General features: G+C 73.9%; 54 protein-coding genes. 47 read left to right on the forward strand and 7 right to left on the reverse strand.

All coding sequences use genetic code 11. The features are described 5' to 3' along the window. Nucleotides 1–23 precede the first annotated feature (23 nt). On the reverse strand, nucleotides 24–461 hold the full coding sequence (locus HF526_RS22280; protein ID WP_169383495.1) for a PPOX class F420-dependent oxidoreductase: 438 nt from the start codon (nucleotides 459–461) through the stop codon (nucleotides 24–26). A 172-nt stretch (nucleotides 462–633) separates the two neighbouring features. On the opposite strand from HF526_RS22280, the gene HF526_RS22285 reads away from it, so the two are divergent. Genes HF526_RS22285 through aroB form a run of 4 tightly spaced genes read left to right on the forward strand, consistent with a single transcriptional unit; the run spans nucleotide 634 to nucleotide 4,217 of the window. Then, nucleotides 634–1,305, forward strand: coding sequence for a prepilin peptidase (locus HF526_RS22285; protein ID WP_169383496.1), 672 nt, complete (start codon nucleotides 634–636; stop codon nucleotides 1,303–1,305). 13 nt (nucleotides 1,306–1,318) lie between these two features. Further along, on the forward strand, nucleotides 1,319–2,500 hold the full coding sequence (gene aroC / locus HF526_RS22290) for a chorismate synthase (protein WP_169383497.1): 1,182 nt from the start codon (nucleotides 1,319–1,321) through the stop codon (nucleotides 2,498–2,500). Further along, on the forward strand, nucleotides 2,497–3,117 hold the full coding sequence (locus HF526_RS22295; protein ID WP_169383498.1) for a shikimate kinase: 621 nt from the start codon (nucleotides 2,497–2,499) through the stop codon (nucleotides 3,115–3,117). The genes aroC and HF526_RS22295 overlap by 4 nt, the downstream gene beginning before the upstream one ends. 11 nt (nucleotides 3,118–3,128) lie before the next feature. After that, a complete protein-coding gene (gene aroB, locus HF526_RS22300; protein WP_169383499.1) occupies nucleotides 3,129–4,217 on the forward strand; it encodes a 3-dehydroquinate synthase in 1,089 nt (362 codons plus the stop codon). Nucleotides 4,218–4,230: 13 nt separating this feature from the next. Here aroB and HF526_RS22305 read toward each other — a convergent pair whose 3' ends face one another. Continuing rightward, nucleotides 4,231–4,938, reverse strand: a complete 708-nt coding sequence (locus HF526_RS22305; RefSeq protein ID WP_169383500.1) for an MBL fold metallo-hydrolase — start codon at nucleotides 4,936–4,938, stop codon at nucleotides 4,231–4,233. A gap of 57 nt (nucleotides 4,939–4,995) precedes the next feature. Here HF526_RS22305 and HF526_RS22310 point away from each other — a divergent pair, with 57 nt between their 5' ends. From HF526_RS22310 to HF526_RS22330, 5 genes are all read left to right on the forward strand, one after another. Next, entirely contained in the window at nucleotides 4,996–6,081 is a 1,086-nt protein-coding gene (locus HF526_RS22310) for a M24 family metallopeptidase (protein WP_169383501.1), read from the forward strand. A 201-nt stretch (nucleotides 6,082–6,282) separates the two neighbouring features. Then, nucleotides 6,283–6,846 (forward strand): elongation factor P, encoded by a 564-nt coding sequence (gene efp, locus HF526_RS22315; protein ID WP_169383502.1) that lies wholly within the window; start codon nucleotides 6,283–6,285, stop codon nucleotides 6,844–6,846. Between the two features lies 1 nt (nucleotide 6,847). Beyond that, nucleotides 6,848–7,267 (forward strand): transcription antitermination factor NusB, encoded by a 420-nt coding sequence (gene nusB, locus HF526_RS22320; protein WP_169383503.1) that lies wholly within the window; start codon nucleotides 6,848–6,850, stop codon nucleotides 7,265–7,267. Nucleotides 7,268–7,347: 80 nt separating this feature from the next. Further along, on the forward strand, nucleotides 7,348–7,671 hold the full coding sequence (locus tag HF526_RS22325) for a DUF6092 family protein (protein ID WP_169383504.1): 324 nt from the start codon (nucleotides 7,348–7,350) through the stop codon (nucleotides 7,669–7,671). Beyond that, entirely contained in the window at nucleotides 7,668–8,261 is a 594-nt protein-coding gene (locus tag HF526_RS22330; protein ID WP_169383505.1) for a nitroreductase family protein, read from the forward strand. Before HF526_RS22325 ends, HF526_RS22330 begins: the two co-directional genes overlap by 4 nt. Before the next feature lie 42 nt (nucleotides 8,262–8,303). Here the strand turns inward: HF526_RS22330 and HF526_RS22335 are convergent, their stop codons facing one another. Next, nucleotides 8,304–9,332 (reverse strand): prenyltransferase, encoded by a 1,029-nt coding sequence (locus HF526_RS22335; RefSeq protein ID WP_211177641.1) that lies wholly within the window; start codon nucleotides 9,330–9,332, stop codon nucleotides 8,304–8,306. Nucleotides 9,333–9,463: 131 nt separating this feature from the next. Here HF526_RS22335 and HF526_RS22340 point away from each other — a divergent pair, with 131 nt between their 5' ends. After that, nucleotides 9,464–10,162: a TetR family transcriptional regulator gene (locus tag HF526_RS22340; protein WP_169383507.1), complete on the forward strand. Its 699-nt coding sequence runs from the start codon at nucleotides 9,464–9,466 to the stop codon at nucleotides 10,160–10,162. Next, nucleotides 10,159–11,361: a cytochrome P450 gene (locus tag HF526_RS22345; RefSeq protein ID WP_169383508.1), complete on the forward strand. Its 1,203-nt coding sequence runs from the start codon at nucleotides 10,159–10,161 to the stop codon at nucleotides 11,359–11,361. The genes HF526_RS22340 and HF526_RS22345 overlap by 4 nt, the downstream gene beginning before the upstream one ends. A 345-nt stretch (nucleotides 11,362–11,706) precedes the next feature. Here the strand turns inward: HF526_RS22345 and bldD are convergent, their stop codons facing one another. Further along, complete coding sequence (bldD, locus tag HF526_RS22350; protein ID WP_169383509.1) at nucleotides 11,707–12,198, reverse strand: transcriptional regulator BldD; 492 nt, start codon at nucleotides 12,196–12,198, stop codon at nucleotides 11,707–11,709. A gap of 543 nt (nucleotides 12,199–12,741) precedes the next feature. On the opposite strand from bldD, the gene pyrR reads away from it, so the two are divergent. The 10 genes from pyrR to coaBC all read left to right on the forward strand — a co-directional run bounded on the left by pyrR (nucleotide 12,742) and on the right by coaBC (nucleotide 23,726). Beyond that, complete coding sequence (pyrR, locus tag HF526_RS22355) at nucleotides 12,742–13,362, forward strand: bifunctional pyr operon transcriptional regulator/uracil phosphoribosyltransferase PyrR (protein WP_338051661.1); 621 nt, start codon at nucleotides 12,742–12,744, stop codon at nucleotides 13,360–13,362. Then, nucleotides 13,359–14,303, forward strand: a complete 945-nt coding sequence (locus tag HF526_RS22360) for an aspartate carbamoyltransferase catalytic subunit (RefSeq protein WP_169383510.1) — start codon at nucleotides 13,359–13,361, stop codon at nucleotides 14,301–14,303. Before pyrR ends, HF526_RS22360 begins: the two co-directional genes overlap by 4 nt. Continuing rightward, the gene (locus tag HF526_RS22365; RefSeq protein WP_169383511.1) at nucleotides 14,300–15,610 is read left to right on the forward strand and encodes a dihydroorotase; all 1,311 of its coding nucleotides are present in this window, start codon (nucleotides 14,300–14,302) and stop codon (nucleotides 15,608–15,610) included. The genes HF526_RS22360 and HF526_RS22365 overlap by 4 nt, the downstream gene beginning before the upstream one ends. Further along, entirely contained in the window at nucleotides 15,603–16,769 is a 1,167-nt protein-coding gene (gene carA / locus HF526_RS22370) for a glutamine-hydrolyzing carbamoyl-phosphate synthase small subunit (protein WP_169383512.1), read from the forward strand. The genes HF526_RS22365 and carA overlap by 8 nt, the downstream gene beginning before the upstream one ends. Next, a complete protein-coding gene (gene carB / locus HF526_RS22375) occupies nucleotides 16,769–20,065 on the forward strand; it encodes a carbamoyl-phosphate synthase large subunit (RefSeq protein WP_169383513.1) in 3,297 nt (1,098 codons plus the stop codon). Before carA ends, carB begins: the two co-directional genes overlap by 1 nt. After that, the gene (pyrF, locus tag HF526_RS22380) at nucleotides 20,062–20,922 is read left to right on the forward strand and encodes an orotidine-5'-phosphate decarboxylase (protein ID WP_169383514.1); all 861 of its coding nucleotides are present in this window, start codon (nucleotides 20,062–20,064) and stop codon (nucleotides 20,920–20,922) included. Before carB ends, pyrF begins: the two co-directional genes overlap by 4 nt. A 350-nt stretch (nucleotides 20,923–21,272) precedes the next feature. Next, entirely contained in the window at nucleotides 21,273–21,587 is a 315-nt protein-coding gene (mihF, locus tag HF526_RS22385) for an integration host factor, actinobacterial type (RefSeq protein ID WP_169383515.1), read from the forward strand. After that, the gene (gene gmk / locus HF526_RS22390; RefSeq protein WP_169383516.1) at nucleotides 21,584–22,222 is read left to right on the forward strand and encodes a guanylate kinase; all 639 of its coding nucleotides are present in this window, start codon (nucleotides 21,584–21,586) and stop codon (nucleotides 22,220–22,222) included. The genes mihF and gmk overlap by 4 nt, the downstream gene beginning before the upstream one ends. A gap of 2 nt (nucleotides 22,223–22,224) precedes the next feature. Beyond that, complete coding sequence (rpoZ, locus tag HF526_RS22395) at nucleotides 22,225–22,497, forward strand: DNA-directed RNA polymerase subunit omega (protein ID WP_169383545.1); 273 nt, start codon at nucleotides 22,225–22,227, stop codon at nucleotides 22,495–22,497. A gap of 8 nt (nucleotides 22,498–22,505) precedes the next feature. Then, nucleotides 22,506–23,726 (forward strand): bifunctional phosphopantothenoylcysteine decarboxylase/phosphopantothenate--cysteine ligase CoaBC, encoded by a 1,221-nt coding sequence (gene coaBC, locus HF526_RS22400; RefSeq protein WP_169383517.1) that lies wholly within the window; start codon nucleotides 22,506–22,508, stop codon nucleotides 23,724–23,726. Between the two features lie 70 nt (nucleotides 23,727–23,796). On the opposite strand, the gene HF526_RS22405 is transcribed toward coaBC, so the two are convergent. Further along, on the reverse strand, nucleotides 23,797–24,288 hold the full coding sequence (locus tag HF526_RS22405; protein WP_169383518.1) for an SH3 domain-containing protein: 492 nt from the start codon (nucleotides 24,286–24,288) through the stop codon (nucleotides 23,797–23,799). Between the two features lie 241 nt (nucleotides 24,289–24,529). Here HF526_RS22405 and metK point away from each other — a divergent pair, with 241 nt between their 5' ends. The 14 genes from metK to HF526_RS22475 all read left to right on the forward strand — a co-directional run bounded on the left by metK (nucleotide 24,530) and on the right by HF526_RS22475 (nucleotide 38,410). Then, a complete protein-coding gene (gene metK / locus HF526_RS22410; protein ID WP_169383546.1) occupies nucleotides 24,530–25,711 on the forward strand; it encodes a methionine adenosyltransferase in 1,182 nt (393 codons plus the stop codon). Nucleotides 25,712–25,806: 95 nt separating this feature from the next. Then, nucleotides 25,807–26,271 (forward strand): cupin domain-containing protein, encoded by a 465-nt coding sequence (locus HF526_RS35610; protein WP_169383519.1) that lies wholly within the window; start codon nucleotides 25,807–25,809, stop codon nucleotides 26,269–26,271. A gap of 32 nt (nucleotides 26,272–26,303) precedes the next feature. Next, entirely contained in the window at nucleotides 26,304–28,436 is a 2,133-nt protein-coding gene (locus tag HF526_RS22420) for a primosomal protein N' (RefSeq protein WP_169383520.1), read from the forward strand. A gap of 166 nt (nucleotides 28,437–28,602) precedes the next feature. Further along, nucleotides 28,603–29,151: a peptide deformylase gene (def, locus tag HF526_RS22425; RefSeq protein ID WP_169383521.1), complete on the forward strand. Its 549-nt coding sequence runs from the start codon at nucleotides 28,603–28,605 to the stop codon at nucleotides 29,149–29,151. 7 nt (nucleotides 29,152–29,158) lie between these two features. After that, a complete protein-coding gene (gene fmt, locus HF526_RS22430) occupies nucleotides 29,159–30,091 on the forward strand; it encodes a methionyl-tRNA formyltransferase (RefSeq protein WP_169383522.1) in 933 nt (310 codons plus the stop codon). Further along, nucleotides 30,088–31,557, forward strand: coding sequence for an RsmB/NOP family class I SAM-dependent RNA methyltransferase (locus tag HF526_RS22435; RefSeq protein ID WP_169383523.1), 1,470 nt, complete (start codon nucleotides 30,088–30,090; stop codon nucleotides 31,555–31,557). Before fmt ends, HF526_RS22435 begins: the two co-directional genes overlap by 4 nt. 289 nt (nucleotides 31,558–31,846) lie before the next feature. Then, nucleotides 31,847–32,530, forward strand: a complete 684-nt coding sequence (gene rpe / locus HF526_RS22440; protein WP_169383524.1) for a ribulose-phosphate 3-epimerase — start codon at nucleotides 31,847–31,849, stop codon at nucleotides 32,528–32,530. After that, on the forward strand, nucleotides 32,527–33,591 hold the full coding sequence (gene ribD / locus HF526_RS22445; protein ID WP_169383525.1) for a bifunctional diaminohydroxyphosphoribosylaminopyrimidine deaminase/5-amino-6-(5-phosphoribosylamino)uracil reductase RibD: 1,065 nt from the start codon (nucleotides 32,527–32,529) through the stop codon (nucleotides 33,589–33,591). Before rpe ends, ribD begins: the two co-directional genes overlap by 4 nt. Next, entirely contained in the window at nucleotides 33,592–34,224 is a 633-nt protein-coding gene (locus HF526_RS22450) for a riboflavin synthase (protein ID WP_169383526.1), read from the forward strand. It begins immediately after the preceding gene. Then, nucleotides 34,221–35,531 carry a bifunctional 3,4-dihydroxy-2-butanone-4-phosphate synthase/GTP cyclohydrolase II gene (locus tag HF526_RS22455; protein ID WP_338051663.1) on the forward strand — a complete coding sequence of 437 codons (1,311 nt, stop codon included), beginning with the start codon at nucleotides 34,221–34,223 and terminating at the stop codon, nucleotides 35,529–35,531. Before HF526_RS22450 ends, HF526_RS22455 begins: the two co-directional genes overlap by 4 nt. Before the next feature lie 79 nt (nucleotides 35,532–35,610). Next, nucleotides 35,611–36,090: a 6,7-dimethyl-8-ribityllumazine synthase gene (ribH, locus tag HF526_RS22460; RefSeq protein WP_169383527.1), complete on the forward strand. Its 480-nt coding sequence runs from the start codon at nucleotides 35,611–35,613 to the stop codon at nucleotides 36,088–36,090. Between the two features lie 35 nt (nucleotides 36,091–36,125). Next, a complete protein-coding gene (locus tag HF526_RS22465; RefSeq protein ID WP_338051664.1) occupies nucleotides 36,126–36,614 on the forward strand; it encodes a PH domain-containing protein in 489 nt (162 codons plus the stop codon). A 2-nt stretch (nucleotides 36,615–36,616) separates the two neighbouring features. Further along, entirely contained in the window at nucleotides 36,617–37,507 is an 891-nt protein-coding gene (locus HF526_RS22470) for a crotonase/enoyl-CoA hydratase family protein (RefSeq protein WP_169383529.1), read from the forward strand. A gap of 189 nt (nucleotides 37,508–37,696) precedes the next feature. Further along, on the forward strand, nucleotides 37,697–38,410 hold the full coding sequence (locus HF526_RS22475; RefSeq protein ID WP_169383530.1) for an HAD-IA family hydrolase: 714 nt from the start codon (nucleotides 37,697–37,699) through the stop codon (nucleotides 38,408–38,410). A 32-nt stretch (nucleotides 38,411–38,442) separates the two neighbouring features. On the opposite strand, the gene HF526_RS22480 is transcribed toward HF526_RS22475, so the two are convergent. Continuing rightward, nucleotides 38,443–39,153, reverse strand: coding sequence for a DUF2786 domain-containing protein (locus tag HF526_RS22480; protein WP_169383531.1), 711 nt, complete (start codon nucleotides 39,151–39,153; stop codon nucleotides 38,443–38,445). 157 nt (nucleotides 39,154–39,310) lie between these two features. Between HF526_RS22480 and uvrC the strand changes: the two genes are divergently transcribed. From uvrC to HF526_RS22530, 10 genes are all read left to right on the forward strand, one after another. Then, nucleotides 39,311–41,350 carry an excinuclease ABC subunit UvrC gene (gene uvrC, locus HF526_RS22485; RefSeq protein WP_169383532.1) on the forward strand — a complete coding sequence of 680 codons (2,040 nt, stop codon included), beginning with the start codon at nucleotides 39,311–39,313 and terminating at the stop codon, nucleotides 41,348–41,350. Between the two features lie 35 nt (nucleotides 41,351–41,385). Next, complete coding sequence (gene rapZ / locus HF526_RS22490; protein ID WP_169383548.1) at nucleotides 41,386–42,243, forward strand: RNase adapter RapZ; 858 nt, start codon at nucleotides 41,386–41,388, stop codon at nucleotides 42,241–42,243. Next, nucleotides 42,240–43,295, forward strand: coding sequence for a uridine diphosphate-N-acetylglucosamine-binding protein YvcK (locus tag HF526_RS22495; RefSeq protein ID WP_169383533.1), 1,056 nt, complete (start codon nucleotides 42,240–42,242; stop codon nucleotides 43,293–43,295). The genes rapZ and HF526_RS22495 overlap by 4 nt, the downstream gene beginning before the upstream one ends. 31 nt (nucleotides 43,296–43,326) lie before the next feature. Next, nucleotides 43,327–44,310 (forward strand): DNA-binding protein WhiA, encoded by a 984-nt coding sequence (gene whiA / locus HF526_RS22500; RefSeq protein ID WP_169383534.1) that lies wholly within the window; start codon nucleotides 43,327–43,329, stop codon nucleotides 44,308–44,310. 259 nt (nucleotides 44,311–44,569) lie between these two features. Continuing rightward, the gene (gap, locus tag HF526_RS22505; RefSeq protein WP_169383535.1) at nucleotides 44,570–45,583 is read left to right on the forward strand and encodes a type I glyceraldehyde-3-phosphate dehydrogenase; all 1,014 of its coding nucleotides are present in this window, start codon (nucleotides 44,570–44,572) and stop codon (nucleotides 45,581–45,583) included. Between the two features lie 8 nt (nucleotides 45,584–45,591). Continuing rightward, nucleotides 45,592–46,764, forward strand: a complete 1,173-nt coding sequence (locus HF526_RS22510; protein WP_169383536.1) for a phosphoglycerate kinase — start codon at nucleotides 45,592–45,594, stop codon at nucleotides 46,762–46,764. Then, nucleotides 46,764–47,549 carry a triose-phosphate isomerase gene (tpiA, locus tag HF526_RS22515; protein ID WP_169383537.1) on the forward strand — a complete coding sequence of 262 codons (786 nt, stop codon included), beginning with the start codon at nucleotides 46,764–46,766 and terminating at the stop codon, nucleotides 47,547–47,549. Before HF526_RS22510 ends, tpiA begins: the two co-directional genes overlap by 1 nt. A gap of 137 nt (nucleotides 47,550–47,686) precedes the next feature. Beyond that, nucleotides 47,687–47,923 (forward strand): preprotein translocase subunit SecG, encoded by a 237-nt coding sequence (gene secG, locus HF526_RS22520; protein WP_169383538.1) that lies wholly within the window; start codon nucleotides 47,687–47,689, stop codon nucleotides 47,921–47,923. A 12-nt stretch (nucleotides 47,924–47,935) separates the two neighbouring features. After that, entirely contained in the window at nucleotides 47,936–48,277 is a 342-nt protein-coding gene (locus HF526_RS22525) for an RNA polymerase-binding protein RbpA (protein ID WP_169383539.1), read from the forward strand. 7 nt (nucleotides 48,278–48,284) lie between these two features. Beyond that, nucleotides 48,285–49,097, forward strand: coding sequence for a class I SAM-dependent methyltransferase (locus tag HF526_RS22530; RefSeq protein ID WP_169383540.1), 813 nt, complete (start codon nucleotides 48,285–48,287; stop codon nucleotides 49,095–49,097). On the opposite strand, the gene HF526_RS22535 is transcribed toward HF526_RS22530, so the two are convergent. Next, nucleotides 49,094–49,249: a hypothetical protein gene (locus HF526_RS22535; protein WP_169383541.1), complete on the reverse strand. Its 156-nt coding sequence runs from the start codon at nucleotides 49,247–49,249 to the stop codon at nucleotides 49,094–49,096. The genes HF526_RS22530 and HF526_RS22535 overlap by 4 nt on opposite strands. Nucleotides 49,250–49,496: 247 nt before the next feature. Between HF526_RS22535 and HF526_RS22540 the strand changes: the two genes are divergently transcribed. Then, nucleotides 49,497–50,726, forward strand: a complete 1,230-nt coding sequence (locus tag HF526_RS22540) for a cytochrome P450 family protein (protein ID WP_169383542.1) — start codon at nucleotides 49,497–49,499, stop codon at nucleotides 50,724–50,726. 10 nt (nucleotides 50,727–50,736) lie between these two features. Next, nucleotides 50,737–51,996, forward strand: coding sequence for a TrpB-like pyridoxal phosphate-dependent enzyme (locus HF526_RS22545; RefSeq protein WP_169383543.1), 1,260 nt, complete (start codon nucleotides 50,737–50,739; stop codon nucleotides 51,994–51,996). The last annotated feature ends 19 nt before the right edge of the window (nucleotides 51,997–52,015 follow it).

Genomic DNA, 52,015 nt, shown 5'->3' on the forward strand with positions numbered 1-52,015 from the left:
AAGAGACAGGAGTGGGGGCGGGGTCAGCCGGGGATGCCGGTCCAGCCGTAGACGTGCTCGAGCCGCAGGGTCAGCACCAGCCGGCGGTCGGCGACCATCGCCGCGCGGTACTCGTCCCAGTCCGGGTGCTCGCCCTGGACCTCGCGGTACAGGGCGACGAGCGCCTCCACGGCCGCGTCCTGCGGGTCGGTGGCCACCGGGGACAGCTCCGCGATGCCCTCCCCGACCGCGTAGCCGCTCAGGTCCGGCCTGTTCACCTGGAAGCTGGCACGTGGGTCGCGGCGCAGGTTGCGGGTCTTGGCGCGGTCATCGGTGACGGAGACGCGGACGGTGCGGGTTCCGGGGTCGAACGCGTGGGTGACGAGCGATGCCTGCGGGCGGCCGTCTCGCTTGAGGGTGATCAGCACGCCGCCCCGCTGCTCGGCGAACAGGGACAGCAGCCCGTCCTCGGTGGATGACATGGGACCGACGCTAGTGATCACGGTGCGGGCGTGCCACGCGCTATCACGACGGTGCGACGGCGCGGCGTGCCCGGGCGTCCTGGTGCCCGGTCTGTACACATCGGGACCCCGCCGTCCACAGCCGTGCGGGTGGGTCTGGTCCGGTCGGGCGCGCTGCGGCCAGCATCGGGGCATGCCGTTCACCGTTGCCGTCAGTGGTGCCACCGGTGGCGCCGTCACCGCAGCCGGGTTCGCCGTCGCGGGCCTGCTGGCAGGTTCCGCCGCCCGGGTCCTGCTCGCCCGGATGCGCCGCGGGGCCCGGGTGCCGCCGCCCTGCTGCGAGCTCGCCGTCGGCGTGCTGTGGGCCGCGACCGGCGCGGCCTGGGCGGCCGGTGCGCTGCCCTCCGGCTGGCTGCCTGTGCTGCTCGGGCTGGGCTGGCTCGCGGTCGCCCTCGCGGCGGTCGACGTCCTGCATCGCCGGCTGCCCGACGCGCTCACGCTGCCGGCACTACCCGCCGCGCTGCTGCTGCTCGCCCCGCTCGGCGCCGCCACGGTGCTGCGGGCGAGCGCCGGGGCCGTCCTGCTGGTGGCCGTGCACGGCGTGGTCCACCTGCTGGCGCCGCGGGCACTGGGTGCGGGCGACGTCAAGCTCGCGGCGCCGCTCGGGGCGGTGCTGGCCGCCGGATCGTGGTCGGCGCCGGTGCTCGGCGCGCTGCTCGCCGCGGTGATCACCGGGCTGGTCGCGGTGGCCGGTCTGGCCTGCGGCGGCCTGGCTCGGGGCGCCGCGGTGCCGCACGGCCCGTCCATGCTGGCGGCCGGATGGCTGATGCTGGCGGGTACGGGGCTGGCCGCGGGCGCGGGGTGAGAGGATTGCCTGCGTGTTGCGTTGGATCACCGCTGGGGAATCGCACGGTCCCGCGCTGGTTGCCGTCCTCGAGGGCATGGTCGCCGGCGTCGAGATCACCACCAAGGAGCTGGCCGCCGAGCTGGCGCGCCGCCGCCTGGGCTACGGGCGGGGTGCGCGGATGAAGTTCGAGGCCGATGAGCTCGAGGTGATCGGCGGCGTGCGGCACGGGGTGACCCAGGGCGGGCCGGTCGCGGTCCGCATCGGCAACACCGAGTGGCCCAAGTGGGAGACCGTGATGGCGGCCGACCCGGTGGACCCCGAGCTCATCGCTAACCGGGCCCGTAACGCGCCGCTGACCCGGCCGCGGCCCGGGCACGCCGACCTGTCGGGGATGACGAAGTTCGGCTTCGACGACGCCCGCCCGGTGCTCGAGCGGGCGAGCGCGCGGGAGACGGCGTCGCGGGTCGTGCTCGGCACGGTCGCCAAGGCGTTCCTCAAGCAGGCCCTGGGCGTCGACATCGTGTCGCACGTGGTGGCGCTCGGCGCGGTCGACGCGCTCGACGGGGAGCTGCCCGGCCCCGACGACTTCGAACGGATCGACGCCAGCCCGGTGCGGGCCTACTCCGAGGCGACGACCGCGGCGATGGTGGCCGAGGTCGACGCCGCTCAGCGCGACGGCGACACCCTGGGCGGGGTGGTCGAGGTGATCGCCTACGGGATGCCGGTCGGGGTCGGTTCCTACGTGCACTCCGACCGCCGCCTCGACGCCCGGCTCGCCGGCGCGCTGATGGGTATCCAGGCCATGAAGGGCGTGGAGATCGGCGACGGGTTCCGCACCGCGCACCGTCGCGGCAGCGCCGCGCACGACGAGATGGTCCCGGGTGACCCGATCAAGCGGCTGTCCAACCGGGCCGGCGGCATCGAGGGCGGCATGACCAACGGCGAGCCGGTGCGGGTCCGGGTCGCGATGAAGCCGATCTCCACGGTGCCGCGTGCGCTGCAGACCGTCGACATGGCGACCGGTGAGGCCGCCCAGGCCATCCACCAGCGCTCCGACGTGTGCGCGGTGCCGGCGGCCGGCGTGGTGGCCGAGGCGATGGTCGCGCTGGTCCTGGCGGACGCGACGCTGGAGAAGTTCGGCGGCGACTCGCTGCCGGAGACGGTCCGCAACGTGCGGTCCTACCTGGAAGCCAGCGGCGGCGTGGCGGGATGAGTGCCCCGACGCGCCCCAGGCTGGTGCTCGTCGGACCCCCGGGGTCCGGCAAGAGCACCGTCGGCAAGGTGCTCGCCCGCCGGCTGGGGGTGAGCTTCACCGACATCGACGTGCTCATCGAGCAGCAGATCGGCAAGACGATCGCGGAGATGTTCACCCAGGACGGCGAGGACGCGTTCCGGGCGCTGGAGCGGGAGGTGGTAGCCCGCGCGCTGCAGGAGGCCGACGGCGTGCTCGCCCTCGGCGGCGGCTCGGTGCTGGCCGCGTCCACCCGCGAGGCGCTGCGCGGGCACCGGGTGGTGTCGCTGAAGGTCGGGCTGGCCGACGGCCTGCGCCGTACCGGGATGTCGACCGCGCGCCCGCTGCTGGCCGGGGTCAACCCGCGGGCCACGTTCAAGGCGCTGCTCGACGCCCGCGCGCCGCTGTACCGCGAGGTCGCCACCGTGGAGGTCGACACGGTGCGGCGCAGCGCGAACCAGGTGGCCACCGCGGTGCTGCTCGCGCTGGGTGAGACCGACGCGGCCCCGCAGGGCGAGCCGGACGAGGACGAGCCGTTGGACCGGCCCACCCCGCATGAGGCGGTCCCGCTGCCCGATCCGCTCGGCCACCCCCGTTAGGGTCTCGCGGTATGACCGAACCGGTGCGGATCGAGGTCGCCGCGGAGCGGCGCTACCAGGTGCTCGTCGGCCGTGACGTGCGCGCCGAGCTGGCCGGGGTGATCACCGGGCTGGGCGCCGCGGCGGCCGTGCTGGTGCACCAGCCCGCGCTGACCGACGTCGCGGAGAAGGTGCGCGCCGAGCTGGAGGCCGCGGGCGTCGACGCGCACCGGGTGGAGGTACCCGACGCCGAGGAGGGCAAGTCGCTCGCCGTCGCCGGCTTCTGCTGGGAGGTGTGCGGCCAGATCGGACTCACCCGCGGTGACGTGGTCATCGGGCTCGGTGGGGGAGCGGTCACCGACCTCGCCGGGTTCGTGGCCGCCACCTGGATGCGTGGGGTGAAGGTCGTGCAGGTGCCGACCACGCTGCTGGCCATGGTCGACGCCGCGGTCGGCGGCAAGACCGGGATCAACACCGCGGCCGGCAAGAACCTGGTCGGCGCCTTCCACGAGCCGTCGGCGGTGCTGGTCGACCTGGCCACCCTGGAGACGCTGCCCCCGGCCGAGCTGGTCGCCGGCATGGCCGAGATCGTCAAGGCCGGCTTCATCGCCGACCCGGTGATCCTCGACCTGATCGAGCGTGACCCGGTCGCCGCGCTGGACCCGACCGGCGCCGTGCTGCCCGAGCTGGTCCGCCGCTCGATCCAGGTCAAGGCCGACGTCGTGTCCGCCGACCTGCGCGAGTCGCACCTGCGGGAGATCCTCAACTACGGCCACACCCTCGGGCACGCGATCGAGCGCCGCGAGGACTACACCTGGCGGCACGGAGCCGCGGTCAGCGTCGGCCTGGTGTTCGCGGCCGAGCTGGCCCGTGCCGCCGGCCGGCTCGACGACGCGACCGCCGACCGGCACCGTGCGGTGCTCGGCGCGCTGGGCCTGCCGGTGTGCTACGTGCCGGGCGCGCTGCCCGAGCTGGTGGAGACCATGCGCGGGGACAAGAAGGCCCGGGCCGGGATGCTGCGGTTCGTCGTGCTCGACGGGCTGGCCCGGCCCGGCCGCCTGGAAGGCCCCGAGCCGGCGCTGCTCGAGCAGGCCTACGCGGCGATCAGCACGGCCGGCTGATCGCGCCTGCCGGTCAGCCGAACGCCATCCGGAACTCCTCCACCGAGCGCGGCCGGAAGACCACGTTGGTCCGGCGGACGTGGATCAGCGACGCCGCCGGCTCCTCGGAGTACTGATGCCCCGGGTGCACGACCGGGTTGCCGATCAGCCTGGCGAGCTGCTGCAGGCTCGCGTACATCGCGTCCGGGTCCCCGCCGGGGAAGTCGGTGCGCCCGCAGCCCTGCAGGAACAGCGTGTCCCCGGCGATGAGCCGGTCGGCGACCAGGAAGCACTGGCTGCCGGGGGTGTGCCCGGGGGTGTGCAGCAGCCGGATCGGCACCGCCCCGACCTGCAGGAGGTCGTCGTGCTCGTGCGCGGTGAGGTCGGTGGCCGAGACCCCGGTGCCGCGGCGCACCCACTCGGCCTCGTCCCGGTGGACGTGCACCGGGACCGGTGCGGTGCCCAGGAGCTCGGCGAGCCCGGACAGCGGGTGCCCCATCAGGTCGCCGCCCACGTGGTCGGGATGGTGGTGGGTGACGAGCACCCCGGTCAGGCGCATGTCGTCGGCGGCGAGGATGTCGAGCAGGTCCCCGGGGGCGTAGGCCGGATCGACCACGACCGCCTCGCGCGAGGCGGCGTCGCCGATCAGGTACGAGAAGTTGACCATCTGGGTGGCGATCGGGTCGCCCACCGCGAAGTCCCGGCCGGAGAGCAGCTGACGGAAGTACACGCCGTCGGTCATGGCCGCCACCCTATGGTTCGCCGTCGGTGCCCGCCGAGTGCTCCGTAGGCTGGGCGCATGCCCTTCCCGTCCCGCCGGGAGGCGCTGCGTGGCCTGCTGCGCGCCGCCGACCTGGACGCGCTGCTGGTCACCGACCTGGTCAACGTCCGATACCTGACCGGGTTCACCGGCTCGAACGCCGCGCTGCTGGTGCACGCCGGGGGCGAGGCGGGCAGCCGGTTCAGCACCGACGGGCGCTACCTGACCCAGAGCGCGGCCGAGGTGCCCGCCCTGGAGCGGGTGATCGAGCGGGCCGGCGCGTGCGCGCTCGCCGGGCTGGCCGCCGGGCTCGGGGTGCGGCGGCTCGGTTTCGAGTCCGACGCGGTGACCGTCGATGCGCACCTCACGCTGGCCGAGGCGGCCGGTGACGCCGAGCTGCGCCGGGCCCCCGGCCTCGTCCAGCAGCTGCGGGTCGTCAAGGACGACAGCGAGATCGCCGCGCTGCGGGCCGCCTGCGCCGCCGCCGACGCCGCGCTCGCCGACCTGCTCGCCGCCGGCGGGCTGCGTCCCGGGCGCACCGAACGCGAGGTCGCGCTGGATCTGGAGAACCGGATGCGCGGCCACGGCGCCGCCGGCCCGGCGTTCGAGACGATCCTGGCCGCCGGTGCGAACTCGGCGATCCCGCACCACCGGCCCACCGCCGCGGTGCTGCGCCGCGGCGACCTGGTGAAGCTGGACTTCGGGGCGCTCGTCGACGGCTACCACTCCGACATGACGCGCACCGTCGTGCTCGGTCCCGCCGCGGACTGGCAGCGCGAGCTGTACGCGCTGGTCGCCCGGGCGCAGGCGGCGGGCCGGGCGGCACTGACCCCGGGGACGGAGGCGAGCCGGGTCGACGCCGCGTCCCGCGACGTGATCGTCGCCGCCGGTCGTGGGCCGGAGTTCATGCACGGGCTGGGGCACGGCGTGGGCCTGCAGATCCACGAGGCGCCGGCCCTGTCCGCCGCCGGGAGCGACACGCTGGCGCCCGGCATGGCCGTGACCGTCGAGCCGGGCGTCTACCTGGCCGGGCGGGGTGGGGTGCGCATCGAGGACACCCTGGTGGTGCGCGACGGCGAGCCGGAGGTGCTCACCCTGACCGGCCGCGACCTCGTCGAGCTCTGAGAGCGCCGGGGTCGGCGTTCGGCTCGTCCGGAGGGGAGCGTCCGTCACTCGCGGCACAGCGGTATCCTGGTCAACGGCATGGCGGAGCCGCCGGTATCGGATGGCGTCCGCATCGAGACACCCTGGCGCCACGGCGAAGCCGATCACCCGAGGACTGATCGCCGCCCTGCGCGCCCGTACCGACCCAGGAGAGATCCGCACGTGGCCACCACGAACGACCTGAAGAACGGCTTGGTGCTCAACCTGGAGGGCCAGCTCTGGTCCGTCCAGGCGTTCCAGCACGTCAAGCCGGGCAAGGGCGGCGCCTTCGTGCGCACCACGCTGAAGAACGTGCTCACGGGCAAGGTCGTCGACAAGACCTTCAACGCCGGCACCAAGGTCGACACCGCGACGGTCGACCGGCGCGACATGACCTACCTGTACCGCGACGGCAGCGACTTCGTCTTCATGGACGGCGACACCTACGACCAGATCCCGATCTCCGAGCAGGTCGTGGGCTCCGCGGCCGACTACATGCTGGAGAACCAGACCGCGATGGTCGCGCTGCACGACGGCGTGCCGCTCTACGTCGAGCTCCCCACGTCGGTGGAGCTCGTCGTCTCCCACACGGACCCGGGCCTGCAGGGCGACCGGTCCACCGGCGGCACCAAGCCGGCCACGCTCGAGACCGGCGCGGAGATCCAGGTCCCGCTGTTCCTCACGACCGGCGAGAAGGTCAAGGTGGACACCCGCGACGGTCGTTACCTCGGCCGCGTCAGCTCCTGACGTGCGCGCGCGCACCAAGGCACGCAAACGCGCGCTGGACATCCTGTTCGAGTCCGAGGCCCGCGGCGACGCACCCCTGGAGGTGCTGACCCACCGTCGGGAGACCGACGATGCGCCGCCGGTCTCGGACTACGCCGCGATGCTCGTCGAGGGGGTCGTGGCTCACCGGGACCGCATCGATCAGCTGCTCGCCGAGCACGCCGAGGGCTGGACGGTCGCCCGGATGCCCGCGGTCGACCGCACTCTGCTGCGGATCGGCGTCTTCGAGCTGCTCTGGGTCGACGAGATCGACGACCCGGTCGCGATCACCGAGGCGGTCGAGCTCGCGCGGACGCTGTCCACCGACGACTCGCCGCGGTTCATCAACGGCGTGCTCGGCCGGATCGCCGACATCGCCGAGCACCTGCGCGCCACCCGCTGATCCGCTCGGGAGCGCGGGGCCGGTCTCGCGTCACCCGATGAGCCGTCGGCGCCGGCCGGCGTGCGGACGACGATCGCGGGATGACCTCGCGACTCGTGCTCGACGAAGACGACGCGCTGGAGCTGCTGGCCTACCTGGTCACGGCGGCCCGGACGCAGGTGGACGAGGCGGCCGAGTACGGCCCGATGCGGCTGCTCACGGCTGCCGGCCGGCTCGCGGCGATGATCGAACCGCAGGCGTCGGAGGGGGTCCGGGAGCTGCTTGCCGGAGCGCTCGGCTCGGTGCCACCCACTGCGGTCCCACGGGCCGGGCGGGACGCCTACGTCGCGCGTCTGGACGGCATCTGCCGGGAGGTCGCCGGGTACCTGAGCACGCGCTTCGCCCCCGACCGCCGGCTCGTGTGAGCGACCGGATGGTCCTCACCGACGGCGCGAACCCGGTGCTGCGTGCCATTCGCACCCGCCGGGTGGTTCGCGCCATGACCGACCAGCCGGTGGAGCGCACCCAGCTCGAAGCCGTGCTCGACGCTGCCCGCTACGCGCCGAGCGCGGGCAACCGGCACCTGCACCGGTTCGTCGTGACCGACGATCCGGCGATCCTGCGGGTGCTGCGCATGGTCTCCCCGGGGATGGTCCAGCGGCCCACGGCGGCCGTCACGATCTGCATCGACCATCCGCTCGCCGCCGACTACGGGTTCGGGCCGGGGAGCACCGGGCTGTTCGTCGACGTCGGCACGATCGCGGCCACCATGCTGCTCGCCGCGCACGCCGTCGGGCTCGCCGCCGGGCCCGTGACCTCGTTCAGCCGCGCGGCGGTCGGTGTCGTGCTGCGGCTGCCGGAAGGCTGGAGCCCGGAACTCCTCGTGTGCCTCGGGCACCCGGCACCCGACCAGCCACCACCGATGGGGCGGCGGCCGTTGCTGAGCTGGCGCGACCTCACCCGATGGGTCGCCACCGGCCCCGCCGACGCCGGCGCTGCGGACCGGCCCGGGTGAGCACGACCGCGGCCGCACGGTGCGGCCGCCCACCTGGACCGGTCAGAACCCGCCGACCCGCAGCACTGCACCGGTCGCCAGGCCGAGCACCAGCAGCGCACCGGCCTGCCGCACGTGTACCCACGCCAGCGCCGCGTACCACAGCGGCCACACCGGGAAGTCCTTCGGCGGCTCGCGCGGCGGGGGTCGCCGGAAGTACGGCCACACCGTCACCAGTCGGGGCACCGCGGCCACGACGACCAGTGCCGGCCACGGCATCGCGGCGAGCAGCACCGCCAGCCCGACCAGCGGGTAGAACCCGGCCATCAGGCCCAGCGTCACGGCCCGGGCCCGCTGCTCGCCCAGCATCACCGGCAGCGTCCGGATCCCCAGCGGCGCGTCATAGCGGGTCTTGTCGATGTGCTTGCCCATCAGCACCGTGGTGCACAGCAGGCCATAGGGCAGCGAGGCCACCAGCACCTGCCACGGCAGCGACCCGACCGCGGCGTAGTAGGTGCCGCCGACCATCAGCGGGCCCCACACCACCAGGACATCGGGCTCGCCGAGGCCGCGCTTCTTCAGCCGCAGCGGTGGCGCGGTGTAGGCGACGCTGAGCCCGAGCCCGGCGACCGCGAACGCCACCACCGGCCAGCCCCGGGCGAACGCCAGCACGACGAGGAGCGCCAGGTCGGCGGCGTTGACCACCACGATCGCGACCAGCAGGGTGCGCCGGCTGACCAGCCCGGCCAGCACCGGGTGCGGCGCGTAGAGCGCCCGCGGATAGCTCGCGCTGTCGCTGCCGGCCCGGGTGTCGTAGAGGTCGTTCATCAGGTTGTTGGCGATGTGCGCCAGCGTGATGCCGACGATCGCGAGGACCAGCCACGGCCAGTCCAGGCCGGGCCGGCCGACCGCGAGCAACGCCGCCACCAGCCCGGACACGAGCGTCATCGGCAGCACGGCGGCCCGGCTGACGACGATCCACCGGGTGACCGCGTCGATTCGCCCGCTCCGCGCGGCGTCCGGGGGCGGATTGGTCGTGCGCAGCGCGTACGCCCAGGAACGCAGTCGGGAGCCAGGAGTGGCCTCGGTCACACCGGGATCGTACGGCCGATCCGGCGCGCGCCGGGCGTTGCCGGTCCCAGGTCCGTTGACCCGGCACCGACGGCCTCCTAGTGTGACCGATGACCAGATACGAAAGTCAGTCATCAGTCATGGAGGTGGTCGTGGGCCAGAGCCGGGAGGCGCGCATCCTCGACGCAGCCGGGGAGTTGCTGCTCGTCTTCGGCTACCGCAGGGTCACCATCGAGGACGTCGCGCGCCGGGCGGGCGTCGGCAAGGGCACGGTGTATCTGCACTGGTCGAGCAAGCTCGAGCTGTTCGCGACCGTGCTCGTCCGCGACGTCGCCGCGATCGTCGCCGAGCAGCTCGCGGCGCTGCGCGCCGATCCCGCAGAGGTCCGGCTGCACCGCACGATGCGCGCGCTGTTCCTGCTCGTCATGCACCGCCCGCTCGCCCGGGCGTTCTACACCGGGGACACCGAACTGCTCGGCGCGCTGAGCGCCGACACCAAGATCGGCCGGCAGTTCGCCATGGACAAGGCCGCGATGGCGCAGCCCTACCTGAGCGTGCTGCACGAGCACGGCCTGCTGGCCGACGACCCGGGCGCCGACCCCGGCCTGATGTACCGGTTCTCCGCCGCGACCACCGGCTTCTTCCTGCTGGAACGCCTTCTGCCCGCCGCGGGCGATGGCGACCTCGAGGCCAAGGCCGGCGCTCTGGCCACCACGGTCCGCCGTGGCTTCGAGCCGGCGGCCGACCCGGCCCACGCGGCCATCGAGGCCGCGGCCGCGGCCGTGATCGACCTGTACGAGCACCTGCTCGCCGATCTGACCCGCTCACTGCCCGAGGAGAACAGCCCATGACCACCACCGGTCCGGCCGATCTCGCTCCCACCACCGAGGACGAGCGTGCCCTGCTCGACTGGTTGCGCACGATGCGCGACGAGCACCCGGTCTGGCAGGACCGCTACGCCACCTGGCACGTGTTCCGCCACGCCGACGTCGAGGCCGTCATCCGCGACCCCGCCACGTTCTCCTCCGACACCACCCGGCTCGTCCCCGCCGCGGCACCCGTCCGGCGCGGCATGCTGACGCAGATCGATCCTCCCGAGCACCGCGCCCTGCGCCGCGTGGTCAGTGCCGCGTTCACCCCTCGGACCGTCGCCGCTCTGGAGCCCCGGATCCGCACCGTGACCGGCCAGCTCCTCGACGCCGCCGGCGAGCGGTTCGACCTCGTCGACGCGCTCGCGTTCCCGCTGCCCGTCATCGTCATCGCCGAGCTGCTGGGCCTTCCCGCTGAGGACCGGGCGCTGTTCCGCACCTGGGCCGACGGGCTGTTCGCGATGCAGGTCGACGATCCCCGCGACCCCGCGCTGGGGCAGCGCATCGCCGCGGCGCTGGCCGAGATCACGGACTACCTCACCGAGCACTGCCGCGACCGGCGCACCGATCCGCGCGCCGATCTCATATCGGCCCTGGTCACCGCGGAGGTCGACGGCCGGCGCCTGGACGACGAGGAGGCGGCGAACTTCTCGATGCTGCTGCTGCTCGCCGGGCACATCACCACCACCGTCCTGCTCGGCAACGCGGTACGCACCTTCGACGAGCACCCCGGCGTCTGGGACGAGCTGCGCGCCGACCCGGGCCTCATCCCGGGTGCGATCGAGGAGGTCCTGCGCTACCGCTCGCCGTTCACCCAGGTCGGTCGCTCGACGATGCACCCCGTCGAGGTGGCCGGGGTGAGCATCCCCGCCGACGTGATCGTCACGCCGTGGCTGCTCTCGGCGAACCGGGACCCCCGGGCACATCCCGAGCCCGACCGATTCGACATCCGCCGAGGCGTGGGCGGCGGTGCCCAGCTGGCCTTCGGGCACGGCGTCCACTTCTGCCTCGGCGCCCCGCTGGCCCGCCTCGAGGCCCGGGTGGCCCTGGAGGAACTCACCGCGCGCCACCGCGCCCTCCCGCTGGACCACGACACCATCGCCGGTACGGGCGGTCTGCGGCACTATTCGCGCGGCATCCTCGGCACCCGCAACCTGCCGGTGCACCCCGTCCCGGCCTGAGCCGGACCGGCGGCGCCCACCCCTCCAGGACGAGGGGCGCCGGGGCGGGTTATCCGCGAGCGGCAGCCCGGCCCGTTGTGTCCGGCCATCTGCGGTCGGTGCGACGACGCGGGCCTCGGCGAGGTCGGCGTGGATCGACAGCAGCACGACGGCCGTCGTACCCGGTCGCGGCACAGGCCCACGCCGCCGCGCGCGTCATGCGGTCACGGCGACGGTCCGTCCGGCCGGCCGCCCGGGGCGGCGGCCGCCACGAGCCGGAGGTCGGTGCCCTTCCCCGGTGCACCACCGCCGTCGCCCGTGGCGGCGCCGCCGTCGGCAGGCCATCCCGGCGCGGTCCGCGCCGGATCAGTCGACCCGGTGCGCGGGCCTGGCCTCGGGCGGCAGCACGCCCCAGTCGATGAGCTGGTCGGTGAGCTCACCCGGCGTCATGTCGTAGATGATCGCCAGCGAGCGCAGGTCCTCGGCCCGGATGGACAGCACCTTGCCGTTGTAGTCGCCGCGCTGGCTCTGGATGGCCGCCGCGTAGCGGGCCAGCGGGCCCACCTTGTCGGCGGGCAGCTGCTGGAGCCGCTCGAGATTGATGACGATCTTCGTGGCCGGCTCGGAACCCGACGGCACGCGGCCCTCGGGCAGCAGTTCGGCCACCGGCACCCCGTAGAAGTCGGCCAGCTCGGCCAGCTTCTGCACGGTCACCGCGCGGTCACCGCGCTCGTAGGAGCCGACGACGACCGCCTTCCACCGGCCCCCCGACTTCTGCTCGACGCCGTGCAGCGACAGCCCCTGCTGCTGCCGGATGGCCCGGAGCTTGCTGCCGAGCGCCTTGGCGTAGTCGCCCATGTGGCGATCTCCTTATTCGCTGGTCGTACGGCCGCGGGACCGACGCCCATGTACTGGGTGGTGCGTGAAGTTGAGCCGGCGCCCCTGATCGCCGGCCTCCTGCTCACGGTTGGTGCCCCCCGCTGCCGCGGCCACCCGTGAGCAGCTGATCAATACGGAGAGTAATCATGCGCTCGTCTCCGTCATCGGGTCAAGTTGGTCGACCCCAGACAGTCCCCGAGCGGCGTTTCTCCACTCGAACGGCTGATCGAGACCCCCTTGTCGGCGGTACGGGCGGACGGCCGGCGGGTTCGCTGCGCGTCCACGGGCGGGCACCGCGGGGCGGCTGGGGCACGTGTGGGTGCGTGGCCGGTCACTCCGGTCCCAGGAGCGGTCACCGGCTGGCCCGACGTCCGGTGACCGCGATCGCGTGATCGACCGCCGCGGCTGTGACGCTGCCGATGCCGGGCCGCCGTGGGCATGTCCCGGGGGGCCCGCGCTGCTAGCGTGGGCGGCACATCGTTCCTTTAAGACCCGTCCGGTGAGGCGGGGAAGGAGAGCCTCGTGGCGAACGACCGCCGCGGGGACGTGGGAGGCGAGAGCAGCGGTGTCCCCGACCGCCAGCTGCTCAGCGCCGCCGACGTCACCCGCACCATCGCGCGCATTGCGCACCAGATCATCGAGAAGACCGCGTTCGAGCCCGCCCGGGCCGACGACGTCGTGTTGATCGGCATCCCCACCGGCGGCGCCGTGCTGGCCCGCAGGCTCGCGGCCGCGATCGCCGACTTCACCGGCACCGCCCCCGCCGTCGGCTCGGTGGACCCGACGCTCTACCGCGACGACCTGCGCCGCAAGCCCGCCCGCGCGCTCGAGCACACCGCGGTCCCCGAGGGCGGCCTGGACGACAAGCTCGTCGTGCTCGTCGACGACGTGCTGTTCTCCGGGCGCACCGTGCGCGCCGCGCTCGACGCGCTGCGCGATCACGGCCGCCCGCGCGCCGTCCAGCTGGCCGTGCTCGTCGACCGCGGGCACCGGGAGCTGCCGATCCGCGCCGACTACGTGGGCAAGAACGTGCCGACCTCGCGCAGCGAGTCCATCGTCGTCTACCTCACCGAGATCGACGGCCGGGACGGTGTCTCGCTGCGCCGGGGCGTCGAGGGTGACGTGGTGGAGGGCCAGCAGTGAAGCACCTGCTCTCCGTGACCGATCTCGACGCCGCCGCGGCGAACGGTCTGCTCGACACCGCCGACCGGCTCCGGCAGGCCCTGCTGGGCCGCGAGATCCGCAAGCTCCCCACACTGCGCGGCCGCACCGTGATCACGATGTTCTACGAGGACTCCACCCGGACCCGGGTCTCGTTCGAGATCGCCGGCAAGTGGATGAGCGCCGACACCGTGAACGTCAGCGCCAAGGGCTCCTCGGTCTCCAAGGGTGAGTCGCTGCGCGACACGTCGCTCACACTGTCGGCGATGGGTGCCGACTGCGTGATCGTCCGGCACCCCGCGTCGGGTGCCGCGCACCGGCTGGCCTCCTGGGCCGACCGGGACGCCGGCATGACCGGCACCCACACCTCGATCGTCAACGCCGGTGACGGCACCCACGAGCATCCCACCCAGGCGCTGCTCGACGCCGCCACCCTGCGCGACCGGCTGGGCTCGATCGCCGGGCGCCGCATCGGCATCGTCGGCGACGTGCTGCACAGCCGGGTCGCCCGGTCGAACGTGTTCCTGCTGGCCACCCTCGGCGCCGAGGTCGTGCTGGTCGCGCCGCCGACGCTGCTGCCCGTCGGGGTCGAGCAGTGGCCGTGCCGGGTGTCGCACGAGCTCGACGCCGAACTGCCCGGCCTGGACGCGGTGATGATGCTGCGCGTGCAGGCCGAGCGGATGCACGGCGCGTTCTTCCCGTCGTCGCGGGAGTACGCGATCCGCTACGGCCTCTCCGACGAGCGGGCGGCCCTGCTGGCCGAGCACGCCGTCGTGCTGCACCCCGGCCCCATGGTGCGCGGCATGGAGATCGCCCCCTCGGTGGCCGACTCGCCGCGCGCCGCCATCCTCGCCCAGGTGCGCAACGGCGTGCACGTCCGGATGGCCGTCCTCTACCACCTGCTTGCGGGAGCCCCCGAGTGAGTCAGCCCAACGCGAACCTGTTCATCACCAACGCCCGTCCCTACGGCGAGGGCGGCCCGGTCGACGTGGTGGTCGCCGACGGCGTGATCACCGAGATCGGTGCCGGGCTCACCGCCCCCGATGGCGCCGAGATCATCGACGCCGCCGGCCTGGTGCTGCTGCCCGGCTTCGTCGACCTGCACGTGCACCTGCGCGAGCCCGGTGGCGAGGAGTCGGAGACCATCGAGACCGGCTCGCGCGCCGCCGCGCTGGGCGGGTTCACCGCGGTGTTCGCAATGCCCAACACCGACCCCGTGGCCGACACCGAGGTCGTCGTCGAGCACGTGTGGCGGCGCGGGGCGGCGGTCGGGCTGGTCGACGTGTACCCGGTCGGTGCCGTGACCGTCGGGCTGGAGGGCACCAAGCTCGCCGAGCTCGGCACCATGGCCGGCTCGCGGGCGAACGTGCGGATGTTCTCCGACGACGGCCGCTGCGTGAACGACCCGCTGATCATGCGCCGGGCCCTGGAGTACGCATCGGCGCTGAACGTGGTCGTCGCCCAGCACGCCGAGGACCACCGGCTCACCAGCGGCGCGCAGGCCCACGAGGGCGTCGTCGCCTCCCGGCTCGGGCTGGCCGGCTGGCCCGCCACCGCCGAGGAGACCGTCGTCGCCCGCGACTGCGCGCTGGCCCGGGAGGCGAAGGCGGCACTGCACGTCTGCCACGTGTCCTCGCAGAACACCATCGACGTGCTGCGCGCGGCCAAGGCCGCCGGCGTGCGGGTCTCCGCGGAGGTCACCCCGCACCACCTGCTGCTCACCGACGCCGCGCTGACCAGCTACGACCCGGTGAACAAGGTCAACCCGCCGCTGCGCACCGCGGCCGACACCAGGGCGATGCGCGCGGCACTGGCCGAGGGCGTCATCGACGTCGTCGCGACCGACCACGCCCCGCACGCGGCGCAGTACAAGGACACCGAGTGGGCCGCGGCCAAACCGGGCATGCTCGGCCTGCAGACGGCGCTGTCGGTGGTCGTGCACACCATGGTCGAGCCCGGCCTGCTGGACTGGCGCGGTGTCGCCCGGGTGCTGTCCGAGCGCCCCGCGGAGATCACCGGGCTGGCCGACCAGGGCCGCCCGATCGCCGTCGGCGAGCCGGCGAACTTCGCGCTGGTCGACCCCGAGGCACAGTGGACGGTCCGGGGCGCGGCCCTGGCCAGCAAGGCGGCCAACACCCCCTACGAGGGCATGCGGCTGCCCGCCACGGTGGTCGCCACCGTGCTGCGCGGCCGGGTCACCGCCCGGGACGGGCAGGTGCGCAATGGCTGAATCGTCCGAGGCGGCTCTCGTCCTGGAGGACGGCCGCATCTTCCGCGGTGAGGCCTACGGCGCGCCGGGGGAGAGCCTCGGCGAGGCCGTCTTCACCACCGGGATGACCGGCTACCAGGAGACCCTGACCGACCCCTCCTACCACCGGCAGATCGTGGTGCAGACCGCGCCGCAGATCGGCAACACCGGCTGGAACGACGAGGACGACGAGTCGGCGAAGATCCAGGTCGCCGGGTACGTCGTCCGCGACCCCGCCCGGCGGCCGTCGAACTGGCGCTCGACCGGCTCGCTCGGCGACGCCCTGGCCGCCCAGGGCATCGTGTCGGTGGCCGGGATCGACACCCGGGCCGTGGTCCGGCACCTGCGCGAGCGCGGCGCCATGCGCGCCGGGGTGTTCTCCGGCGACGCCCTCGCCGCCGACGCCGAACTGGTCGAGCGGGTGCTCGCCGGCCCGCGGATGGAAGGCGCAGACCTCTACGGCGCCGTCACCACCCGCGAGCCCTACGTGGTGCCCGCGCTGGGGGCCAAGCGGTTCACCGTCGCCGCGCTCGACGTCGGGATCAAGTCGAACACCCCGCGGATGCTCGCGGCGCGCGGCGTCGAGGTGCACGTGCTGCCCGCGCACTCCTCGATCGAGCAGATCGAGGCGCTGAGCCCGGACGGGTTCTTCCTGTCCAACGGCCCGGGCGACCCCGCGACGGCCGACGGGCCGGTCGCGCTCACCCGGCAGGTGCTCGAGCGGCAGATCCCGCTGTTCGGCATCTGCTTCGGCAACCAGATCCTGGGCCGGGCGCTGGGCCGCGGGACGTACAAGATGCGCTACGGGCACCGTGGCATCAACATCCCGGTGATCGAGCACGTCACCGGCCGGGTCGCGATCACCTCGCAGAACCACGGCTTCGCCGTCGAGGGCGAGCCGGGGGAGCGGTTCGACACCCCCTACGGCCCCGCCGAGGTCAGCCACAGCTGCCCCAACGACGGCACCGTCGAGGGCCTGCGACTGCTCGACGCACCGGCGTTCAGCGTGCAGTACCACCCCGAGGCCGCGGCCGGCCCGCACGACGCCGCCGACCTGTTCGACCGGTTCGTCGAGCTGATGGATGCGGCGCCGGTGCGCGCCGGCGGTGGCCGGCACCGGCTGATCGAGGAGAACATCTGATGCCCCGCCGTGAGGACATCCGGCATGTCATGGTGATCGGCTCCGGGCCGATCGTCATCGGGCAGGCCTGCGAGTTCGACTACTCCGGCACCCAGGCCTGCCGGGTGCTGCAGGCCGAGGGCATCCGGGTCTCGCTGGTGAACTCCAACCCGGCGACCATCATGACCGACCCGGAGTTCGCCGACGCCACCTACGTCGAGCCGATCACGCCCGAGTTCGTCGAGCAGGTCATCGCCACCGAGCGCCCGGACGCGCTGCTGGCCACCCTGGGCGGGCAGACCGCGCTCAACACGGCGGTCGCCCTGTACGAGAACGGGGTGCTGGAGCGCTACGGCGTCGAGCTGATCGGTGCCGACATCGACGCCATCCAGCGCGGTGAGGACCGGCTGAAGTTCAAGGAGATCGTGCAGTCGGTGGGCGGCGACGTGCCGCGCTCCGCGGTCTGCCACTCCATGGACGAGGTCCGTGCGGCCGTCGCCGAGCTCGGCCTGCCGGTGGTCATCCGGCCGTCGTTCACCATGGGCGGGCTCGGCTCGGGCATGGCGCACGACGAGGCCGACCTCGAGCGCCTGGCCGGTGGCGGGCTCGCCGCCTCCCCGGTGCACGAGGTGCTCATCGAGGAGTCGGTGCTCGGCTGGAAGGAGTACGAGCTCGAGCTGATGCGCGACGCATGCGACAACGTCGTGGTCGTCTGCTCGATCGAGAACCTCGACCCGATGGGCGTGCACACCGGCGACTCGATCACCGTCGCGCCGGCGATGACGCTCACCGACCGCGAGTACCAGACGATGCGTGACGTCGGCATCGCGGTGCTGCGCGCCGTCGGCGTCGACACCGGCGGCTGCAACATCCAGTTCGCGATCCACCCGGACACCGGACGCCTGGTCGTGATCGAGATGAACCCACGGGTGTCGCGGTCCTCGGCGCTGGCCTCCAAGGCCACCGGGTTCCCGATCGCGAAGATCGCCGCCCGGCTGGCCATCGGCTACACCCTCGACGAGATCCGCAACGACATCACCGGGGAGACCCCGGCGGCGTTCGAGCCCACGCTCGACTACGTCGTGGTCAAGGTGCCGCGGTTCGCGTTCGAGAAGTTCCCCGGCGCCGACCCCGAGCTGACGACGACGATGAAGAGCGTCGGCGAGGCGATGGCGCTGGGCCGGTCGTTCCCGGAGGCGCTGGGCAAGGCGCTGCGCTCGATGGAGACCACCGCGGCCGGGTTCTGGACCACCCCGGACCCGGACGGGGAGCCGGACGTCACGACGCCCACCGACGGCCGGCTCTACGCCGTCGAGCGGGCGCTGCGCGCCGGGGCGTCCGTCGACGAGGTGGCCGGCCGCTCGGGCATCGACCCCTGGTTCCTGGACCAGATCGCGTTGCTGGTGGAGCTGCGCCAGGAACTGCTCGACGCCCCGGTGCTGGAGGCCGCCCTGCTGCGCCGGGCCAAGCGGGCCGGGCTGTCGGACCGGCAGATCGCCGCGCTGCGCCCGGAGTTCGCCGGTGAGGACGGGGTGCGCGCGCTGCGCCACCGGCTGGGTATCCGGCCGGTCTACAAGACCGTCGACACCTGCGCCGCCGAGTTCGCCGCGAGGACGCCGTACCACTACAGCGCCTACGAGACCGACCCGAGTGCGGAGTCGGAGATCGCGCCACAGACCGAGAAGCCGAAGGTGCTGATCCTGGGCTCCGGCCCGAACCGGATCGGGCAGGGCATCGAGTTCGACTACTCGTGCGTGCACGCGGTGATGGCACTGCGCGCGGCCGGCTACGAGACCGTCATGGTCAACTGCAACCCGGAGACGGTGTCCACCGACTACGACACCGCCGACCGCCTGTACTTCGAGCCGCTCACGTTCGAGGACGTGCTCGAGGTGGTGCACGCCGAGCAGCAGTCCGGGACGGTCGTCGGGGTGATCGTGCAGCTCGGCGGTCAGACCCCGCTCGGGCTCGCGCAGCGGCTCACCGCGGCCGGAGTGCCGGTGGTGGGCACGAGCGCGGCGGCGATCGACCTGGCCGAGGACCGCGGCGCGTTCGGCGAGGTGCTGCGCCGGGCGGGCCTGCCCGCGCCGGCGTTCGGCATGGCCACCTCCTTCGAGCAGGCCCGCGAGATCGCCGATCGGATCGGCTACCCGGTGCTCGTCCGGCCGTCCTACGTGCTCGGCGGGCGCGGCATGGAGATCGTCTACGACGAGGAGACGCTGGCCGGTTACATCGCCCGGGCCACCGCGATCAGCTCGGAGCGCCCGGTGTTGGTCGACCGGTTCCTCGACGACGCGATCGAGATCGACGTCGACGCGCTGTGCGACGGCACCGAGGTGTTCATCGGCGGCGTCATGGAGCACATCGAGGAGGCCGGGGTGCACTCCGGCGACTCGTCCTGCACCCTGCCGCCGATCACCCTGGGCCGTAGCGTGCTGGATAAGGTGCGCCGCTCCACGGCGGCGATCGCGCACGGCGTCGGGGTACGCGGGCTGCTCAACGTGCAGTACGCGCTGCACGGCGAGACGCTCTACGTCCTGGAGGCCAACCCGCGGGCCTCGCGGACCGTGCCGTTCGTCTCCAAGGCGACGGCGGTGCCGCTGGCCAAGGCGGCCGCCCGGATCATGCTCGGAGCGACGATCGCCGAGCTGCGCGCGGAGGGGCTGCTCCCGGCCCACGGCGACGGCGCCGACCTGCCCGGCGACGCGCCGGTCGCGGTCAAGGAGGCGGTGCTGCCGTTCAACCGGTTCCGCACCCCCGCCGGTCAGGGCGTCGACTCGCTGCTCGGCCCGGAGATGAAGTCCACCGGCGAGGTGATGGGCATCGACGCGTCGTTCGGGCCCGCGTTCGCCAAGTCGCAGGCCGGGGCCTACGGCTCGCTGCCCACCAAGGGGCGGGTGTTCGTCTCGATGGCCGACCGGGACAAGCGCGCGATGGTGTTCCCGGTGCGCCGGCTGGCCGACCTCGGGTTCGAGGTGCTGGCGACCGAGGGCACCGCGGAGGTGCTGCGCCGGCACGGGATCGACGCGACGACGGTGCGCAAGTACGCCGAGCGGACCACCGGTGCGGAGACGGTCATCGACCGGATCCTGGCCGGGGACGTGGACCTCATCATCAACACCCCGTACGGCAACTCCGGTCCGCGGGTCGACGGTTACGAGATCCGCTCGGCGGCGGTGTCCCGCGGTGTTCCGTGCATCACGACCGTGCAGGGCGCGGCGGCCGCGGTGCAGGGCATCGAGGCGATGATCCGCGGCAGCATCGGCGTCCGCTCCCTGCAGGACGCGCACGCCGCGATGGACGAGGCCCGCCGGTGAGCGCGGACAAGGCGGGCCCGGCCGTGCGGCGGTTCGGGGCCCGGCTCACCGACGCCGTGGCCGCGCACGGCCCGCTGTGCGTCGGGATCGATCCGCACCCGGCGCTGCTGGCCGAGTGGGGGCTGACCGACGACGCCGACGGGCTCGAGCGGTTCGCGATGTCCGCGCTGGAGGCGCTGGCCGGGCACATCGGCGTGGTCAAGCCGCAGTCGGCGTTCTTCGAGCGGCACGGCTCGGCCGGTGTCGCGGTGCTGGAGCGGCTGCTGGCCGCGGCGGCGGAGACGTCCACGCTGACCCTGCTCGACGTCAAGCGCGGCGACATCGGCTCGACCATGGACGGCTACGCCGACGCCTATCTGGGCGTCGGCGCCCCGCTCGCGGCCGACGCCATCACGCTGTCGCCGTACCTGGGGCTGGGCGCGCTGGCCCCGGCCGTGCGGGTGGCCACCGATGCCGGCCGCGGGGTGTTCGTGCTCGCCCGCACCTCCAACCCGGACGGCGCGCAGGTGCAGCTCGCCGACCGGGCGGGCCGCAGCGTCGCGCAGACGATCGTCGATGGCGTCGCGGCGCTCAACGCGGACAGCGAGCCGCTGGGCGACGTGGGCGTGGTGGTCGGCGCGACGACGGAGCACGGCCTGGAGCTCGGCGCCCTGAACGGCGCGGTGCTGGCCCCTGGGCTCGGTGCCCAGGGGGCCGGCCCGGCGGACCTGGCCGCGCGGTTCGCCGGCGTCGAGGGCCTGGTGCTGCCCACCGCGTCGCGATCGGTGCTGCGCCAGGGTCCGGACCCGGCCGGGGTGCGCGCGGCCGCCGAGGCGCTGCGCGACGAGCTGGACCGGGCGCGAACGGCCGCCGGGTAGGTCCGTTACCACTCGGGCCGGTGCCCGCTTCGGCGGGCACCCTGGTGGTCGACGAACGGTCGGTCGTCCCTCGCGACGGACGGGCCGGATCCGGCCGCACCGCCGATCGGGGGCGTTACGGGCGCGCCACCCGGTCCTTGCGGCTCGGTGAACGGCCGGTTCCGCGACCCGTCACGGTCGTTCGTCGTGCTATCGCCCGTCCGGGTGGTGTTGCGACCAAACCCACAGGTGGTACCCCCGTTGACGACCCGAAAGGGGGCCTGAGTACGTTCGCTGTCGAGCTTGCGGGCAGGCCCTGCAGGATCGAAAGTTTGCTAGGACAGCAGCATGACCGAAAGACGGAGGAGACCGTGGCCCTTCCCCAGCTGACCGAGGAACAGCGTGCTGCCGCGTTGGAGAAGGCCGCGGCGGCGCGCCGGGCCCGGGCAGAGCTGAAGGACCGGCTCAAGCGCGGCGGGACGACCCTCAAGGAGGTGCTCGTCCAGTCGGACACCGACGAGGTGCTCGGCAAGATGAAGGTGTCGGCTCTGCTCGAGGCGATGCCGGGCGTCGGCAAGGTCCGTGCCGCCCAGATCATGGAGCGGCTGGAGATCGCGCCGAGCCGTCGGCTGCGCGGGCTCGGTGACCGGCAGCGCAAGGCGCTGCTGGCCGACTTCGAGGCGTGAGCTGTAGTCAAGCTCCGCACGACCGTCCGAGGGGCCGGCTGATCGTTCTGGCCGGCCCCTCGGGGGTCGGAAAGAGCAGCGTGGTCTCACGACTGCGTGAGGTGCTGCCCGAGCTCTACTTCAGCGTGTCGGCGACCACCCGCGAGCGCCGGCCCGGCGAGGTCGACGGCCGCGACTACCACTTCGTGTCCCCGGCCGAGTTCGACGGGCTCATCGCCCGCGGCGCGCTGCTGGAGTGGGCCGAGATCCACGGCGGCCTGCAGCGCTCGGGCACCCCGCGCGAACCCGTCGAGCGGGAACTGGCCGCGGGCCGGCCGGTGCTCGTCGAGGTCGACCTGCAGGGCGCGCGTGCGGTCAAGGCGGCGATGCCCGAGGCGCTCACGGTGTTCCTGGAGCCGCCCTCGTTCGACGAGCTGGCCCGCCGGCTCACCGGCCGCGGCACCGAGTCGGCGGCGCAGCTGGCCCGCCGGCTGGACACGGCGCGGGCGGAGATGGCCGCCCGCGACGAGTTCGACGTGGCCGTGATCAACGACGAGCTGCAGGCCGTCGTCGCCCGATTGGTAGACTTGGCGGTCGATCACGCGCCGCATCCGTGCGCTGACCCCGATCTCTCCCCACAGGAGTCTCTCCAGTGAGCATGCCGTTGACCGGTACAGTCGCCGGTTCCACCCCCGAGGGCATCACCAACCCGCCCATCGACGACCTGCTCGGCCAGGTCAGCTCCAAGTACGCCCTGGTGATCTACGCGGCCAAGCGCGCGCGTCAGATCAACGACTACTACTCGCAGCTCGGCGAGGGCCTGCTCGAGTACGTCGGCCCGCTGGTCGAGCCGGGCCCGCGGGAGAAGCCGCTGTCGATCGCCATGCGGGAGATCCAGGGCGGCCTGCTCGAGCACACCGAGGGCGAGTAACTCCTCCGATGAACGACCCCGTCGCGCCCCGGGTTCTGCTCGGGGTGTCCGGCGGAATCGCGGCCTACAAGAGCGCCGAGTTGTTGCGGCGGCTGACCGAGACCGGCCATTGCGTGCGTGTGCTGCCCACCGCCTCGGCGCTGGAGTTCGTCGGCGCGGCGACGTTCGAGGCGCTGTCCGGCCAGCCGGTGCAGACCGGCGTGTTCGCCGACGTGCCCGCGGTCCCGCACGTGAAGCTCGGCCAGGAGGCCGACCTGGTGGTGGTCGCCCCGGCCACCGCCGACCTGCTCGCCCGCGCCGCGCACGGGCGCGCCGACGACCTGCTGACCGCCTCGCTGCTCACCGCGCGCTGCCCGGTGCTGTTCGCGCCGGCCATGCACACCGAGATGTGGGAGCACCCCGCGACCCGGGACAACGTGGCGCTGCTGCGGTCGCGGGGCAACGTTGTGCTCGAGCCGGCGTCGGGCCGGCTGACGGGCAAGGACACCGGCCCGGGCCGGCTGCCCGACCCCGCCGAGATCGCGGAGCTCGCCCGGCTGCTGCTGGAGCGCGCCGACGCGCTGCCTCAGGACCTGGTCGGGCGCCGCGTCGTCGTCTCGGCCGGTGGCACCCGCGAGCCGCTCGACCCGGTGCGCTTCCTCGGTAACCGGTCCTCGGGCCGGCAGGGCTACGCGCTGGCCCGGGTGGCCGTGCAACGCGGCGCGTCGGTCACCCTGGTCGCCGCGCACACCGCCGAGCTGGGTGATCCGGCGTCCGTCGAGGTGGTGCGGGTCGGGTCCGCGGCCCAGATGCGGGAGGCGATGCTGACCGCGGTGAAGGGCGCCGACGCGGTGGTCATGTCCGCGGCGGTGGCCGACTTCCGGCCCTCCACGGCGGCCGAACACAAGATCAAGAAGAACGCCGCGGAGCCCGCTCCGCTGGTGCTCACCAAGAACCCCGACATCCTTCTCGAACTGGTCGCCGGCCGGGAGCCGGGCCAGGTGATCGTCGGGTTCGCCGCCGAGACCGGCGACGCGGCCGGCGACGCACTGCATCACGGCCGCGAGAAGCTGGTCCGCAAAGGCTGCGACCTGCTGGTCGTCAACGCCGTGGGCGACGGCCGGGCGTTCGAGGTGGCCCACAACGCCGGCTGGCTGCTCGGTGCCGACGGCAGCGAGACCGAACTGGCGTCGGGGTCCAAGGCGCTGCTGGCGTCGCGGGTCTGGGACGCGGTGGCCGCCCGGCTGTAGACCCTCGTGCGCGGTAGGTGGTGCCGGAGCACCACCCACCGCGCACGAGCCGTACCGCGCCGCGGAGCCCTCAGCCGAGGAGGCCTCCGGCCCGGGCCGTCGTGGTCGGGGCCGGGCGCCGGGCATCGCCGGTCGGCGTGGCGGGGTGCCGGTCGTGGCCGGCGGCCGGAGTCGTCGTGGGCGCGCTGCCGCGGCGCTCGGGCGCAGCAGCCGGGGACGTGGTCGGCGCGGCGGGCCGGCGGTCTGCGCCGGTGGTCGGCGTGGTCCGGGCCGGGGCGGAGTTGCCGGACGAGACGTACTGCTCGATCGCCCAGCCGTGCAGGTTGGTCAGCTCCACGAAGCCGTTGCGCTTCTGGCCGATGGTCACCTCGGTGCCGCGCTGGCAGACCGCGACGATGCGCGCGGTGTCGCTGGGCTCGGCCCGCACGTTGACGTTGTCCGTGCATCGGCCCTGCTCCGCCGCCGAGGCGGTCCCGGCGGCCAGCGCCATCGCGGTGGCCGCGCCGACCGCGACCAACCCGCCGACGACAGCGGCCGCACGGCCCGGTCGTTGCACCTTCATCTGGGGGAACCTCCATGGGGTGTGAAATGTCAACATGGCCCAACGAGCGGCGCAGTCACCGATTCGCCACCGGAGGTCACATCACCCCAAGCGGTGATATAAGGGCGACATATCGAAACCGTATTCACCGTGCGTAGTAGGCAGAAGTGTCCGACGCGACGGCGGTGACGCCGTGGGGTCGACTAGGCTCGCCGATCGGCGATCAAGCGAGACAAGATGAGGTGCGGGCGTGGCGAACCGGTTGTTCACCAGCGAGTCGGTGACCGAGGGTCACCCGGACAAGATGTGCGACGCGATCAGTGACTCGGTCCTGGACGCGCTGTTGGAGCAGGACCCGCGCAGCCGCGTCGCGGTCGAGACGCTGGTGACCACCGGTCAGGTGCACGTCGCCGGTGAGGTCACCACCTCGGCGTACGCGGACATCCCCACGCTGGTCCGGGACAAGATCCTGGAGATCGGCTACGACTCGTCGGCGAAGGGCTTCGACGGCAACTCGTGCGGGGTCAACGTCTCGATCGGGTCGCAGTCGCCCGACATCGCCCAGGGCGTCGACACCGCCTACGAGAGCCGCGTCGAGTCCAGCGAGGACGAGATCGCCCGCCAGGGCGCGGGCGACCAGGGCCTGATGTTCGGCTACGCGAACACCGACACCCCGGAGCTGCTGCCGCTGCCGATCGCGCTCGCGCACCGGCTGGCCCGCCGGCTCACCGCGGTCCGCAAGTCCGGCGTGCTGCCCTACCTGCGCCCGGACGGCAAGACCCAGGTCACCATCGAGTACGACGGTGACAAGGCGATCCGGCTCGACACCGTCGTCGTCTCCACCCAGCACGCCGCCGACATCGATCTCGACGCGATGCTCGCCCCCGACATCCGCGAGCACGTCGTCGGCCCGGAGATCGCCGAGCTGGGGCTCGACACCTCCGACGTGCGGCTGCTGGTCAACCCGACCGGTCGGTTCGTGGTCGGCGGGCCGATGGGCGACGCCGGGCTGACCGGTCGCAAGATCATCGTCGACACCTACGGCGGGTTCGCCCGGCACGGCGGCGGCGCGTTCTCCGGCAAGGACCCATCGAAGGTCGACCGGTCCGCGGCCTACGCAATGCGCTGGGTGGCGAAGAACGCCGTCGCGGCCGGGCTGGCCGACCGGATCGAGGTCCAGGTCGCCTACGCGATCGGCAAGGCCGCCCCGGTGGGCCTGTTCATCGAGACCTTCGGCACCGAGCACGTCGACCCGGCCCGGATCCAGTCGGCGATCACCGAGGTCTTCGACCTGCGACCGGCCGCCATCATCCGCGACCTGGACCTGCTGCGGCCGATCTACGCGCAGACCGCCGCCTACGGGCACTTCGGGCGCACCGACGTCGAGCTGCCGTGGGAGAGCACCGCGCGGGCCGACGCCCTGAAGTCGGCCGCGGGCGCCTGACCCCGCGAGTCGGCGCTTTCCGGTGCGCGAGTCGCCCCTTTCGGGAGGGTGGGTCGCCGGCCGGCGGCGTGGGCCGGGTCGGGCAAGCTGAGCGCGTGAGCTTCCTCGACCCCGCCGATGCCGTCACCGTCCACCGGGCGGCGGACCCGCCCGACATCGCGGGTCCGCCGTCGCTGCGGTTCGTGGCACCCGGGTCGGTGACGGCCGGGCGGTACGGGCTGTTCGAGTACCGGATGGCGCCGTCGAGCCCGGGTCCCGGCCCGCACATGCACCGCACGTTCTCCGAGTCCTTCTACGTGCTGTCCGGCGAGCTGTCGATCTACGACGGTGAGCGGTGGGGCCGGTTCGGTGCCGGTGACTTCGCCCATGTCGCCGACAACGGGGTGCACGGCTTCCGCAACGACGCCGACGCCGAGACCGCCTTTCTCATCCTGTTCGCGCCGGGAATCGCCCGGGAGCGCTTCTTCCTGGAACTGGCCGAGATCCGCGAGACCGGCCGGGAGCTGAGCGAGCAGGAGTGGGTGGAGTTCTACGCGCGGCACGACCAGGTCAATCTCTGAGGACTGTCGGCGGTCGCTGTCAGCATCGGGGCATGTCCGCGTCCGCTGCCCCGCACGCGCCACGGACCGGAGTGCCACCGGCGGCGCGGGCGTCTGATAGACCGAGCCCCGTGACACGAGCGGCCCGTGCGCGGGGGGAATGGCAGCCGGCCGCGGAGGCGCCGGTCGCCCGGGTGGCCGTCGACGTCCCGCTGGCGCACCTGGACCGCCCGTTCGACTACCGGGTCCCCAGCCACCTCGACGCGGACGCGGTCCCCGGGGTCCGGCTGCGGGTCCGGTTCGCGGGCCGGCTGGTCGACGGGTTCCTGCTCGAACGCGTCGCGGAGTCCGGTCACACCGGGAAGCTGGCCTGGGTGGAGAAGGTCGTCTCGCCCGAGCCGGTGCTCACCGCCGAGGTCGCGGCCCTGTGCCGGGCCGTCGCGGACCGCTACGCCGGTGTGCTGGCCGACGTGCTGCGGCTGGCCGTCCCGCCGCGGCACGCCCGGGTGGAGGCCGAGGAGCCGCCGTCCCGGGACAGCGCCACGCCGGCGGCGGTGGACCGCACCGGGTGGGCGCGCTACCCCCGTGGGGCCGCCCTGCTCGACGCGCTCGACGGCGGCCGCGCCGCGCACGCGGTGTGGCAGGCACTCCCCGGGGAGTCCTGGGCCGACCGGCTGGCCGACGCGGCCGCGACCACCGCGGCCGGTGGCCGGGGCGCCCTGCTCGTGGTGCCCGACCAGCGCGACGTCGACGCGCTGCACGCGGCCTGCGCGGCCCGGCTCGGCGCCGACGCCGTGGTCGCGCTCACCGCCGAGCTCGGCCCGGCCGAGCGCTACCGGCGCTGGCTGGCGGTCCGCCGCGGCGCGGTGCGCGTCGTCGTCGGCACCCGCTCGGCCGCGTTCGCGCCGGTCGGGCGGATCGGGCTGCTCGCCGTGTGGGACGACGGCGACGACCTGCACGCCGAGCCGCGGGCGCCGTACCCGCAGGTCCGCGACGTGCTCGTGCTGCGGGCGCACGCGGCCGGGGCGGCGCTGCTCATCGGCGGTTACGCCCGCACCGCGGAGGCGCACCTGCTCGTCGAGTCCGGCTGGGCCCGCGAGGTGGTGGCCGAGCGCGCGACGGTGCGCGCCTCGATGCCGCGGGTCACGGCGATCGGGGAGACCGACGGGCAGCTGGCCCGCGATCCGGACGCCCGGGTCGCGCGGTTACCGGGCGTCGCCTTCGAGGCGGCCCGCGCGGCCCTCGGCGCGGGGCGCCCGGTGCTCGTCCAGGTGCCTCGCGCCGGCTACCTGCCGTGGCTGGCGTGCGCGTCCTGCCGGGAGACGGCGCGGTGCCGGCACTGCGCCGGACCGCTGGGCCTGCCCGCGGGCGGCCCCGGCGGCGATCGGGCCGGCGCCGACACGGCGGGCCTGCCGCACTGCCGGTGGTGCGGTCGCGCCGAGTCCGGCTTCCGCTGCGGGGCGTGCGGGTCGCGCCGGCTGCGAGCCGGCGTGATCGGGGCCGGGCGGACCGCGGAGGAGCTCGGCCGGGCGTTCCCCGGTACGGCGGTCCGGTCCTCCGGGGGTGGGGCGGCGGTGCTGGCATCGGTCGCGGGCCGCCCCGAGCTCGTCGTCGCGACCCCGGGCGCCGAGCCCCCGGCCGCGGACGGCTACGGCGCCGCGCTGCTGCTGGACGCGTGGGCGATGCTGACCCGGCCCGACCTGCGCGTCGCCGAGGAGACGCTGCGCCGCTGGCTCGGCGCCGCGGCGCTGGTGGTGCCGCACACCGAGGGGGGCCGGGTGGTCGTGGTCGCCGACTCGGGGCTGCCCACGGTGCAGGCGCTCGTGCGGTGGGATCCCGCCGGGCACGCCGCGGCGGAACTCGCCTCCCGGACCGAGGTGGGGTTTCCGCCGGCGATGCGGATGGCGGCGGTCGAGGGCGGCGCAGGGGCGGTCGCGGAGGTGCTGGCCGCCGCCGAGCTGTCGGCCGGCGTCGAGGTGCTGGGGCCGGTGGAGATCGGGCCCGGCGACCACGGCGCCGACACCGGGCGCGCGCCGGGTGAGCCGCGGGAGCGGGCGCTGCTGCGGGTGCCGCGTACCGAGGGCCGGGCGCTGGCCGCAGCGCTCGCGGCGGCACAGGCGGCGCGGACGGCGCGGAAGGCCCCCGATCCGGTGCGGGTGCGGCTGGACCCGGCCGAAGTCGGCTGAGCGGGACCCGGCCGGGTGGGGGATCGCCCCGCAGAGGGTGATCATGGCGGAGACCAACGCCGGGCGACGCCGCCGTGGCAGAATCGAAGCTCGCGCCCCTGGGCGCCGAGTGCCCGCACCCCCGAGTGCCCGCGGCGCAGTCTCGTACCGCAGTCGAAGGAGTTCCGTGTCCGTCCAGCCCGTCCGGCTCTTCGGCGATCCCGTACTGCGCACCCCGGCGGTGGAGGTCACGACCTTCGACGCCGAGCTGCGCAAGCTGGTCGCCGACCTGACCGACACCATGCACTCCGAGGGCGGTGCCGGCTTGGCCGCGCCGCAGATCGGCGTGGGTCTACGGGTGTTCACCTACGACGTCGACGGCTTCTCCGGGCACCTGATCAACCCGGCCTTCGAGGCCGTCGGAGACGAGGAGCAGTTCGGTCCCGAGGGCTGCCTGTCGATTCCCGGGATGACCTGGGACTGCCGGCGGCACCTGCACGTCGTCGCGCACGGCTGGAACATGCACGGTGAGCCTGTCGCGGTCGAGGGCAGCGAGATGCTGGCCCGCTGCCTCCAGCACGAGACCGATCACCTCGACGGCGTGCTGTTCGTCGATCGGCTCGACCCCGAGACCCGCAAGCAGGCGATGGCCGAGATCCGGGCTGCGCAGTGGTTCGGCACGCCCGAGCCGATCGTGAAGGTCAGCCCGCACCCACTGTTCGGGAAGGCTCGGTGACGGCGCGGTGAGGCTCGTCTTCGCCGGCACCCCGGAGCCGGCAGTGCCCGCGCTGCGGGCGCTGCTCGACTCGCCGCGGCACGAGGTCGTCGGGGTGCTCACCCGCCCCGACGCGCCGGCGGGCCGTGGCCGCAAGCTGACGCGGTCCCCGGTCGGTGCGCTGGCCGACGAGGCCGGCATCCCGGTGTTCACGCCACGCCGCCCGTCCGACCCGGAGTTCCTCGACGCGCTGCGCGAGCTGGCCCCGGACGTCGTGCCGGTGGTCGCCTACGGGGCGCTGATCCCGCGGGCCGCGCTGGACATCCCCGAGTACGGCTGGGTCAACCTGCACTTCTCGCTGCTGCCCGCGTGGCGCGGCGCCGCGCCGGTGCAGGCCGCGATCCGGCACGGTGACGACGTCACCGGCGCCACCACGTTCCTGCTGGAGGAGGGCCTGGACACCGGGCCGACCTACGGCGTCGTCACCGAGGCCGTCGGGCCGGCCGACACCGCGGGGGCGCTGCTCGGGCGGCTCGCGGAGTCCGGCGCCGGGCTGCTGGTGGCCACGATGGACGGCATCGCCGACGGCACCGTGGCGGCCCGCCCGCAGCCGGCCGACGGCGTCTCGCACGCGCCGAAGGTCACCGTCGCCGACGCGCGGGTCGACTGGACCGCGCCCGCCACGGCGATCGACCGGCTGGTCCGCTCGGTCACGCCGGACCCGGGTGCGTGGGGCACGTTCCGCGACGAACGCCTCGGCCTCGGGCCGGTGCGCCCGGTGCGGACCGGCGAGGTCACGCTGCAATCGGGGGAGTTGCTGGTGGAGAAGCGTCGGGTGCTGGCCGGCACCGGCACCGTTCCCGTCGAGCTGGGCGAGGTGCGGCCGGTGGGCAAGCGCGCGATGCCGGCGCCCGACTGGGCTCGCGGGGTACGGATCGCGGCCGGGGAGCGGCTCGGATGAGCGCCCCCCGCGAACCCCGTGGCGGCCGCGCCCAGCCGCGCCGCGGGCGACCCGCCGGGCGCCGCACTGCCGGTCCGCCGCGCGGACGCCAGGGCCCGGCCCGCCCGCCCGAGGTCGACCCGGCGCGGCAGGCCGCGCTGGAACTGCTCACCGCGGTCCGCGAGCGCGGCGCCTACGCCAACCTCGCGCTGCCGGCGATCCTGCGCCGCTACCGGCTCCGTGATCGCGACGCCGCCCTGGCCACCGAGCTCGGCTACGGCACCCTGCGCGCCCAGGGCCTCCTCGACGCGGTCGTCGAGGCCTGCACCGACCGGCCGATGAACCGCGTCGAGCCCGCGCTGCTCGACGCCCTGCGGCTCGGCGCCTACCAGTTGCTGCGCACCCGCATCCCGTCGCACGCCGCGGTGGCCACCACCGTCGACCTGGTCCGCGGCGAGGCCGGGTCCCGCTCAGCGGGGTTCGTCAACGCGATCCTGCGCCGGATCGGCGAGCGCGACGAGGCCGCCTGGGTGGCCGAGCTGGCGCCGCCGGCCGAGGAGGATCCGGTGGGGCACGCCGCGATGGCGCACGCCCACCCCCGGTGGATCGCGCAGGCCTTCGCCGACGCGCTGGGCGCCGCGTCGGCGGCCGAGCTCGACGCCGCACTGGCCGCCGACGACGCCCGCCCGGCGGTGCACCTGCTCGCCCGGCCCGGGGAGATCACCGCGGAGGAGCTGGCGCTGGCCACCGGCGGAGAGCTCGCCCCGTACTCGCCCTACGGGGTGCACCTGGAGCCCGGGTCCGGCGAGATCGGCGAGCTGGAGGCGGTCTCCGAGGGGCTCGCGGTGGTGCAGGACGAGGGCAGCCAGCTGGTCGCCCTCGCGCTCAGCCGCGCCGAGCTCGACGGCGCCGACACCGGCCGCTGGCTGGATCTGTGCGCCGGCCCCGGCGGCAAGGCCGCGCTGCTGGGCGGCCTCGTCGCGCTCGACGGCGGCACCCTCGACGCCGTCGAGCAGGCCGAGCACCGCGCCGGTCTGGTCCGCCGCGCCGTCGACGGGCTGCCGGTCACCGTGCACACCGCCGACGGCCGGGACGCCCCGCTGCCCGACGCCGCGTTCGACCGCGTCCTCGTCGACGCCCCGTGCACCGGCCTGGGGGCGCTGCGACGCCGTCCCGAGGCGCGCTGGCGACGCCGCCCCGAGGACGTCGCCGGGCTGGCGAAGCTGCAGCGTGAGCTGCTCACCGCAGCGCTGCGCCACGTCCGGCCCGGCGGGGTGGTCGCCTACGTCACGTGTTCGCCGCACCTGTCGGAGACCAGGGGCGTCGTCACCGGTGTCGCGCGCCGCCGCGACGACGTCGAACTGGTCGACGCGCGGGCGGCGCTGCCGGACGTGCCGGACCTCGGTGACGGCCCGTCGGTGCAGCTGTGGCCGCACCGGCACGGCACCGACGCGATGTTCCTCACCCTGCTGCGCCGGACCCGGTGACCACCGCCGGGCCCGCGTGCACCGGTCGGGGCGCGACCGCGTGCTCGCGCGTGGGCTCCGGGTAGCCGAGCGGCTGCTGCCCGGCCGTCCACGGCCGTGGCGGCGGAGAAAGCGCAGGCGGCGAAGGGCGGCGACCGCGGGCCTGCCCGCCGCGGGGCGGGTCACCCGGGACGTGCGCGATGCCCGTCATGACCGCAGGTGAGCGGCCCGACAGTTCCGTGCGCCACGTCGACCCGGATCGGGACACAACCGCCTCGACCCTGCGCAGTAACCTGCGTGGGTGCACCCGATGATCGCCCCGAGCATTCTCTCGGCCGATTTCGCGCGGCTCGCCGACGAGGCGGACGCGGTGACCGGCGACCCCGGCGTGGGTGCCGACTGGTTGCACGTCGACGTCATGGACGCGCACTTCGTGCCCAACCTGACGCTCGGCCTGCCGGTGGTCGAGTCGCTGCTCAGGGCGACCACGATCCCGCTGGACTGTCACCTCATGATCGACGACCCGGACCGCTGGGCTCCGGGGTACGCCGAGGCCGGTGCGCACAACGTCACCGTGCACGTCGAGGCGGCGGACGACCCGATCATGCTGGCCAAGAACCTGCGTGCCGCAGGCGCGTCGGCCGGGCTGTCGGTCAAGCCGGGCACCCCGCTCGAGCCGCACCTCGAGACCCTCAAGCACTACGACACGCTGCTGGTGATGAGCGTCGAGCCCGGCTTCGGCGGGCAGAGTTTCCTGCCGCAGGTGCTGGACAAGGTGCGCACGGCGCGCCGCCTCGTCGACACCGGGCACCTGCGGTTGCTGGTCGAGATCGACGGTGGGATCAACGCCGACACGATCGAGGCGGCGGCCGAGGCCGGCGTCGACTGCTTCGTCGCCGGATCCGCGGTCTACGGCGCCGACGACCCGCTGCGGGCCGTTCAGGCCCTGCGCGCGCGGGCGGCCGGCGTGGCCCCGCACCGGTGGTCGGGATGATCGGAGCCGCCGGGGAGAACGTGCCCGCCGATGCTCGGATCGAGGCGGCGATGCGGCGCGCGCTCCAGGCCTCCGCGCAGGTCCACGGCATCACCAGTCCCAACCCGCCGGTCGGCTGCGTCGTGCTCGACGCCGCCGGTGAGGTCGTCGGCGCGGGCGCCACCGCCCCTCCCGGCGGGCCGCACGCCGAGATCGTCGCCCTGCGCCAGGCCGGCGACCGGGCGGCGGGCGGCACCGCGGTCGTCACCCTCGAGCCGTGCTCCCACTTCGGCCGCACCCCGCCCTGCACGGACGCACTGATCGCCGCCGGCATCACCACCGTGCACGTCGCGCTGCCCGACCCCAACCCGATCGCGTCCGGTGGCGCCACCGTGCTGCGTGACGCCGGGGTCGCGGTCACCGTCGGCACGCTGGCCGGCGAGGTGGCCCGCGGCCCGCTGCGGGCCTGGCTGCACGCCGTCCGGACCGCGCGCCCGCACGTGACGTGGAAGCTCGCCGCGTCGCTGGACGGGCGCAGCGCCGCCGCCGACGGCACCAGCCGGTGGATCACCGGTCCGGACGCCCGGGCCCAGGTGCATGCGCTGCGCGCCACCGCCGACGCGATCGTGGTCGGCACCGGCACCGCGCTCGCCGACGACCCGGCACTCACCGCCCGCAACGCCGACGGCACCGCGTGGGCCCACCAGCCGCTGCGCGTCGTCGTCGGCCACCGTGACCTGCCGGCCGGCTCCAAACTGGACGCCCCCGACGTGCTGCACGTGCGCAGCCACGACCCGGACACCGTGCTCGCCGTGCTGCGCGAGCGTGGGGTCGTGGACGTGTTGCTGGAGGGCGGTCCGCGGCTGGCCGGGGCGTTCCTGGCCGCCGGCCGGGTGGACCGGGTGCTGGCCTATCTGGCCCCCGCCCTGCTCGGGGCGGGGCCCGCCGCGCTCGCCGACGCCGGAGTGGGAACGATCGGCGACATCCGGCGGTTGCACGTGGACACGGTGTGCCGGGTGGGCACCGACGTCCTCATCGACGCCCGCCCGGGAGCCGAGTTGCTCGAGAAGGGAACGCAGTAGATGTTCACCGGCATCGTGGAGGAGGTCGGCGAGATCGTCGACGTCCGCCGGACGGACGAGGTCGTGGCGCTGACCGTGCGTGGGCCGACGGTCACCGGCGACGCCGCGCACGGCGACTCGATCGCTGTCAACGGGGTCTGCCTCACCGTGATCGACGAGGAGGGGGCCACGGACGGAACGTTCACCGTCGAACTGGTTCCCGAGACGCTGCGCCGCTCGAGCCTGTCCGGGATCGAGCCCGGCGCGAAGGTCAACCTGGAGCGCGCGCTGCCGGCCGGTGGCCGCCTCGGCGGGCACATCGTGCAGGGTCACGTCGACGGCGTGGGCACCGTGCTGAGCCGCACCCCCGGCGAGCGCAGCGACGAGGTGCGCTTCGAACTGCCCCCCGAGCTGGCTCGTTACGTCGTGGAGAAGGGCTCCATCGCCGTCGACGGTGTGTCGCTGACCGTCGCCGCGACCGACGGGCGGACCTTCACCGTCGCGCTGATCCCCACCACGCTGGCGGACACCACACTCGGCGTGCGAAGAGCCGGGGACAGCGTCAATCTCGAAGTGGACGTCGTCGCCAAGTACGTCGAGCGGTTGACCGCCGGGTACCTCGGTGACTCCGGTGAGGAGGCTCGGGCCCAGTGAACAGCTCTGTGGGATCCAACGTGGCGGCCGCCGGCCTGGCGGGTGGCTTCGAGGCCATCGAGCGGGCCGTCGCGGATCTGGCCGCGGGCAAAGCCGTCGTCGTCATGGACGACGAGGATCGGGAGAACGAGGGCGACCTCATCTTCGCGGCCGAGAAGGCGACCTCGGAGCTGGTGTCGTTCGTGGTCCGCTACACGTCCGGGTACGTGTGCGTCGCGCTGACCGAGACCGAGTGCGACCGGCTCGACCTGCCGCCGATGCACCACACGAACGCCGACAGCTTCCGCACTGCGTTCACCGTGACCGTCGATGCCAAGCAGGGCGTCACGACCGGCATCTCCGCGGCCGACCGCGCGCACACCATCCGGTTGCTGGCCGATCCGACGACCCAGCCGGCCGACCTCGTCCGGCCCGGGCACGTGCTGCCGCTGCGCGCCCGTGAGGGCGGCGTGCTGCGCCGCCCCGGGCACACCGAGGCCGCCGTCGACCTGGCCCGGATGGCCGGGCTGTCCCCGGCCGGGGCGCTGTGCGAGATCGTCTCGCAGAAGAACGAGGGCGACATGGCCCGCGGCGAGGAGCTGCGGGTGTTCGCCGAGGAGCACGAGCTCACCCTGATCACGATCGCGGACCTGATCGCCTACCGGCGCCGCTTCGAGAAGCACATCGTGCGGGTGGCGCAGGCGAAGATCCCGACCCGGCACGGCGAGTTCGTGGCCTACGGCTACGACTCGCTGCTCGACGGCATCGAGCACATCGCGATGGTCGTCGGCGATGTGGCGACCCCGGAGGGCGACGGCGAGGACGTCCTGGTCCGGGTGCACTCCGAGTGCCTGACCGGCGATGTGCTCGGCTCGCTGCGCTGCGACTGCGGCCCGCAGCTCGACGCCGCGCTGGCCGCGGTGGCCGCCGAGGGCCGCGGCGTGGTGCTCTACATGCGCGGGCACGAGGGCCGGGGCATCGGCCTGCTGCACAAGCTGCAGGCCTACCAGCTGCAGGAGGCCGGCGCGGACACCGTCGACGCGAACCTGGCGATGGGGCTGCCCGCGGATGCGCGGGACTACGGCATCGGCGCGCAGATCCTCGCCGACCTCGGGGTCAAGTCGATGCGGCTGCTCACCAACAACCCGGAGAAGCGCGCGGGCCTGGAGGGCTACGGCCTGACCATCACCGGCCGGGTCCCGATGCCGGTCCGGCCCACCCCGGAGAACCTGCGCTACCTGCGGACCAAGCGCGACCGGATGGGGCACGACCTGCCGGACCTGGACCAGGTGCCCACGGGCAACCTGGTCGACGGGGCCGGGCTGTGACGGCCGGGGCGACCGGTCCGGCCGGGCGGACGACGGCCGGGCGGGTGCGGGCCCGGCGCGGCGGGCGGAGGATGGACACATGAGCGGCGAGGGACGTCCGGTCGAGGTCGAGGACCTCGACGCCGAGGGGCTGCGGGTCGGGATCGCGGCGGCGAGCTGGCACGCCGAGATCGCCGACGCGCTGCTGGAGCGGGCCGTGGAGGTGGCCGAGAAGACCGGCGCGATGGCGACGATCGTCCGCGTGCCGGGCACCGTCGAGCTCCCCGTGGTGTGCCAGGAACTCGCCCGCTCGCACGACGCCGTGGTCGCCCTCGGCGTCGTCATCCGGGGGGGCACGCCGCACTTCGAGTACGTCTGCGACGCGGTGACCGCGGGGCTGACCCGGGTGGCGCTGGACGAACGGGTTCCGGTCGGCAACGGCGTGCTCACCTGCGACACCGTCGAGCAGGCGCGCGACCGGTCGGGCCTGCCGGGCTCGAAGGAGGACAAGGGCACCGAGGCGTGCCTGGCTGCACTCACCACCGCGCTGGTGCTGCGCGAGCTGCGGGAACTCACGTGATGGCCCGGTCCGAGCAGGCGCCGGGCGGTGTGACGGTGGGCTCACGGCAGGCGCCGGGCACCGGACCGGGAGGCGTGACGCTGCGTCCCCGGCGGGTGCTGCGGGTGGCCTGGGTCGGCGCGGTCGCCACCGCGGTGCTGTTCGTCGTGGTCGCGGTGGTGCTGCGCAACAGCACGACCGGGGTGTACTTCCGGTTCGCCGACCAGGTCGCGATGGTGCTGCTGGGCCTGCTGATCGCCGCCGGGGTGCTGCTGCTGGCCCGGCCGCGGGTGCGCGCCGACGCCGCCGGGATCGAGGTGCGCAACATCCTCGTGACCCGGTACGTGCCCTGGGAGCTCGTGCGGGGCGTCTCCTTCCCGGACGGCTCCTCGTGGGCGCGGCTGGACCTGCCCGACGACGAGTACCTGTCGATCCTCGCCATCCAGGCCGTGGACGGCCGGTATGCGGTGGACGGCATCAGGGCCGTGCGGGCGCTGTACGCCGCCGCCCGGGGCCGCAACCCCGAGCCGCCGGACCGCGCCTGAGGATGGGCGACTACGAGCAGATCCGCTACGAGGTCGCGGACCACGTCCTCACCCTGACCCTGGACCGGCCCGACCGGCTCAACGCGTTCACCGGGCAGATGGGCGAGGAGCTGCGCGACGCGTTCGACCGGGCCGACGCCGACGACGACGTGCGCGCCGTCGTGATCACCGGGGCCGGCCGCGGGTTCTGCGCCGGCGCCGACCTCGGCGGCGGTGGCGCCACGTTCGACTACCGCGCGCGGAACACCGGGAACGCGCACCGGGACGGCGGTGGCCGGCTCACGCTGCGCATCTTCGAGTCGACGAAACCGGTCATCGGTGCGATCAACGGTCCGGCGGTGGGCGTCGGCGCCACCATGCTGCTGCCGATGGACGTGCGGCTCGCCTCGGCCGATGCCCGGTTCGGGTTCGTCTTCGCCCGCCGCGGCATCGTCCCGGAGGCGGCATCGAGCTGGTTCCTGCCCCGGGTGGTGGGGATCAGCCGTGCGATGGAGTGGGTGAGCACCGGCCGGGTGTTCGACGCCGAGGAGGCGCTGCGCGGCGGGCTCGTCCGATCCGTGCACGCCGCTGACGAGCTGCTGCCCGCCGCGTATGCGCTGGCCGCGGAGATCGTGGAGCACGCTGCCCCGGTCTCGGTGGCGCTGGCCCGGCAGATGATGTGGCGGATGCTCGGTGCCGACCACCCCGTCGAGGCGCACCGCGTCGACTCCCGGGCGATGGTGGAACGCGGGCGGTCGGCCGACGCCGCCGAGGGCATCGGGGCGTTCCTGGAGAAGCGCCCTGCGGTCTTCCCGGACCGGGTCTCGGCCGACATGCCGGCGTTCTACCCGTGGTGGCCGGACCGGCCGTTCGTTCCGCTGCCCGGCGCGGACCCGGGCACCCCCGGGGGATGACCACAGCCCGGGACACCGGGCACGCCGTGCGCTCGTCGCGCCTTCGGCGCCACTGGGCGCTACACGCGGCGTCAGGCCGACGACGCTGCGTTGTGCTGCGCAATCATGACCGTCAGTAGCGAGCTCGGTACGCTGCTGGTCGGCGCAGAACCAGCGGAGCCGGGTCCGAGCTGTGAGGTGAGATCGCCGATGGCCGCGGCCGTCACTCCCGTGCCGGATTCCGGGCGCGCGCCCGACCGCCGTCCGCGCGTCGTCCTGCTGGACGTGTTCGACACGATGGTCCGGCTCGACGCGCTGCGGACGCGCTTCGTCGACGTCGGGCGACCCGAGCACGAGTGCGATCTGTTCATCGCCCGCACGCTGCGTGACGGGATCGCGATGGCGGTGGCCGGGCCGCCCCAGCCGTTCGTGCCGCAGGTGCTCGAGACCCTGCGCTCGACCACCGGGCACAAGCTCTCCGAGGAGGCGCTGAACCACGTCCTCGACGGCTTCCGCAGCCTGCCGCCGTACCCGGACGCCGAGCTCGCGCTGATCACCCTGGCCAAGGCGAAGATCCCGGCCTACGCGTTCACCTACGGCGGCGCCCGGGGCGCGGCCGACGCGCTCGACCGCGCCGGGCTGCGCACCTATCTGCGCGGCACGCTGTCCAGCGACGAGCTCGGCGCGTTCAAGCCCGCCGGCGACGCCTATCGGCTGGCCTGCGCGGAGGTGCACGCCGAGCCGGACCGGGTCGCGATGGTCACCGCGCACAGCTGGGACGTCCACGGTGCGATGCGGGCCGGCCTGGTCGGCGGCCTGGCCACCCGGCTCGAGGGCGGGGTGCCGCGGACCATCGACCGGCCGCACGTGCAGGCGGAACGGGTCGACCAGGTCGTCGACCTGCTGCTCGAGCTGCCCGCCTGAGACGAGCGGCGGCGCCACCGGCCGGCCCCGGCTCACGCCCCCAGCGCGCGGCGCCGGCCCGGCACCGCACCGCGCCCGAGGTCGGCCCGCCGCCCGGCCGCCGCGCCGTCGGCGAACCCGGACCCGGACAGCGTCGACCGGCGGGCCCGCGTCAGGTCGGGGAACGCCTCCGCGTAGGCCCGGTCCACCCGGGCCTCCCGATCGACCAGCACCAGCGCCGCCCCGCCGCCGGATCCCGGAACGCGCTCGGCGGCTGCCGCTTCCTCGGCCGCACGCAACCGCTCGTGCACCTGGGCGGCGAACCCGTGCAGCCAGGACCGCCGGTACGCGGCCACCGACTCACCGGGCCGTTCCGGGCGCCGACGCACCAGCTGGGTGGTCGCCTGCAGCAGCAGCGAGGTGTAGAGCAGCTCCACCCGCTCCCGGTCGGAGGCGTAGCCGAACACCGTGACCGCCCGGACCTTGCCGGTGTACGCGCCGTGCATGACCCACCGGCAGCGCAGCGCGGTGGCGGTCCAGCCCAGCAGCCGGGCCTTGCCCGCGCTGTACGGGTCCTCCATCGCGATGCGCACCATGCCGATGTCGTCGCGCCCCGGATCAGCCGCCGCGAGCAGGGCCTCGTCGATGCCGTGCCGGGCCATCAGCTCGACGGCCTTGGCGTTGTAGGTCTCCGCCTCGGCCTCGGTGCCGGCCCGCTCGGCCTTGGCGAGTAGCTTGCGGATCCGGTCCAGCGTGGTGCTCATCGCGGCCCCTCTTCGAACTGATGTTCGGACGACGATGTTCCTACCAGGTCTCGCCGACAGACGCCGCGCGGCACGCCCACTACACCCGCGCGGACGACGGCCGGAGAGGGACGGGGGACCCACCGTCGTCGGGGGCCGGTTCTACCCTGAGGGAGCCATGCCAGACCCCTCGACCTACCGCCCGGCCCCGGGATCCATCCCGGAGGCCCCCGGGGTGTACCGGTTCTCCGATCCCAACGGCCGCGTCATCTACGTCGGCAAGGCGAAGAGCCTGCGCAGCAGGCTGAACTCCTACTTCGCCGACCTGTCGAGCCTGCACCCGCGGACCCGGCAGATGGTCCTCACCGCCGCGAAGGTGGAGTGGACCGTGGTCGGCACCGAGGTCGAGGCACTCCAGCTCGAGTACAACTGGATCAAGGAGTTCGACCCCCGGTTCAACGTCCGCTACCGCGACGACAAGACCTACCCGGTGCTCGCGGTGACGATGAACGAGGAGTACCCGCGGCTGCACGTCTACCGCGGACCGCGCCGCAAGGGCGTGCGCTACTTCGGGCCCTATGCCCACGCCTGGGCGATTCGGGAGACCCTCGACCTGCTGCTGCGGGTGTTCCCGGCGCGCACCTGCTCGGCCGGGGTGTTCCGCCGGCACGGCCAGATCGGCCGGCCGTGCCTGCTCGGCTACATCGACAAGTGCTCCGCGCCCTGCGTCGGCACCGTCGACGCCGCGCAGCACCGGGGGATCGTGGAGGACTTCTGCGACTTCCTCTCCGGGCGCACGGACCGGATGGTCCGCCACCTCGAGCGTCGGATGGAGGAGGCGTCGGAGGCGCTCGAGTTCGAGAAGGCCGCCCGGCTGCGTGACGACATCGGGGCCCTGCGCCGGGCCATGGAACGCCAGGCCGTGGTGCTGGGCGACGGTACCGACGCCGACGTCGTCGCGTTCGCCGACGACGAGCTGGAGGCCGCCGTCCAGGTCTTCCACGTGCGCGGTGGCCGGGTCCGGGGGCAGCGCGGCTGGGTCATCGACAAGGTCGAGCCGACCGACACGGCGCAGCTCGTCGAACGGTTCGTCACCCAGTTCTACGGCGAGCAGGCCGCCCTGGCGGAGTCCGCCGACGACGCCTACCAGCCGGTGCCCAGGGAGATCCTGGTCCCGGAGCTGCCCGCCGAGGCCGATGCCCTCGCCGAGTGGCTGAGCGGGCTGCGCGGCTCGCGGGTGCATCTGCGGGTGCCGCAGCGCGGCGACAAGCGGGCGCTGGCCGAGACGGTCGCGCGCAACGCCGCGGAGGCGTTCACCCAGCACAAGCTGCGCCGGGCCGGGGACCTGACCGCGCGCTCCGCGGCGCTGCAGGAGATCCAGGACGCGCTGGGACTGGACTCCGCACCGCTGCGCATCGAGTGCGTCGACGTCAGCCACGTCCAGGGCACCGACGTCGTGGCCTCGCTGGTGGTGTTCGAGGACGGGCTGGCCCGCAAGTCCGACTACCGCCGCTTCGAGATCCGCGGCGGCGCCGAGGGCGGTGACGTCGCGGCGATCGCCGAGGTCGTCCGGCGCCGGTTCCGGCGCTACCTCGCGGAGACGTCGGGCGACGAGCCGGACGCGGGCGGTAACGGCTCGGATGATCCAGTCGAACGATCCGGCATCAGCTCCCCGCCCGCCGCCGACACCGCGGCCCGTCCCGGGATCGACCCGACGACCGGCCGGCCGCGCAGGTTCGCCTACCCGCCGAACCTGCTCGTCGTCGACGGCGGGCAGCCCCAGGTGGAGGCCGCGGCCGACGTGCTGGCCGAGCTCGGCATCACCGACGTCGCGGTGTGCGGGCTGGCCAAGCGGCTCGAGGAGATCTGGCTGCCCGCGGAGCCCGACCCGGTCATCCTGTCGCGCACCAGCGAGGGGCTCTACCTGCTGCAGCGGGTCCGCGACGAGGCGCACCGGTTCGCCATCACCTACCACCGCAACCGGCGCTCGGCCCGGATGACCGCCTCCGAGCTCGACGGCGTCCCCGGGCTCGGGCCGTCGCGGCGGCAGGCCCTGCTCAAGCATTTCGGCTCGGTGCGCAGGCTCAAGGCCGCCGGCGCCGAGGAGATCGCCGCGCTGCCCGGATTCGGGCCGCGGACCGCCGCGGCGGTGGTCGCCGCGCTCAACGGACCGGTCGCCGAGCCCGCGGCCGGCCAGGCTCGGGGGGAAGACCGGTGAGTGCATCCGAGGCGAGCGTCCCGTCCGCTCCGGGCATCGAGGTCGCGCTGGTCAGCGGTCTGTCCGGGGCCGGTCGGAGTACCGCGGCCAAGGTGCTGGAGGACCTGGGCTGGTTCGTGGTCGACAACCTGCCGCCCGAGCTCATCGCCACCATGGTCGATCTCGGCGCCCGGGCCTCCGGGGAGATCACCCGCATCGCGGTGGTGATGGACGTGCGCAGCCGCGCGTTCTCCGCCGACCTCGGTGCCGTGATCAAGGACCTGGACGCCCGCGGCTACAAGCCGCGGCTGCTGTTCCTGGAGGCCACCGACGCGGTGCTGGTGCGCCGCTTCGAGCAGGTCCGGCGCAGCCACCCGCTGCAGGGTGACGGCCGGCTGGCCGACGGCATCGCGGCCGAACGCGAACTGCTGCGCCCGCTGCGCGAGACCGCCGACCTCGTCGTCGACACCTCGACGCTGTCGGTTCACCAGCTGCGCGCCCGCATCGAGCGGGTCTTCGACACCGGCGTCGAACAGGTCACCCGGGTGACGATCATGTCCTTCGGCTACAAGTACGGCCTGCCGATGGACTCCGATCTCGTCGTCGACGTGCGGTTCCTGCCGAACCCGTTCTGGATCCCGGAACTGCGCGAGCACACCGGCCGCGACACCGAGGTGCGCGACTACGTGCTCAGCCAGGAGGGCGCCGAGGAGTTCATCACCCGCTACCTCGACCTGCTGCGGCTGGTCGGGGCCGGCTACCGGCGCGAGGGCAAGCGCTACCTGGCCCTGTCGGTCGGCTGCACCGGCGGCAAGCACCGCAGCGTCGCGATCAGCGAGGAGCTGGCGCGGCGGCTGTCGGGTTCCGAGGGCGTGACGGTCAGCGTCTCGCACCGCGACCTGGGGCGCGAGTGAAGGCCGTGGCGCTGGGCGGCGGGCACGGCCTGCACGCCACGCTCTCCGCACTGCGCGCGCTCGCCGAGAACCACGCCGCAGGCCCCCCCGCCATCACCGACATCACCGCCGTCGTCACCGTGGCCGACGACGGCGGGTCGTCCGGGCGGCTGCGCCGGGAGCTGGGGATGCTCCCGCCGGGCGACCTGCGGATGGCGATGGCGGCGCTGGCCGCGGCGCCGCTCGGGGTGGGTGACCCGGCCGGGTCGCTGTGGGTGCGGCTGGTCCAGCACCGCTTCGGCGGTACCGGCGCGCTCGCCGGGCACGCGGTCGGGAACCTGCTGCTCGCCGGGCTGATGGACGTGCTCGACGACCCGGTGGCCGCGCTGGACGAGGTCTGCCGGCTGCTGGGGGTGCGTGGCCGGGTGCTGCCGATGAGCCTTGCGCCGCTGGACATCGAGGCCGAGGTCACCGGCCTGGACGACGACCCGGGCCGGGCGCGCCGGATCCGCGGGCAGGTGGCGGTGGCGTCCACTCCGGGCCGGGTGCGTCGGGTCTGGCTGCGCCCGGAGCGGCCCCCGGCGTGCGCGCAGGCGGTGGCCGCCGTCCGGGCCGCCGACCTGGTGCTGCTCGGCCCCGGGTCGTGGTTCACCAGCGTGCTGCCGCACCTGCTCGTGCCGGAGCTGCGCGAGGCGCTGATGGACACCGCGGCGCACCGCGTGGTGGTCCTCAACCTGGCCCCGGAGCCGGGGGAGACCGCCGGGTTCTCCCCCGAACAACACCTGGCCGTACTCTCTCAGCACGCTCCCGGTCTGCGCGTCCACGCCGTGCTCGCCGATGTGGCCGCCGTTGCGGTGCCGCATCGGCTGGACCATGTCGCGCGGGCGATGCTGTTCCCGGACGGGAGGGTGCACCTGGCCCCGGTGGCCGCGGCGGATCCCGCGGTGCCAAGACATGACCCGGCGGCCCTGGCCGACGCGCTGCGCGCTGTGCTGCCGGCCCCCGCGATCTCGCGGGAGCCGGCAGCGGACGCGGCAGCGCTCGGGCCGGACGTCGTCGAGAGGAGGACATGACGGTGGCGAACCCGCCCGGGAGGATGCTGCGATGGCGATGACGGCGGCGGTCAAGGACGAGCTGAGCCGGCTGACGGTGACCAAGCCGTCGTCGCGCCGTGCCGAGGTGGCGTCGCTGCTCCGCTTCGCCGGCGGGCTGCACATCGTCGGCGGCCGGGTGGTGATCGAGGCCGAGGTCGACACCGGCTCGGTGGCCCGCCGGCTGCGCCGCGAGATCCACGAGCTGTACGGGCACACCTGCGAGGCGCACGTGATCAGCGCGGGCGGCCTGCGCCGCGGGGCCCGCTACGTGATCCGGGTGGTCCGCGACGGCGAGGGGCTCGCCCGCCAGACCGGGCTGCTCGACGCGCGGGGGCGTCCCGTGCGCGGGCTGCCGCCGCCCGTCGTGTCCGGTGACGTGGCCGACGCCGAGGCGGCCTGGCGCGGGGCGTTCCTGGCGCACGGTTCGCTGACCGAGCCCGGCCGGTCGTCCGCGCTGGAGGTCACCTGCCCCGGCCCGGAGGCGGCGCTGGCCCTCGTCGGCGCGGCGCGGCGGCTCGGGGTCACGGCCAAGGCGCGGGAGGTCCGTGGGGCCGACCGGGTCGTCGTCCGCGACGGCGATGCGATCAGCGCGCTGCTGACCCGGATGGGGGCGCACTCGTCGGTGCTGGCCTGGGAGGAGCGGCGGATGCGTCGCGAGGTCCGGGCCACGGCCAACCGGCTGGCGAACTTCGACGACGCGAACCTGCGCCGCTCGGCCCGGGCCGCGGTCGCCGCGGCGGCGCGGGTGCAGCGTGCGCTGGAGATCCTCGGCGACGACGTGCCGCAGCACCTGCTCGCCGCGGGCAAGCTGCGTGCCGAGCACACCCAGGCCTCGCTGGAGGAACTCGGCCAGCTGGCCGACCCGCCGATGACCAAGGACGCGGTGGCCGGCCGGATCCGGCGGCTGCTGCACATGGCCGACAAGCGGGCCGCAGACCTGGGCATCCCGGACACCGAGTCGGCGGTCACCCCGGAGATGCTCGAGGAGACCTGACCGGTCCGGATGCCGGTCCCTACCCCGATCACGTGCCGCCAGGGCCCCGCCCCGGCGGCACGTGATCGCCGTTGCGGGGCCTGGTCCGCGGGGATCGCGGCCCGACCTCCGGTCAGGCCCGCCGCGATGCGTCATCGGACACATCGTGACGAAGTCGGCGCAGGTCACCCGGCCTCCGCCCCTCCCGGAGCCACCGCTGGGCGATAAGGTGACTCGCGATTCCCACGGTGACGGGCGACGACGATCTCAGGAGGCATGCGTGACGGTGCGGGTTGGCGTGAACGGGTTCGGGCGGATCGGCCGTAACTTCTGGCGGGCGGTGGACGCCCAGCGGGCAGCCGGCACCAGCGACATCGAGATCGTCGCGGTCAACGACATCACCGACAACGCGACGCTGGCGCATCTGCTGAAGTACGACTCGATCCTCGGCCGGCTGCCCTACGAGGTGTCCTCGACCGACGAGGAGATCGTCGTCGACGGCAAGGGCTTCAAGGGCCTCGCCGTGCGCGACCCCGCCGAGCTGCCCTGGAAGGACCTGGGCGTCGACGTGGTCGTCGAATCGACCGGTCTGTTCACCAAGCGCGAGGCGGCGGCCAAGCACCTCGACGCAGGGGCGAAGAAGGTCGTCATCTCGGCGCCGGCCACGGGTGAGGACCTGACCGTGGTCAAGGGTGTGAACGATGCCGACTACGACGGGTCGCAGACGATCGTCTCGAACGCCTCCTGCACCACCAACTGCCTGGCCCCGATGGCCAAGGTGCTCGACGACCTGGTCGGGATCGAGCGGGGTCTGATGACCACGATCCACGCCTACACCCAGGACCAGAACCTGCAGGACGGCCCGCACAAGGACCTGCGCCGGGCCCGCGCGGCGGCGCTGAACATCGTGCCCACCTCCACCGGCGCGGCCAAGGCGATCTCGCTGGTGCTGCCGCACCTGAAGGGCAAGCTCGACGGCTACGCCCTGCGGGTGCCGATCCCGACCGGCTCGGCCACCGACCTGACCGCGACCGTCGGCCGGGAGACCACCGTCGAGGAGGTCAACGCGGCGATGAAGGCGGCCGCGGAGGGCCCGCTCAAGGGTGTGCTGAAGTACACCGAGGACCCGATCGTGTCCTCGGACATCGTGACCGACCCGCACTCGTGCATCTTCGACGCCGGCCTGACCAAGGTGATCGGCGACCAGGTGAAGATCGTGGGCTGGTACGACAACGAGTGGGGCTACTCGAACCGGCTGGTCGACATCACCGCGCTGGTTGCGTCGAAGCTCTGAGCAGACCGATGAAGACTGTCGCCGACCTGATCGCCGAGGGCGTCGGCGGGCGGACCGTGCTGGTCCGCTCGGACCTCAACGTCCCGCTCGACGACGCCGGGAACATCACCGACGACGGCCGGATCCGGGCCTCGGTCCCGACCATCCAGGAGCTGTCCGGCGCCGGGGCGCAGGTGATCATCGCCGCGCACCTCGGGCGACCGAAGGGCGGACCGGATCCGAAGTACTCGCTGGCCCCCGTCGCGGCTCGGCTCGGCGAGCTGCTGGGGGCGCCGGTCCGGCTCGTCCAGCTCTCCGACGGCACGCCGAGCATGGCCGCCGGTGACGTGGTGCTGCTGGAGAACATCCGGTTCGACCCGCGCGAGACGTCCAAGAACGACGACGAGCGGGCCGCGCTGGCCGATGAGCTGGTCGCGCTGACCGGTGAGGACGGCGCGTTCGTCTCCGACGGGTTCGGCGTGGTGCACCGCAAGCAGGCCTCGGTCTACGACGTCGCCCAGGACCTGCCGGCCTACGCCGGTGACCTGGTGCAGGCCGAGGTCGCGGTGCTCAGCCGGCTGGCGGGCGACCCGAAGCGGCCCTACGTCGTGGTGCTGGGCGGCTCGAAGGTCTCCGACAAGCTCGGCGTGATCACCGCGCTGCTGCCGAAGGTCGACGCGGTGCTGGTCGGCGGCGGGATGTGCTTCACCTTCCTCGCGGCCCAGGGCCACGGCGTCGGCGACTCGCTGCTCGAGGCCGACCAGATCGACACCTGCCGGCGCTTCCTGGAGAGCGGCAAGATCGTGCTGCCGACCGACGTGGTGGTGGCCGACCGGTTCGCGGCCGACGCCGAGACCGCGGTGGTCGCCGCGGACGCGATCCCGGACGGCCGGCTGGGCCTGGACATCGGGCCGGACAGCGTGGCCCGCTTCGCCGAGGTGCTGGAGGGCGCGGCCACCGTGTTCTGGAACGGGCCGATGGGCGTGTTCGAGATGGCGCCGTTCGCGGCCGGGACGCGGGGGGTGGCCGAGGCGGTGGCCAAGGCCGGCACCAGCGTCGTCGGCGGCGGCGACTCCGCGGCCGCGGTCCGCGCACTGGGGCTCGACGAGTCCGCCTACTCCCACATCTCGACCGGCGGCGGCGCGTCGCTGGAGTACCTGGAGGGCAAGGCGCTGCCGGGCCTGTCCGTAGTGGAGCAGTGATGGCCCGCAAGCCGTTGATCGCCGGCAACTGGAAGATGCACCTCAACCACCTCGAGGCCATCGCCTGCGTGCAGAAGCTCGCCTTCGCACTGCCGGAGAAGTACTACGACAAGGTCGACGTCGCGGTCTTCCCGTCGTTCACCAACATCCGCAGCGTGCAGACCCTCGTCGACGGCGACAAGCTGCTGATGGTGCACGGCGCGCAGGACGTCTCGCCGCACGACTCCGGGGCCTACACCGGCGACGTGTCCGGGCCGCAGCTGGCCAAGCTGGGCTGCACGTTCGTGATCGTCGGGCACAGTGAGCGCCGGGAGATCCACCACGAGGACGACGCGATCGTCAACGCCAAGGTCCGTGCGGTGGTCCGCAACGGGATGACCCCGGTGCTGTGCGTGGGGGAGGGCCTGGAGGTTCGGGAGTCCGGCCGGCACGTCGAGCACACGACGGCGCAGCTGACCGCCGGGCTGGACAAGGTGACCAGCGAGCAGGTTCAGAACCTGGTCGTCGCCTACGAGCCGGTGTGGGCGATCGGGACCGGGCGGGTGGCGACCCCGGCCGATGCGCAGGAGGTCTGCGCCGCGCTGCGGGCGACCATCGCGGCGAAGTACGGCGACACCCTCGCCGGCGGTGTCCGGGTGCTCTACGGCGGCTCGGTCAAGGCCAAGAACATCGGCGAGATCGTCGCCCAGCCGGACGTGGACGGCGCGCTGGTCGGCGGGGCGAGCCTGGACGCCGACGAGTTCGCCCAGATCTGCGCGATCGCGGCCGGCGGACCGCTGCCGTAACGCAGCGCGTCCGCCAGCGGACGGTCGGTTACGGTCGGCGAACGGTTCCGTGCCTCCGACCAGGGGGAACGTGTGACCCGGGACAAATGGGCCAGCGGTCGCGGGTACGCTGGCGAGCCCGAGCGAATGAGGATGGGATGAAGCTCGCCCTACAGATCGTGCTGATCGTCTCCAGCATCCTGCTGGTGCTGCTGATCCTGCTGCACCGCGGACGCGGCGGCGGGCTGTCGAGCCTGTTCGGCGGCGGCGTGCAGTCCAGCCTGTCCGGCTCGAGTGTCGTGGAGAAGAACCTGGACCGGCTCACGCTGTTCACGGCCGCGATCTGGCTCATCGCGATCATCGGAACCGGCATGCTGGTCAAGGTCGGGGCCTGAGGAGGTATGGCGATGGCAGGTGGCAACGCGATCCGTGGCACCCGGGTGGGTGCGGGCCCGATGGGTGAGTCCGAGCGCGGTGAGACCGCGCCGCGGGAGCGGATCTCCTACTACTGCTCGAACGGTCACGAGACGAAGCCGTCGTTCGCGGCCGAGGCGGAGATCCCCGAGTCGTGGGACTGCCCGCGTTGCGGTCTGCCGGCCGGCCGGGACAACCAGAGCCCGCCGGCGCCGCCGCGCAACGAGCCGTACAAGACGCACCTCGCCTACGTGAAGGAGCGGCGCAGCGACGCCGACGGCGCGGCCATCCTGGAAGAGGCGCTCGGCCGGCTGCGGGCCTCCCGCGAGCTCTGATCTGCGGATGGGTATCCGCGCTGCGCTGCGCGGGAAGGTGATGCGGGCGGTCGACGAGGTCGTCGCCCGCTATCACGTCGAGCATCTCGCCGAACTGCGCGAGGAACTGGCGCAGGTGCGGTCCGGGATCGATGACCGGGTACGGCGCGAGGTCGACCGCGCGGTCGCCGAGGCCCGCGAGATCGAGGTCCGTGCCCGTCGTGACCTCTTCGCCGCCGCCGAGCGGGAGGCCGTCGCCTCCAGCGCCCGGTTCGTGCAGCGCGAGATGGCCGACGCGGCCAGCCGGCCGGACCCGCACGCGACCCTGGACTACGCCCTCTCGCTGGCCCCGACCGGCGGGATGGCGCTCGAGTTCGGCGTCTACACAGGGTCCACGCTGAAGCTCATCGCGGCGGCGCGGGACGGCGGGGGGGTCTACGGGTTCGACTCGTTCGACGGGCTGCCCGAGACGTGGCGGGCCGGCTTCCGGGCCGGCGCGTTCGGCGTCGAGGGGCAGCCGCCCGAGGTTCCCGGCGCCGAACTGGTCGTCGGGTTGTTCGACGAGACACTGCCCGGCTTCCTCGCCGAGCACCCGGGCCCGGTGGACCTGCTGCACATCGACGCCGACCTCTACAGCTCGGCGGCCACCGTGCTGGAGCTGGTCGGCCCGCGGTTGCGCCGGGGCAGTGTGATCGTGTTCGACGAGTTCTTCAACTATCCCGGCTGGGAGGATCACGAGGCCCGCGCCTGGTGGGAGTACGTCGCCGCGCATCCCGGGCTGGGTTTCCGGTACGCGGCGTACACCCACGACAACGAGCAGGTCGTCGTCCGGCTCGGCTAGCCCGGGCCCCGGCAGCCGCTGTGCCCGGACGCGGTGAGGATCGCGAGCAACGCCCGGGTGAGGCCGGCGCCCATGTCGTCGGGGGCGGCGGCCCCGGCGCCGGGGTGGCCCGGTTCGAAGACCGCCCGGCCGGCGCCCACGGAGAACAGCACGTGGTAGGCGGTGCCGCGGCGGTCACGGTGACCGCGTGCAGCCCCTCCCGGGTGGCCAGGTCGAGGGCCGCGTCGAGCATCCGTGCGGGGGAGTCCGCGCTGCGGAGCCGGCGGGGGTTCGCACGACGCCTGCGGAATTCCTGAGATCGCCGCTGAGCGGGGACGCGGATCAGCGCAACTGCCCTACTGTGGCCGGCGACTGGAGTGCGTGCTCCAGAAGTTCCGGTCACCGGGGGAGGAGTCGGGGATGACGGAGACGACGGCGGAGCTGGTGCTCGACGAGCAGTTCATGGCCGATCCGCACGCCCTGTACGCGGTACTGCGCGAGCAGCGCCCGGTGGTGCGGTCGGTGACCCCGCAGGGGCTGCACGTCTGGCTCGTGACCCGCTACGACGACGTCCGCGCCGCGCTCACCGACGCGCGGCTGTCCAAGGACGGCGCCGCGTTCGGCCGGGTGCTCGAACGGCACTCGGTCGCCCCGGAACGCCGCCTGGCGTTCGCCGAGGCGCTCACCGCGCACATGCTCAACTCCGACCCGCCCGACCACACCCGGCTGCGCAAGCTCGTCGGCAAGGCGTTCACGGTGCGCGCCATCGCCCGGCTGCGCCCGCGCATCGAACAGATCGCCGCGGCGCTGGCCGACGACATGCAGGCGGGTCCCGGCGAGGTCGATCTGCTCGACGCGTTCGCCTTCCCGCTGCCGATGACCGTGATCTGTGAGCTGCTCGGGGTGCCCGACGGCGAGCGCGAGAGCTTCCGCGGCTGGTCGAACACGCTGCTCTCGGCCGCCCACCCGGAGCAGCGGCAGGCGGCCGCGATGGCGATGGCCGAGTACCTGATCCGGCTCGTCGAGGACAAGCGGGCCCACCCGGGCGAGGACATGCTCTCCGCGATCGTCGAGGCTTCCGAGGACTCCGACCGGCTCTCGGCCACCGAGACGGTCTCGATGGCGTTCCTGCTGCTGGTCGCCGGGCACGAGACGACGGTCAACCTGATCGGCAACGGCATGCTCGCCCTGCTGCGCCGTCCCGATCAGCTCGCCGCGCTGCGCGCCGAGCCGGAGCTGACCGCGAGCGCGGTCGAGGAGTTCCTGCGCTTCGACGGGCCGGTGAACCTCGCGACGTTCCGGCACACCACCGAGCCGGTGACGATCGCCGGCACCGAGATCCCGGCCGGTGAGGTGGTGCTGGTGTCGCTGGCCTCGGCGAACCGCGACCCGGCGCACTACGCGCGCGCCGACGAGCTCGACCTGCGCCGTGACGCCGGCAACCTGGCCTTCGGGTTCGGCATCCACCACTGCCTCGGGGCGCCGCTTGCCCGGCTGGAGGGTGAGATCGCGTTCCGCACGCTGCTGGCGCGGTTCCCGGAGCTGGCGCTGGCCGCCGAGCCGGAGGAGCTGTCGTGGCGGTCGAGCACGCTCATCCGCGGCCTGACCCGGCTGCCGGTGAGCCTCGGCAACCCGGCCGTGACGGCGTAGCCTTCGCCGCGTGACGCGCTGGACGCTGACTCCGGACCGTATCCCGACCGCCTGGTTCAATGTGGCGCCCCATCTGCTCAAGCCGCTCGACCCGCCGCTGCATCCCGCGACCCGCCAGCCGGTCGGGCCGGAGGATCTGGCCCCGCTGTTCCCCATGGAACTGATCGGTCAGGAGATGAGCGCGGAGCCGTGGATCGACGTCCCGGGCGAGGTGCTCGACATCCTGCGGCTGTGGCGGCCCACGCCGCTGATCCGGGCGACGCGCCTGGAGAAGGCGCTGGGCACCCCGGCGCGGATCTACTTCAAGGACGAGTCGGTGTCACCGGCCGGCAGCCACAAGCCCAACACCGCCGTCGCGCAGGCGTTCTACAACAAGCGCGAGGGCATCAGCCGGCTGACCACGGAGACCGGCGCCGGGCAGTGGGGCACCGCGCTCGCGTTCGCCTGCTCCCAGTTCGACCTGGACCTGCAGGTCTACATGGTGCGTGCGTCCTACGAGCAGAAGCCGTACCGGCGGGTGGCCATGGAGACCTGGGGCGGATCGGTCGTCGCGTCCCCGGTCGACGAGCCGGGCCACCCCGGCTCGCTGGGCAGCGCGATCTCCGACGCGGTGCGCGACTGCGTCGGTCGCGCCGACACGCACTACGCGCTCGGCTCGGTGCTCAACCACGTGCTTCTGCACCAGACCGTGATCGGTCTGGAGGCCAGGGAGCAGCTCGAGCTCGCGGGGGAGCGGCTGCCGGACGTGGTGATCGCGCCCTGCGGGGGCGGATCGAACCTCGGTGGGATCGCGTTCCCGTTCGTCCCCGACACCGGCGTGCGGCTGGTCGCCGCCGAGCCGCTGTCGTGCCCGACGCTCACCCAGGGCCGATTCGACTACGACTTCGGCGACACCGCCGGATTCACCCCGCTGCTGCCGATGTACACCCTGGGGCACGACTTCGTCCCGCCGTCCATCCACGCGGGCGGGCTGCGCTACCACGGCGACTCGCCACTGGTGTCCGCGCTGGTCCGGGACGGGCGGATCGAGGCCGTCGCCTACCCGCAGAGCACGGTGTTCGAGGCGTCGGTGCAGTTCGCCAAGACCGAGGGCAAGATCCCGGCCCCGGAGGCCGGGCATGCCGTCCGCGCGGCGATCGACGAAGCGTTGGCCGCCAAGGAGACCGGCGAGGAGAAGGTGATCCTGTTCAACTTCTGCGGCCACGGCCTCCTCGACCTGTCGGCCTACGACGACTACCTCAACGGCCGCCTCCCCGACGAGCAGGGCTGATCCGCCCTCAGCCCTGACC

The sequence above is a fragment of the Pseudonocardia acidicola genome (assembly GCF_012911935.1).
Classification (GTDB): Bacteria; Actinomycetota; Actinomycetes; order Mycobacteriales; family Pseudonocardiaceae; genus Pseudonocardia; species Pseudonocardia acidicola.

Excerpts from the sequence above, each read along its gene's own strand:
- coaBC (WP_169383517.1), top strand. The coding sequence starts at position 22,506 with ATGAACGACCCCGTCGCGCCCCGGGTTCTGCTCGGGGTGTCCGGCGGA.
- HF526_RS22480 (WP_169383531.1), bottom strand. The coding sequence starts at position 39,153 with ATGAGCACCACGCTGGACCGGATCCGCAAGCTACTCGCCAAGGCCGAG.
- rpe (WP_169383524.1), top strand. The coding sequence starts at position 31,847 with ATGATCGCCCCGAGCATTCTCTCGGCCGATTTCGCGCGGCTCGCCGAC.
- HF526_RS22405 (WP_169383518.1), bottom strand. The coding sequence starts at position 24,288 with ATGAAGGTGCAACGACCGGGCCGTGCGGCCGCTGTCGTCGGCGGGTTG.
- HF526_RS22310 (WP_169383501.1), top strand. The coding sequence starts at position 4,996 with ATGCCCTTCCCGTCCCGCCGGGAGGCGCTGCGTGGCCTGCTGCGCGCC.
- HF526_RS22525 (WP_169383539.1), top strand. The coding sequence starts at position 47,936 with ATGGCAGGTGGCAACGCGATCCGTGGCACCCGGGTGGGTGCGGGCCCG.
- bldD (WP_169383509.1), bottom strand. The coding sequence starts at position 12,198 with ATGGGCGACTACGCCAAGGCGCTCGGCAGCAAGCTCCGGGCCATCCGG.
- HF526_RS22305 (WP_169383500.1), bottom strand. The coding sequence starts at position 4,938 with ATGACCGACGGCGTGTACTTCCGTCAGCTGCTCTCCGGCCGGGACTTC.
- whiA (WP_169383534.1), top strand. The coding sequence starts at position 43,327 with ATGGCGATGACGGCGGCGGTCAAGGACGAGCTGAGCCGGCTGACGGTG.
- aroB (WP_169383499.1), top strand. The coding sequence starts at position 3,129 with ATGACCGAACCGGTGCGGATCGAGGTCGCCGCGGAGCGGCGCTACCAG.
- HF526_RS22325 (WP_169383504.1), top strand. The coding sequence starts at position 7,348 with ATGACCTCGCGACTCGTGCTCGACGAAGACGACGCGCTGGAGCTGCTG.
- HF526_RS22530 (WP_169383540.1), top strand. The coding sequence starts at position 48,285 with ATGGGTATCCGCGCTGCGCTGCGCGGGAAGGTGATGCGGGCGGTCGAC.
- secG (WP_169383538.1), top strand. The coding sequence starts at position 47,687 with ATGAAGCTCGCCCTACAGATCGTGCTGATCGTCTCCAGCATCCTGCTG.
- HF526_RS22285 (WP_169383496.1), top strand. The coding sequence starts at position 634 with ATGCCGTTCACCGTTGCCGTCAGTGGTGCCACCGGTGGCGCCGTCACC.
- HF526_RS22540 (WP_169383542.1), top strand. The coding sequence starts at position 49,497 with ATGACGGAGACGACGGCGGAGCTGGTGCTCGACGAGCAGTTCATGGCC.
- ribD (WP_169383525.1), top strand. The coding sequence starts at position 32,527 with ATGATCGGAGCCGCCGGGGAGAACGTGCCCGCCGATGCTCGGATCGAG.
- carA (WP_169383512.1), top strand. The coding sequence starts at position 15,603 with ATGGCTGAATCGTCCGAGGCGGCTCTCGTCCTGGAGGACGGCCGCATC.
- HF526_RS22345 (WP_169383508.1), top strand. The coding sequence starts at position 10,159 with ATGACCACCACCGGTCCGGCCGATCTCGCTCCCACCACCGAGGACGAG.
- HF526_RS22470 (WP_169383529.1), top strand. The coding sequence starts at position 36,617 with ATGGGCGACTACGAGCAGATCCGCTACGAGGTCGCGGACCACGTCCTC.
- uvrC (WP_169383532.1), top strand. The coding sequence starts at position 39,311 with ATGCCAGACCCCTCGACCTACCGCCCGGCCCCGGGATCCATCCCGGAG.
- rpoZ (WP_169383545.1), top strand. The coding sequence starts at position 22,225 with ATGCCGTTGACCGGTACAGTCGCCGGTTCCACCCCCGAGGGCATCACC.
- HF526_RS22475 (WP_169383530.1), top strand. The coding sequence starts at position 37,697 with ATGGCCGCGGCCGTCACTCCCGTGCCGGATTCCGGGCGCGCGCCCGAC.
- HF526_RS22450 (WP_169383526.1), top strand. The coding sequence starts at position 33,592 with ATGTTCACCGGCATCGTGGAGGAGGTCGGCGAGATCGTCGACGTCCGC.
- carB (WP_169383513.1), top strand. The coding sequence starts at position 16,769 with ATGCCCCGCCGTGAGGACATCCGGCATGTCATGGTGATCGGCTCCGGG.
- HF526_RS22435 (WP_169383523.1), top strand. The coding sequence starts at position 30,088 with ATGAGCGCCCCCCGCGAACCCCGTGGCGGCCGCGCCCAGCCGCGCCGC.
- HF526_RS22280 (WP_169383495.1), bottom strand. The coding sequence starts at position 461 with ATGTCATCCACCGAGGACGGGCTGCTGTCCCTGTTCGCCGAGCAGCGG.
- HF526_RS22510 (WP_169383536.1), top strand. The coding sequence starts at position 45,592 with ATGAAGACTGTCGCCGACCTGATCGCCGAGGGCGTCGGCGGGCGGACC.
- HF526_RS22420 (WP_169383520.1), top strand. The coding sequence starts at position 26,304 with ATGTCCGCGTCCGCTGCCCCGCACGCGCCACGGACCGGAGTGCCACCG.
- tpiA (WP_169383537.1), top strand. The coding sequence starts at position 46,764 with ATGGCCCGCAAGCCGTTGATCGCCGGCAACTGGAAGATGCACCTCAAC.
- ribH (WP_169383527.1), top strand. The coding sequence starts at position 35,611 with ATGAGCGGCGAGGGACGTCCGGTCGAGGTCGAGGACCTCGACGCCGAG.
- HF526_RS22295 (WP_169383498.1), top strand. The coding sequence starts at position 2,497 with ATGAGTGCCCCGACGCGCCCCAGGCTGGTGCTCGTCGGACCCCCGGGG.